The organism is Duganella sp. BJB1802 (assembly GCF_013369445.1).
GTDB lineage: Bacteria > Pseudomonadota > Gammaproteobacteria > Burkholderiales > Burkholderiaceae_D > Rugamonas > Rugamonas vulcania_A.
This window is the reverse complement of record NZ_JABWEF010000006.1, coordinates 113,439-171,109: the sequence shown is the minus strand read 5'-3', so window position 1 is coordinate 171,109 and position 57,671 is coordinate 113,439. Positions and strand designations below refer to the sequence as shown.

General features: G+C 64.2%; 46 protein-coding genes and 2 pseudogenes (2 of these 48 cut by a window edge). 5 read left to right on the top strand and 43 right to left on the bottom strand.

Features of this window, described 5'->3' with window-relative positions; genetic code table 11:
* From HUX88_RS11925 to HUX88_RS11885, 9 genes are all read right to left on the bottom strand, one after another.
* Nucleotides 1–2,050 carry the 5' portion of a GH36-type glycosyl hydrolase domain-containing protein gene (locus HUX88_RS11925; protein ID WP_176361913.1) on the bottom strand. Its footprint begins 1,751 nt before the window's first position, so 2,050 of the gene's 3,801 nt are visible here — the first part of the coding sequence; the start codon lies at nt 2,048–2,050; its stop codon lies beyond the left edge, outside the window.
* A 4-nt stretch (nt 2,051–2,054) separates the two neighbouring features.
* Entirely contained in the window at nt 2,055–3,413 is a 1,359-nt protein-coding gene (locus HUX88_RS11920) for a GH1 family beta-glucosidase (protein ID WP_176361912.1), read from the bottom strand.
* Nucleotides 3,414–3,437: 24 nt separating this feature from the next.
* Nucleotides 3,438–6,578 carry a discoidin domain-containing protein gene (locus tag HUX88_RS11915; protein WP_217916305.1) on the bottom strand — a complete coding sequence of 1,047 codons (3,141 nt, stop codon included), beginning with the start codon at nt 6,576–6,578 and terminating at the stop codon, nt 3,438–3,440.
* Nucleotides 6,575–7,405, bottom strand: coding sequence for a carbohydrate ABC transporter permease (locus tag HUX88_RS11910; protein ID WP_217916304.1), 831 nt, complete (start codon nt 7,403–7,405; stop codon nt 6,575–6,577). Before HUX88_RS11910 ends, HUX88_RS11915 begins: the two co-directional genes overlap by 4 nt.
* Nucleotides 7,402–8,277 (bottom strand): carbohydrate ABC transporter permease, encoded by an 876-nt coding sequence (locus tag HUX88_RS11905; protein WP_117013371.1) that lies wholly within the window; start codon nt 8,275–8,277, stop codon nt 7,402–7,404. Before HUX88_RS11905 ends, HUX88_RS11910 begins: the two co-directional genes overlap by 4 nt.
* Complete coding sequence (locus HUX88_RS11900) at nt 8,274–9,536, bottom strand: sugar ABC transporter substrate-binding protein (RefSeq protein ID WP_176361911.1); 1,263 nt, start codon at nt 9,534–9,536, stop codon at nt 8,274–8,276. The genes HUX88_RS11905 and HUX88_RS11900 overlap by 4 nt, the downstream gene beginning before the upstream one ends.
* Nucleotides 9,537–9,538: 2 nt before the next feature.
* Entirely contained in the window at nt 9,539–10,969 is a 1,431-nt protein-coding gene (locus HUX88_RS11895) for a glucoamylase family protein (RefSeq protein ID WP_176361910.1), read from the bottom strand.
* A gap of 99 nt (nt 10,970–11,068) precedes the next feature.
* The gene (locus HUX88_RS11890; protein ID WP_176361909.1) at nt 11,069–13,924 is read right to left on the bottom strand and encodes a TonB-dependent receptor domain-containing protein; all 2,856 of its coding nucleotides are present in this window, start codon (nt 13,922–13,924) and stop codon (nt 11,069–11,071) included.
* Between the two features lie 53 nt (nt 13,925–13,977).
* Complete coding sequence (locus HUX88_RS11885; RefSeq protein ID WP_117013368.1) at nt 13,978–14,991, bottom strand: LacI family DNA-binding transcriptional regulator; 1,014 nt, start codon at nt 14,989–14,991, stop codon at nt 13,978–13,980.
* A 189-nt stretch (nt 14,992–15,180) separates the two neighbouring features.
* Between HUX88_RS11885 and HUX88_RS11880 the strand changes: the two genes are divergently transcribed.
* Nucleotides 15,181–16,668: a S41 family peptidase gene (locus HUX88_RS11880; RefSeq protein WP_176361908.1), complete on the top strand. Its 1,488-nt coding sequence runs from the start codon at nt 15,181–15,183 to the stop codon at nt 16,666–16,668.
* Here HUX88_RS11880 and HUX88_RS11875 read toward each other — a convergent pair.
* From HUX88_RS11875 to ndk, 19 genes are all read right to left on the bottom strand, one after another.
* Nucleotides 16,665–17,261 carry a MarC family protein gene (locus HUX88_RS11875; protein WP_117013366.1) on the bottom strand — a complete coding sequence of 199 codons (597 nt, stop codon included), beginning with the start codon at nt 17,259–17,261 and terminating at the stop codon, nt 16,665–16,667. The two genes, HUX88_RS11880 and HUX88_RS11875, sit on opposite strands and share 4 nt — an antisense overlap.
* A 69-nt stretch (nt 17,262–17,330) precedes the next feature.
* Entirely contained in the window at nt 17,331–18,011 is a 681-nt protein-coding gene (locus HUX88_RS32230; RefSeq protein WP_117013365.1) for a choice-of-anchor E domain-containing protein, read from the bottom strand.
* A gap of 54 nt (nt 18,012–18,065) precedes the next feature.
* On the bottom strand, nt 18,066–18,719 hold the full coding sequence (locus HUX88_RS11865) for a choice-of-anchor E domain-containing protein (RefSeq protein WP_117013364.1): 654 nt from the start codon (nt 18,717–18,719) through the stop codon (nt 18,066–18,068).
* Between the two features lie 236 nt (nt 18,720–18,955).
* On the bottom strand, nt 18,956–19,504 hold the full coding sequence (locus HUX88_RS11860) for a phosphoribosyltransferase (RefSeq protein ID WP_176361907.1): 549 nt from the start codon (nt 19,502–19,504) through the stop codon (nt 18,956–18,958).
* 23 nt (nt 19,505–19,527) lie between these two features.
* Nucleotides 19,528–20,838, bottom strand: a complete 1,311-nt coding sequence (locus HUX88_RS11855; RefSeq protein WP_176361906.1) for an adenylosuccinate synthase — start codon at nt 20,836–20,838, stop codon at nt 19,528–19,530.
* A gap of 4 nt (nt 20,839–20,842) precedes the next feature.
* A complete protein-coding gene (locus tag HUX88_RS11850; RefSeq protein ID WP_117013361.1) occupies nt 20,843–22,003 on the bottom strand; it encodes an ATP phosphoribosyltransferase regulatory subunit in 1,161 nt (386 codons plus the stop codon).
* A 153-nt stretch (nt 22,004–22,156) separates the two neighbouring features.
* Nucleotides 22,157–23,068 (bottom strand): protease modulator HflC, encoded by a 912-nt coding sequence (gene hflC, locus HUX88_RS11845; RefSeq protein WP_176361905.1) that lies wholly within the window; start codon nt 23,066–23,068, stop codon nt 22,157–22,159.
* Nucleotides 23,068–24,363: an FtsH protease activity modulator HflK gene (gene hflK / locus HUX88_RS11840; protein WP_229219302.1), complete on the bottom strand. Its 1,296-nt coding sequence runs from the start codon at nt 24,361–24,363 to the stop codon at nt 23,068–23,070. Before hflK ends, hflC begins: the two co-directional genes overlap by 1 nt.
* 17 nt (nt 24,364–24,380) lie before the next feature.
* Complete coding sequence (hflX, locus tag HUX88_RS11835; protein WP_117013358.1) at nt 24,381–25,565, bottom strand: GTPase HflX; 1,185 nt, start codon at nt 25,563–25,565, stop codon at nt 24,381–24,383.
* A 48-nt stretch (nt 25,566–25,613) separates the two neighbouring features.
* Nucleotides 25,614–25,850, bottom strand: a complete 237-nt coding sequence (hfq, locus tag HUX88_RS11830; protein ID WP_117013357.1) for an RNA chaperone Hfq — start codon at nt 25,848–25,850, stop codon at nt 25,614–25,616.
* Nucleotides 25,851–26,033: 183 nt separating this feature from the next.
* Nucleotides 26,034–27,380 carry a ribosome biogenesis GTPase Der gene (gene der, locus HUX88_RS11825; RefSeq protein ID WP_117013356.1) on the bottom strand — a complete coding sequence of 449 codons (1,347 nt, stop codon included), beginning with the start codon at nt 27,378–27,380 and terminating at the stop codon, nt 26,034–26,036.
* Between the two features lie 3 nt (nt 27,381–27,383).
* Nucleotides 27,384–28,520: an outer membrane protein assembly factor BamB gene (gene bamB / locus HUX88_RS11820; protein ID WP_176361903.1), complete on the bottom strand. Its 1,137-nt coding sequence runs from the start codon at nt 28,518–28,520 to the stop codon at nt 27,384–27,386.
* Between the two features lie 47 nt (nt 28,521–28,567).
* Nucleotides 28,568–29,221 carry a tetratricopeptide repeat protein gene (locus HUX88_RS11815; RefSeq protein ID WP_176361902.1) on the bottom strand — a complete coding sequence of 218 codons (654 nt, stop codon included), beginning with the start codon at nt 29,219–29,221 and terminating at the stop codon, nt 28,568–28,570.
* A gap of 39 nt (nt 29,222–29,260) precedes the next feature.
* On the bottom strand, nt 29,261–30,604 hold the full coding sequence (gene hisS / locus HUX88_RS11810; RefSeq protein ID WP_161083458.1) for a histidine--tRNA ligase: 1,344 nt from the start codon (nt 30,602–30,604) through the stop codon (nt 29,261–29,263).
* Nucleotides 30,591–31,862 (bottom strand): flavodoxin-dependent (E)-4-hydroxy-3-methylbut-2-enyl-diphosphate synthase, encoded by a 1,272-nt coding sequence (ispG, locus tag HUX88_RS11805; protein WP_176361901.1) that lies wholly within the window; start codon nt 31,860–31,862, stop codon nt 30,591–30,593. The genes hisS and ispG overlap by 14 nt, the downstream gene beginning before the upstream one ends.
* Before the next feature lie 21 nt (nt 31,863–31,883).
* Nucleotides 31,884–32,885 carry a helix-turn-helix domain-containing protein gene (locus HUX88_RS11800; RefSeq protein WP_176361900.1) on the bottom strand — a complete coding sequence of 334 codons (1,002 nt, stop codon included), beginning with the start codon at nt 32,883–32,885 and terminating at the stop codon, nt 31,884–31,886.
* A gap of 13 nt (nt 32,886–32,898) precedes the next feature.
* Nucleotides 32,899–33,720: a type IV pilus biogenesis/stability protein PilW gene (gene pilW / locus HUX88_RS11795; RefSeq protein ID WP_176361899.1), complete on the bottom strand. Its 822-nt coding sequence runs from the start codon at nt 33,718–33,720 to the stop codon at nt 32,899–32,901.
* Nucleotides 33,720–34,892: a 23S rRNA (adenine(2503)-C(2))-methyltransferase RlmN gene (gene rlmN / locus HUX88_RS11790; protein ID WP_117013802.1), complete on the bottom strand. Its 1,173-nt coding sequence runs from the start codon at nt 34,890–34,892 to the stop codon at nt 33,720–33,722. Before rlmN ends, pilW begins: the two co-directional genes overlap by 1 nt.
* 72 nt (nt 34,893–34,964) lie before the next feature.
* The gene (ndk, locus tag HUX88_RS11785) at nt 34,965–35,372 is read right to left on the bottom strand and encodes a nucleoside-diphosphate kinase (RefSeq protein ID WP_090314593.1); all 408 of its coding nucleotides are present in this window, start codon (nt 35,370–35,372) and stop codon (nt 34,965–34,967) included.
* 270 nt (nt 35,373–35,642) lie between these two features.
* On the opposite strand from ndk, the gene HUX88_RS11780 reads away from it, so the two are divergent.
* Nucleotides 35,643–36,323, top strand: a complete 681-nt coding sequence (locus HUX88_RS11780) for a Bax inhibitor-1/YccA family protein (RefSeq protein ID WP_117013349.1) — start codon at nt 35,643–35,645, stop codon at nt 36,321–36,323.
* 146 nt (nt 36,324–36,469) lie between these two features.
* Here the strand turns inward: HUX88_RS11780 and rlmD are convergent, their stop codons facing one another.
* The 7 genes from rlmD to HUX88_RS11745 form a co-directional block, all read right to left on the bottom strand.
* Entirely contained in the window at nt 36,470–37,807 is a 1,338-nt protein-coding gene (gene rlmD / locus HUX88_RS11775; protein WP_176361898.1) for a 23S rRNA (uracil(1939)-C(5))-methyltransferase RlmD, read from the bottom strand.
* Between the two features lie 78 nt (nt 37,808–37,885).
* Complete coding sequence (gene rpoS / locus HUX88_RS11770; RefSeq protein ID WP_117015800.1) at nt 37,886–38,893, bottom strand: RNA polymerase sigma factor RpoS; 1,008 nt, start codon at nt 38,891–38,893, stop codon at nt 37,886–37,888.
* Between the two features lie 7 nt (nt 38,894–38,900).
* Nucleotides 38,901–39,839, bottom strand: coding sequence for a peptidoglycan DD-metalloendopeptidase family protein (locus tag HUX88_RS11765; protein ID WP_117015799.1), 939 nt, complete (start codon nt 39,837–39,839; stop codon nt 38,901–38,903).
* Between the two features lie 29 nt (nt 39,840–39,868).
* A complete protein-coding gene (locus HUX88_RS11760) occupies nt 39,869–40,744 on the bottom strand; it encodes a protein-L-isoaspartate(D-aspartate) O-methyltransferase (protein ID WP_117015798.1) in 876 nt (291 codons plus the stop codon).
* Nucleotides 40,741–41,478 carry a 5'/3'-nucleotidase SurE gene (gene surE / locus HUX88_RS11755; RefSeq protein WP_117015797.1) on the bottom strand — a complete coding sequence of 246 codons (738 nt, stop codon included), beginning with the start codon at nt 41,476–41,478 and terminating at the stop codon, nt 40,741–40,743. Before surE ends, HUX88_RS11760 begins: the two co-directional genes overlap by 4 nt.
* 69 nt (nt 41,479–41,547) lie before the next feature.
* Nucleotides 41,548–43,512, bottom strand: coding sequence for a tetratricopeptide repeat protein (locus HUX88_RS11750; RefSeq protein WP_176361897.1), 1,965 nt, complete (start codon nt 43,510–43,512; stop codon nt 41,548–41,550).
* A 9-nt stretch (nt 43,513–43,521) separates the two neighbouring features.
* The gene (locus HUX88_RS11745; protein WP_117015795.1) at nt 43,522–44,127 is read right to left on the bottom strand and encodes a toll/interleukin-1 receptor domain-containing protein; all 606 of its coding nucleotides are present in this window, start codon (nt 44,125–44,127) and stop codon (nt 43,522–43,524) included.
* Between the two features lie 177 nt (nt 44,128–44,304).
* Between HUX88_RS11745 and HUX88_RS11740 the strand changes: the two genes are divergently transcribed.
* Nucleotides 44,305–45,279, top strand: a complete 975-nt coding sequence (locus tag HUX88_RS11740; protein ID WP_117015794.1) for an NADPH:quinone oxidoreductase family protein — start codon at nt 44,305–44,307, stop codon at nt 45,277–45,279.
* A 58-nt stretch (nt 45,280–45,337) separates the two neighbouring features.
* Here HUX88_RS11740 and HUX88_RS11735 read toward each other — a convergent pair whose 3' ends face one another.
* Both HUX88_RS11735 and HUX88_RS11730 read right to left on the bottom strand, forming a co-directional pair.
* On the bottom strand, nt 45,338–47,374 hold the full coding sequence (locus tag HUX88_RS11735) for an ATP-dependent DNA helicase (RefSeq protein ID WP_175001259.1): 2,037 nt from the start codon (nt 47,372–47,374) through the stop codon (nt 45,338–45,340).
* A 30-nt stretch (nt 47,375–47,404) separates the two neighbouring features.
* Nucleotides 47,405–47,605, bottom strand: coding sequence for a YdcH family protein (locus HUX88_RS11730; protein WP_008450659.1), 201 nt, complete (start codon nt 47,603–47,605; stop codon nt 47,405–47,407).
* A 148-nt stretch (nt 47,606–47,753) separates the two neighbouring features.
* Between HUX88_RS11730 and HUX88_RS11725 the strand changes: the two genes are divergently transcribed.
* Complete coding sequence (locus tag HUX88_RS11725; protein WP_176361896.1) at nt 47,754–48,557, top strand: PP2C family serine/threonine-protein phosphatase; 804 nt, start codon at nt 47,754–47,756, stop codon at nt 48,555–48,557.
* 13 nt (nt 48,558–48,570) lie between these two features.
* On the opposite strand, the gene HUX88_RS11720 is transcribed toward HUX88_RS11725, so the two are convergent.
* From HUX88_RS11720 to HUX88_RS11695, 6 genes and pseudogenes are all read right to left on the bottom strand, one after another.
* Nucleotides 48,571–49,293, bottom strand: a complete 723-nt coding sequence (locus HUX88_RS11720; protein ID WP_229219301.1) for a hypothetical protein — start codon at nt 49,291–49,293, stop codon at nt 48,571–48,573.
* 23 nt (nt 49,294–49,316) lie between these two features.
* On the bottom strand, nt 49,317–50,414 hold the full coding sequence (gene zapE, locus HUX88_RS11715) for a cell division protein ZapE (protein WP_117015792.1): 1,098 nt from the start codon (nt 50,412–50,414) through the stop codon (nt 49,317–49,319).
* Nucleotides 50,415–50,487: 73 nt separating this feature from the next.
* Nucleotides 50,488–51,918 (bottom strand): dihydrolipoyl dehydrogenase, encoded by a 1,431-nt coding sequence (gene lpdA, locus HUX88_RS11710; RefSeq protein WP_176361895.1) that lies wholly within the window; start codon nt 51,916–51,918, stop codon nt 50,488–50,490.
* Nucleotides 51,919–51,932: 14 nt separating this feature from the next.
* The gene (locus HUX88_RS11705; protein WP_117015790.1) at nt 51,933–52,244 is read right to left on the bottom strand and encodes a PspC domain-containing protein; all 312 of its coding nucleotides are present in this window, start codon (nt 52,242–52,244) and stop codon (nt 51,933–51,935) included.
* 54 nt (nt 52,245–52,298) lie between these two features.
* Nucleotides 52,299–53,562, bottom strand: a pseudogene (gene odhB / locus HUX88_RS11700) (2-oxoglutarate dehydrogenase complex dihydrolipoyllysine-residue succinyltransferase).
* 73 nt (nt 53,563–53,635) lie between these two features.
* Nucleotides 53,636–56,491 carry a 2-oxoglutarate dehydrogenase E1 component gene (locus HUX88_RS11695; protein WP_117015804.1) on the bottom strand — a complete coding sequence of 952 codons (2,856 nt, stop codon included), beginning with the start codon at nt 56,489–56,491 and terminating at the stop codon, nt 53,636–53,638.
* Nucleotides 56,492–56,821: 330 nt separating this feature from the next.
* Between HUX88_RS11695 and HUX88_RS11690 the strand changes: the two are divergent.
* Nucleotides 56,822–57,671 (top strand): annotated as a pseudogene (locus HUX88_RS11690) (leucine-rich repeat-containing protein kinase family protein) (it continues 457 nt past the right edge of the window).

Genomic DNA, 57,671 nt, shown 5'->3' with positions numbered 1-57,671 from the left:
TCGCCGGGCTACCGTGACGGCCGATGAAGGCGGCGCGGTCGGCACTGCAATAGACGGCTGCGCCGGCGCCGGGCAATACAGCGGCGAAGGTCACGCCGTCGGCAAACTGGCCGGCCAGCGGATTGTGGGCCAGCAGCACGCCGCTGGCGTCATGCTCGGTGACGACGAAGCGGCTGCTGTCGGTCGGCGTGCCGCCCAACACCAGGCGCTGGTAGGAGAACAATGACAGCCTGCGGGTTGCGGCACCGCGATTGGTCACGCGCACGCGCACGATCTTCACCGGATCATGGCGCGGCACGAACATGACGGTTTCCTGCTCAAGCTCGTGGCTGGCGTGACGGAAGCGCGAATAACCAAATCCATGCGCGGCCTCGTAGCCGGCACCGGCGGGAACCGGGCCGGGAAGCGGCGACCAGAATACTCCGCTGTCCTCGTCGCGCAGGTAGAGTGCTTCGCCGTGAGGGTCGCGAATCGGGTCGTTGTACCACGGGGTCAGGCGGTGCACGCGGCTGTTCCGGCTCCATGTATAGCCTGCGCCGCTCTCGCTGACCAGGAAGCCGAAACCTTCGTTGGAGATGGCGTTGGTCCACGCCAGCGGTGGCCGGTGCAGGCCGCGCTCCGCATCCCAGTTCATGCGGATCACATATTCATCGCCCGCCTCGGAGAAGCCGCCATTACCGTTGAAGAAGCGCAGCAGCGGCCTGCCCGGCAGCGCGGCGGGTCCATCGGCCAGCGTCGTAGGCATCCGGGGCGGCGCGTGGGCCGCGCCGTCGACGTCACCCAGCGCAGGCAAGCCTCCGCGTACGATCAGCAAGGCGTTCAGTTCGATGTTCGCCATCTCGGCCGGCGGGATTTCGTCCGGCCTGCGTTGATAGACGCCCTCCTGTTGCGGCCCACGGCCATCGGCCACCAGCAGCACGTTCAGCGGCACGCCCAACGCGGCCCAGTAGCGGCGCGCGCGCAGCATCAAATCGACGCTCGCGTCGACGCGGCCCACGCTGCGCAGCAGTATCATCGGGCCGGCGGGCAAATCGGAGCTCCGCATGCCGGCCGATTCGGCGGCCCCGCTGACCACCGCGCTGGCGATGGCCGCCGTGGATGCCGGCACGCGCACAGCCGACTGACCGTACAACATGGCGACCACCAGGCGCTGGCAATACTCGGCCTGCGTATCCGTGAGCCCGATCCGCTGCTGCAACGCGCTGCCTGCGGCGCGCGCGGCATCGAACAGCGGCTGGCCGCCGGCGTCCATCGCCGATGTCAGCGCCAATGCCTGATCGCGGCCCGGCGCCGCGCCCAGCATGAAGACCAGTCGCACCTGTTCGCCCGGCCGGAGCACAACGCGGCGGCGCAGGCTGAAGGCCGGATCAAGCACGTTGCCGACGGTGTCGGACAGTTCGCCGTCCAGTCCCGTCGGCGCGCGCAGATCGCGTCCACGGCCGATAAAGCGGGTGCGGTCCGTCTCGTATCCGGCTGCGGCGCCACCGGCTGCGGCGTGCACCATCCAGAGGCCGGCCTCCCCTTCGCCACGAGGACGGCGCCGCGCCAGCAGGGCGCCGGTGGCGGCGTCGAACTCCGTCTGCACAAACAGTTTGGAGAACGCCGGATGCGAAGCCTCGTCGGCTTGGCGATTCAGCACGACCTCCAGGTAGCTGGTCACTTCAATCGTACGCTCGATGTCCGACAAATTATTCAGCAAGACGCTGCGCAGCTCCACGTCCCGCTGCGGATCGACGGCGATTCCCATGCGCGCCTCGATGCCATGGGCAACCACGCCGATCCAGCAGCTGCCGGCATCGCCGCCCGCCCAGCGCCGCACGCCGGCGGCATCGGCCGCGCCGGGCTGCGCGGCCAGCGACCAAAGCTGGCCGCCCGTGGCGTCACGCAGATAGAAGAAATAGCCCTCCGCATCCTCGATGCGGTCGCCGCTCCAGCGCGACAGCATGGTATCGCCAACGCGACTGAAGCCGGTGCCGGCGCCGGTGATCAATGTGGTAAAGCTGCCGTTGGAAAGCAGTTGCGCGTGACGCGACAGTTCAGGAGTAGGCATGGCGTTATACCGGTTGGTTCAGGCAGGCGCCATTGCTGGCGACGATGTCGGCATACAGCAGCGCGCTGTCCTTCAGGGTGCGCTGCTGGGTTTCGAAGTTGACGTGGATGATGCCGAAGCGCTTGGAAAAACCCAGCGACCATTCGAGGTTGTCCAGCAGCGACCACACCATGTAGCCGCGCAGGTCCACGCCCAGTTCCAGCGCCGCGTGCAGCGCGCCCATGTTCTTGCGCAGGCAGCTCACGCGCAGCGGATCGTGCACCCGCCCATCCTCCGCCTGCGGCGGATCATAGAAGGCGGAGCCGTTCTCCATCACATACAGCGGCGTGTCGCCATAGCGCTGCTTGAAATTGACCAGTGTATCGGTCAGCCCTTGCGGGAACACTTCCCAGCCGGTTTCCGTATAAGTGGCCTGCGTCTGGCGAACCGGCGCAACACGCAGCGGCCAGTGCGCCGGCTCGTGGCGCACCACGCTGCGGGTGTAGTAGTTGATGCCGACGAAGTCCAGCTTCTGGCCGATCAGGTCGAAATCGGCGGCGGGCCAATCGGGCCAGGCCTCACCGAAGATCTCCTTCATCTCCGGCGGATAGGCGCCGAGGAAGATCGGGTCCAGGTATTGACGGTTCATGTAGGCGTCGGCGCGGCGGGTCGCATCGAGGTCGGCCTGCGATTGGCTGGCCGGATATTTGGGTTCGATGTTGACGACGATGCCGATCTGGTACCTGCCCTCTTCACGGTAGGCCTTGACGGCGCTGCCGTGCGCGCGCATCAGGTTATGGCTGGCCAGCGCCGTCTCGTGCAGGTTGCGATGGCCGGGCGCCAGCGTGCCATGCAGGTAACCACCGTCCGTCACCACCCACGGCTCGTTCAGCGTGGCCCAGGATTTGACGCGGCCGTCGAAGGCGCGGAACAGCACGCGCGCGTAGTCGGTGAACCAGTCGGCGATATCGGGATTGAGCCAGCCGCCGCGATCATCCAACGCCGCCGGCAGATCCCAGTGATACAGCGTCACCATCGGTTCGATGCCGTTGGCCAGCAGCTCGTCGATCAGGCGGCTGTAGAAATCCAGGCCGGCCTGGTTCACCGCGCCGCGACCTTGGGGCAGGATGCGGCTCCACGATACGCTGAAACGATAGGCCTTCAATCCCAGCTTGACCATCAGCGCCACGTCCTCCTTGTAGCGGTTGTAGTGGTCGCAGGCGATGTTGCCGTGGTCGCCGTCGCGCACATTGCCGGGCACCGCGCAGAAACGCTGCCAGATACTGGCTCCCGCACCATCGGCCAGCGGCGATCCTTCGATCTGATAGGCTGACGTGGCGCTGCCCCACAGGAAGTTGGCTGGAAATTGAATGGCTTTGTTCATGTAAAAATCCCTTTGAGGCGGAAGTTAAAACGGTGCGGCATCGATCTGCAAAACCGCTGGAAGACTGGTGATCGTGATCTGCTTGCCCTGCAAGGCCGCAGGCTGCCCGTTCAGACGCGCGGCGCCCGGTGTGCCGGCCCAGGGCCAGTTGTAAATCACGCCGCCGGGTGGCATGCGCCGCATCGCTTCTATTCGGAGCGTGAGCCGGCCGCCCTGCGCCGCCAGCGTATAGCTGAGCGGGCCATATGGCGTGCGCAAGCCGCGCAGGCCGATGCCATCGCCTTGCAACCAGGTGTTGGGGATGCCCTCGCCCAGCAGCAGCGCGTGGTCGGATTCGCGTTCGTAGGCGAAGGAGTCGAGTGCGGCGCGGATGTAGTCGGATGAGATCCACCCGTGCGGCATATCGCCGAGAAAGCGCGGTTGTCGCGCATCGCGGCCGACCACTTCGGCCCACTGGTTCCATGCGGCCGGGCGTTGATCGGCATGGAAGTAGTCCAGCAGCTCGGCGGCACGCTCGCGCCAGCCCAGGCGAATGAAAGCGCTGACATTGCGCAGTTCGTAGGGAGTGTAGTCTTCCCATGCTTTGCTGCTGTCGCGGCGGGCGGCGAAGAAGTCCCAGTATTTTTCGTAAGTCGCCCGCAACATCGCCGGCGGCAGTTGCTGCTGTTCGCCACCGGGCGTCAACGCGATGGTGGACGAGGTGGGATCGAAGTCGCCCAACTCCGCCGCGCCGGGCATGTAGTCCACTTTGTGCGCGGCGGTGCTGGCGGCCAGCGATGCGTACAGGTCGTGGCGGAATTCGTCGCGCTGCGCGGACAGCCGCCGCGCGGCGGTGTCGTCGCCCAATATCGCCGCCATGTCTGCCGCGTCCTTGTAGCCACGCAGGGCCCAGAAGTCGTCCCAGTAGGAGTGCATCGGCCTTTCGGAATAGCCTTCATGGCTGATCGATGCCGGCATCAGGCCAAAGAGCGAGCGACGTTCCGCTGTCCGGTTGGCTTCCGTGCGTTCGGACTGGCGCAGGGATTCCATGTAGCGCGCGGCGGCATCCATGCGCGGCCAGGCTGCGGACAGCGCGGCCTTGTCCTGCGTGTAGCGATACAGTTCGGCGGCGAGGAAGATCAACTGCCCGTGACTGTCGTTTTCCGGTACAGGATCGGCGCCACGGCGGTCCACGCAGCACGGCACCTTGCCGCTGTCGAACTGGTATGGCGCGTACCAGCGCAGGTAGTCGGCGGCGATTTCCGGCTGTCCTAGTCGCAGCAGCGCTTCGGACATCATGGCGCCGTCGCGTATCCAGGAGCGGCGGTAGGAGCGCGTACCCGGCTGCAGCGCCGCACCTTCGCGGGTCATCAGGATGTGAGCCAGCGATGAGCGCAGCGTGTCGGCCATGTGCTGGCCGGCCGGCGGCATGCGGAGCGTGACCTGATTCAGCCTGACGCGCCATTCGTTTGCCACTTTTTCCTGCTCCCGCGTCAGCCAGTCGGCGCGCGCGCCTTCCGGTGCGTGGGCTTCGGCGCCGCCGGCCATCGGCAGGACCGCTCCCAACACCACGCTGCCGTGCGGCGGCAGCGTAATCTCATAGGTCAACGCGGCCGAGGCCATGCCGGTGTCGTCGTGTGCGGTTCGCTCGACGGCGGTTCGCGCGATGGCGGAGGGCGCGCGCGGCAGCAGGCCGGCATCGAACGACGCCAGCGCCACGCTGGCCGGCCGTTCCAACGGGTACACCTTGGCGTCGCCATTGACGGCCAGCGCCTTGCCATCCCATGCAAGGTCGTTGATCGCGCTGAAACCGCCCGGCGTGTTGAGGAACTGGCGCGGCGCGTTCACCTGGAAGGGCCGCACGGCCAGCACCAGCTTCAATTTCCTGCTTGTGCCGGAGAGGTTTTTCAGTTCGTAGCGCGCCAGCAGTTGCGATGACGCGGGCGTGCCTGTCGCCGCTGCGGTCACGTCCAGCGTCCACGAAGGATGCCGCCACCGCACCGTGGGCACGGGAAGATAGCCGTCGCGCAGGCTCTGGGTGACTTTGACGTCGGCCCAGCTCACCAGCTTTCCGCCGTCCTCGACGAAAGGCTCGACCGAGAAGCCGCCCTGCCTCGACTCGATCGCGCCGTCCTCTGAAATCAGGGCGCTATGATCGCCGCCACCGTCCACGCCCACCAGCGTCCAGTAAGGCTGCTCGCCGGAGAAGCCGCGTGGATAAAGGCCGCGTTGCGCGCCTTGCGCCACTGCGGAGATAAAATCGTTGGGCGTGGCGCCGTAGGCCAGGTCTTTCAGTTCCACTTCTGCCAACGCGTAACTGGCCGCCGGCCCGTCGTGCAGGGCAAGGCGGATGTAACGGGCTTCCGATTCGGCCAGTCGCAGCGGGTCGTCGCCGCCGTTGCCATCAACCACGCGGCGCACGAGGCGCCAATTGCTGCCATCGGTGGACAGTTCGATATCGTAGCGGCGCGCGTAACGGCGGCCCTGCCAATGCAGCGCCAGACCACCGAATTCGCGCTCGGCGCCGAGGTCGATCACGAGCCGCTGCTGTTTGCCTGCGGCGCTGATCCATGCCGTCGCCGGATTGCCGTCCAATGCCAGCGCCGTCCCGCCGTGCGCGGCCGCCGACGAGGCCTGCGCTGTCGCTTGCGGCCACGTCTTGGGCATGGGTGGCAGTTCGCGGATCGCCAACTGACGGATGTAGACCGAACCGCTACCGCCACCGCTGCCCGCGCTGACCACGAATTCAATGCGGTCGGCATGCTTCAATGTGTGATCCTTGGCCGGCCCCCAGGCGAACAGGATCTGGCGCTTCTTGACGCGCACCAGTTGCCACTGTTTTGGAAAGGCGTAGTTCTGCTGCTGGAACCACCAGACGTTGTCGCCGCTGGCGTCGGTCAGCTTGAACTCGAAGTGATTGACCGGCGCATCGGCGCGGATGTAGAACGATATCTCGTAGTTCTCCGGCAGATCGAGCGGCAGCCTGCGGCGCGCGAAGGCATAGCCGCCACGGCCCGCGAAGTCGAAATCCAGCCGCAGGCCGCCGTCGGCGGCGCTGGCCCTGGACTGCACACCGTCCGAGGCCTGCGCCTGCCACAGGTCGATATTCGAAAAGTCATCGAGCACCCCGGCGTGCGCCGTCAGCGTGATCCAGAACGCGGCCAATAATGTGAAGAGACGCATCATCCCTTGACGCTCCCCACCAGCAAGCCCTGTATGTAGTACCGCTGCAGACCGAGGAACAACAGCAGCACCGGCAGGATGGTGAGCACCGAGCCGGCCATCATCAACTCATTGTCCTGCACATGCTCACGCGACAGCGATGCCAGTGCCACCGGCAGCGTGTACAAGTCCTTGTCGGTCAGGACGATCAACGGCCACATGAAATCGTTCCACGTGCCGAGGAAGGTGAATATCCCCAGCGTGACCAGGATGGGCGTCAGCAGCGGCAGCACGATGATGCGGAATATCTGGAACTCGCTGGCGCCGTCCATGCGCGCCGCCTCCAACAACGCGTCCGGTATCGTCAACGCATACTGCCGCACCAGGAAGATGCCGAAGATGCCGGCCATCGCCGGCACCAGCACGGCGCCGTAGCTGTTCACCAGCCCCATATACTTCAGCAGCAGGAACAGCGGCAGCATCGCCACCTGGCTCGGTATCACCAGCGCGCCGAGCATGACCTTGAAGATGCGGTCGCGTCCCTGGAAGCGCAGCTTGGCGAACGCGTAGCCGGCGCTGACATTGAACAGCAATGACAGCAACGTCGCCGCGCAAGACAGCAGCACGCTGTTGAGCAGGTACTGGCCGATGCCCGCGTGGCTGAACAACTCGCGATAGTTATGCAATGTGGCGGAGCGCGGCAGCAGCGGCAACGGGAAGCTGCTCGATTCGCCTGGCGCCATCAACGATGTCGACACCATCCACAGCAGCGGGAACAGCGTCAACGCGCCCGCGCCCAGCATCAGGACGTTGAGCAGCAGTGCGCGTGGTTTGTTATGCAGGGCGCTCATGCGTCCACTCCCTTGGCGACGCGCAGCTGCAGCAGCGTGACGCAGAACATGATCGCGAACAGGATGAAGGCCACGGCGGACGCCGCGCCCAGGTTCCACCATTTGAAGCCCTGCTCATACATGAAGTACAAGACACTGACCGTGCTTTGCACCGGCCCGCCCTGCGTCATCACATACGGCTCGGCGAACAGCTGGAAGTAGCCCGACATGCTCAGGATGCTGACCATCAGCAGCGTTGGCCCCAGCATCGGCCAGGTGATGTAGCGGAACTGCTGCCACACGCCCGCGCCGTCCAGGCCAGCCGCTTCGTACAGATCGTCCGGGATGCTTTGCAGCCCGGCCAGGAAGATGATCATGTTGTAGCCGAAGTTCTTCCACAGCGCGAACAGGATAATCGCCGGCATCGCCCAATGCGGATCGTTGAGCCAGTCCACCGGCGAGATGCCCAGCAACTCCAGGCCGTGGTTGACCATGCCGTAGCGCGTGTGCAGCAGGTAGCGCCAGATCACCGCCACCGCCACCAGCGATGTCACCACCGGCGCAAAGAAGGCGGTGCGGAACAGGCCCTTGAAGCGTGTCAGCCGCGAATGCAGCAGCAGCGCGGCGCCCAGCGAAGCGGCGATCGACAGCGGCACGCCCACCACGACGAAGTACAGCGTATTGCCCAAGGCCTGCCAGAACAGCGGCGTTTGCAGCAGCTCGGTGTAATTACGCAGGCCGACGAAGCGCAGGTTGCGCAGGTCGGCCAGCGCGTAGATGTCGAAGTCGGTCAGGCTCATGACCAGCGCCGCCAGCACGGGCAGGAAGAAGAACACGCCGATGACCAGCAATGCCGGCCCGGCAAAACACCAGGCGGCGCGTTGCGAGTTCATTTGCCCTCCTTCCGCGCCAGCATCCAGCGGCGCTTTTCGAGGATATGGTCGGCCTTCGCATCCAGATCGGCTGCGGCCTGCTCGACGGTCAGCTCGCCGTGCGTTACGCGCTCGGTCACCAGGCGCATCTCGGTCGCGATCTGTTCCCACTCCGGCACCTTGGGCGCGGGCTTGACGCGCTCCAGCTGCTCGCCGAAGGCTCTGGCGTACTTGTCATCGGCGAGGCGCGGATGTGACCAGTTGCTGCGGCGCGGCGGCAGGTCGCCGGTCAGCTCATGGAAGCGCGCCATGGTTTCGGTGCGCGACAGGTATTCAATCAACTGCCAGGCCTCGCGCTGGTGTTTGGACGACGCGGCCAGCACCAGGCTGGAGCCGCCCGCCACCGATGCCGCCGGCCCCGACGGACCTGGCAGGATGGCCGTCATCCAGCTGTCCTGCTGGTCCGCAGGCAGACGGCGTTTGAACTCCCCCATATTCCACGGGCCGGAAATGTAGAAGGACACGTAGCCCATGCCGAATTCGTGATACACATTGGTGATGCGGTTCAGCGGCGCGAGCTTCTGCGCATACATGTCCGCGTACAGCTGCAGGCTGCGGCGGAATCCCGGCGTGCGGAAATTGCCATAGCGGCCGCCGTCGCGCAGCAGCGGTTCGTCCTGCTGCAGGGCCAGCGCCAGCAGCGGTTCGAATTCATCGCTGGGCAGCAGGATGGCGTAGTTGTCCGGACCGACAATGCGCTTGATCGCGGTCATCGCCTTCATCCAGTCCGCCCAGTTTTGTGGCGGCTTGGCGTAGCCCGCGCGGGCCAGCATGTCGCGGCGGTAGAACATCACGCGCGTATCGACGTACCAGGGCACGCCCCACAGTTTGCCGTCGACGATGTTGGTGTCCCATATGCCGGGGAAGTAGTCGGCCGGCGTGACCAGCTGCGACGCCGCTACCTCGCCGTCCAATGCGCGCAAGGCGCCGATGGCCTTGAACTCGGGTACCCAGGTATTCCCGAGCTGGAAAATATCCGGCATCACGTCGCCGGCGAACGCGGTCAGCAGCTTTTCATGCGCCGCGGTCCACGGCAGCTGCTGCACTTCCACGCGCACGCCGGGATGGGTGCGTTCGAACTCCGGCATAAGGGCGGTGACCACTTCACCCTCGCGGCCCATGGCCCAGAACTTCAGGACCACGCCCTCCTCCCGGCGCGGCGCGCAGGAGGACAGCAGCGCGGCGAAGGCCAGCACCAGCAAGACCGGAGAAAAACGCATCGTCATTTCGACAGCCAGCCGCCGGTGAAGCCGGCGCGTTCAAGCCCGCGACGGATGGCGCGGTTGCCGCGCATGACGCGCCAGACCAAATCGCTGCGGTAGTTCTCGGTCATGGCGATGATCGGGCCCTGGTCGATGCCGAGGTAGTCGCTGTCCACCCAGCCTTTACCGGCGACCACGCGGCCCTGCTGCAGCGGAACCTTGTAGTCGAAGCTCGGATTGAACGCGTCCAGGAAGCCGTAGCGGTCGTAGATGAAGTCTCCATAGCGCTGCTTCATTTCCAGCACGGCGGGAATGACGATCTCCGGCGCGAACGGCAGCGACGCGGTGGCGGCGGTTGGCGCCAGCGTGCAGTCGTCGTAGGTTTTCAGGCCGCCGATGCCGCGCGCGGCGTAGGTGCGGAACGGTAGCTTCCGGCCTTCGTATTCCAGCGTCTTGTCGACCGGGCCATCGCTGGCGGTGATGCCCCAGACATTGGCGCCGTAGCCTTTGCAGCGCAGCGGATTGCTGATCGCGTAGTCGCGCTGCGCGTACGTGGCGCGGCGGCTGTTCTCGAAGTAGTCGTAACCGCGTTCGCGCATGTACTCGTCGCGAATGTTGCGGAAGTCGATCCACACGTGGCTGTACTGGTGGATGAACATGGACGGGAAGCCCAGGTGTTCCTTGTCGCCCTTGCCCTCCAGGCTCTTGGCGTAATTGCTGGTCCAGGCCTTCCATGCCTCCGGCTGCACCGGGTGCGATGGCGAGCCCAATGCCAGCACGTAGATCAGCATCGCCTCGTTGTAGCCCTTCCAGTCGTAGCCGATGAAGCCCGACTCGGGATGCCAGCCCAGCGCGATGGACGGCTTGCGCGCCTGCGCCCAGGTCCAGTCCACACGCTCGTAGATTTCCATCGCCAGCTTGCGGATTTCCTGCTCGGCGGCGTCGTCGCCGTCGAAGTAGGATTGGCTGAACAAGGCGCCGGCCAGGAACAGCGCCGTGTCCACGGTGGAGAGTTCCACGTTGTCGTTGTAGCGCAGCCCGGTCTTCATGTCGAGGAAGTGGTAGAAGAAGCCCTTGTAGCCGCTGGTGCCGGTGCCTTTGGCCGCACCCTGCGGCGCATTGCGGAAGAAGCGCAAGGTGGCCAGCGTGCGGTCGCGCGCTTGCTGGCGCGTGATGTAGCCGCGTTCGACGCCGATCGGATAAGCGGTCAGCCCGAAGCCCACCGCGGCCACGCTGGAGAACGACGGCGTCGGATAACGGTCCGGCACCAGGCCGTTGACTGGGTTGGCAGTATCCCAGAAGAAGTCGAAGGTGCGTTGTTCCAGCTGGTCGAACAATGGCGGCAGTTGATTGTCGCGGGCGGCAACGCCGCCGGAGAACAGCGCGGAAACCACAAGGGCCAGGCCGGCCAGGACATGCGGCGTACGGCGTAAAGCGAGAGGCGATGACATGGGTCGTTTTCTTCCAATGGCGAGCGCACGGGGCGCGTCAGGAAACCGCCGCTCCCCTTGCACAGGGAGCGGCACTACACAACGGTGCTACGGCCGGTATCAGAAGGCGTAGCGGGCGCTGAACTTCACGGTGCGCATCGGACCACCGACCGAGTTTGGCGTACCCAGGTTCTTGTTGTCGCCACCGAGGCGGTTCTGCGGATTGCCGGGACCACCACCCCAGCCGTCGTAGCCGCCGTAATTGACGCTGTTGAACAGATTGAGCACGTCGGCGCGCAGCGACACTTTGCCGTAGCGGAAACCGACTTCCTTCGATACGCCGACATCGACCTGGTGAAAGGCGCTGCCGTTGCCCTTGGCCGACACGCAGTGATCGAAGCCGGTCGAACAATCCGTGATGCGGTAAGGGAGGCCGGAACCCAGCGTCAGCTTCCCGGACAACATCAACCCGAACGGCAGCACGCCGTCGCTCACGCCGGCCACCACCAGGCGATGGCGTTCGACGTCCGTCGACGGATGCCAGCCGGCGGTACTGCGGCCGTAGGTCCAGTTGAAGATATCGTTGGTCCATTCCTTGTTGGTGGTCTCTCCGCGGCTATAGGTGTAGGTCGCGCCCAGGCTCCAGGTGGAGGCCTTGGTGTAGGGCTTGTCCATCTTCAGGTAGGCCGAATCGGTTTTTGCCTCGGTGATGAAGTCGCCCAGGATCAGCGTGCTGAATCCAGGCACGGAACCCCACAGCGGATCGATCGGGCTTTGCGTGCCCCAGCCGCCCTGCGGATCGCGATTGCCGCCGAACCAATTGAACTGGTTATGGCTGCGCGAATTGGTGTATCCCGCCTCGCCGTTCCACATACCCAGCGCCTGGCGCAGGCCAAAGCTGAACTGGTCGGTGTAGGCCATCTTGTGGTCGCTCTTGATCATCCAGATCTCGCCGCCGGGCTGCGCGTTCTTCTGCGATTCATCCAGTGCGTGGTTGGCGATGGTTCGGTCGTACGCCCTGCCCCAGCCGGCGAACAGCACCGAGGCGCGGTCGCCCTTGATGTCGTAGGACAGGCCAAGCCGCGGCGCCCACGCACCCTTGAACGGCTTGCGGTTGCTGCCGGTGCTGATGTAGTCGCGAATATTGACGCCGCCTTTTGCCAAGGACTGCGCATACGTCTGGCCTGCCGGCGCGCCGTCGCGCGGGTCCTGCTTGTCGAAGATGGCGACGCGGTCGGCCGGCGTGACATAGCTGTTGTTGAGCATATTGTCTTCGTAGTCGTAGCGCAGGCCGAGATTGAGCAGCAGCTTGCTGGTGGCCTGCCAGTCGTCCTGGAAGTACAGGCCATACTGGTTGTTGGCGAAGTCCACGCCGCTGGCGGGAATGGCCTTGTCGGTGCGGATAACGCTGGCCAGGCCGGTCACCGTGTCGATGCGCTCATAGATCTGGTCCACCGCGCGCGCCGTGCCGGACAGGTCGTAGCTGATGTGCTTGACCTTGACGCCACCCTTCATCGTATGGCCGGCCATGCCGGTGTAGGTCAGGTCGTCCTGCAGCAGCGTGCCGCTTTGCTCGCGGAACTGGTTGTTGGGCGAGCCGCCGACGATGATCACATCGACCACGTTGTTGTCGGTATTGCTGGGCGAGACCTGGTAGCGGATGTACGGCTTGTTGGCGTTCGAGTGCGGATTCCAGCTGTATTTTTCGTAGCCCAGGCGCGCTTCGTTGAGCCAGCGGTCGTTGCTCCACTCATGCTTGAAATCGAAGCGGTCCTCGTCATTGCTGCGGTTGAGGACATTCTCGGCCACGCTCAATTTGGCGTCTTCCGGTATCAGGTCGGTCTCGCGGCGCACGCGGGCGGTGGCTTCGACGCGCTGGTCGCGGTCGATCTGCGCGTCCACCTTCAACAGGAACAGGTTCTCCTTGAACGACGATACCGACGAACCCTGTTGCGCCAGCAGTCCCGGCACCACGCCGGCGTTGGGCAACAGGTCGGTGCGCTGCGCCAGCACCTGACGCGGGCTGTCGATCTTCTTGCCCTCATACGCGAAGAAGAAGTGCGCCACGTCCTGCTTGATCGGACCGCCCAGCGTCACGCCGTACTGGTCCTGCGACGATGCCGGGCGCGATATGCCCTGCCGCTCGGCGGTCTTCTGGAACGGATCGAGCGCGGTCAGGTTGGTGCCGGTGTGGTCCCAGAACACGTCGCCGTGCAGCTCATTGCCGCCGGACTTGGTGACGGCGGTGATCGCCGCGCTGGACACCTGGTCATACTCCGCCTTGTAGTTCTGCGAGATGACCTTGTACTCGGCCACCGCCGATTGCGGGAACGGATTGCCACGGCTGGAATCGAGGCCGGAGACGCCGCCGCGCAGGATGTTGTTCTTCTGGCTGACGCCATCGATGAAGACGTTGACGTTGTCCTGGTTCTGCGCGCCGCTCTGCACCTTGACGTTGCCGCTGTTGTCGACGTTGAAGCGCACGCCCGGCGCCAGGTCGGCGAAGGACAGGAAGTTGCGCGTCACCTGCGGCAGCTTCTCGATTTGTTCGCGCGAGACCGAGGTGCCGATCTCGGAACCGGCGACATCGCGCCGCGTGGCCGAACCGGTGATCACCACCTGCTGCACGCCGCCCTGCAAGGCCAGGTTGACCTGACTGGTCTGGCCGACGCTGACGGTGACAAGCTCCGCCTTCTGCTCGCCGACCTTGATCTGGTAGGTGCCGGGTGCGACGCCGCTCAGCACATAGCTGCCATCGGCGCGCGTGACGGTGCGGTAGACGTAGCCATTGAGCTGGTTGGTGGCGCTGACCGCAGCGCCGGCCGACGGCGCCGCGTTGGCGGCCGTGACCTGGCCCTGGATGGTGGCGCTGCTCAGTTGTGCGCCGGCGTGGGGTGCCGCCAGCAAGGCGGCGGCCAGCGAGGCCGCCATGACGGACAGGCGTAAAGCGGGTAGATGTCGTGTGCTTGTTTTCATGTTTGTCTCCTGATTTTTGTTGTGTGAATCTAGGCATGAAGCGGAACTGCAATTTATGTGGGTGTGCTCTCCCCTGTCGACGCGCGCGCCACCAGCTCTGCGCCCAGCGTCTGCGCGCTTGCGGGCACGCTGCCCGGCTGGCCGATCTTGGCGACCAGGCTTTCCAGCGCCCGCACACCCAGGTCGGCAATCGGAACTCGAACGGTTGTCAGCGCCGGGCTGACATACCGCGCAATCGGAATATCATCGAAGCCCGCCAAGGCCATGTCTTGCGGCAGCCGCAGGCCTCCTTGCTTGAGCGTCAGCAGCGCGCCGATGGCCATCATGTCGTTGGCGGCGAACAGCGCGTCGGGACGCCGGCCCGCGTCCATCTCCAGCAACGCCTGGCCGACCGCCTGGCCGGACTGCTCGGAGAAGTCGCCTTCGTAGACATGTTCGGCGGCGCCCGGCGCCAGCTCGGACAGCGCGGCGCGGTAGCCGCGCAAACGCTCCTGCGCCTCGAAGTTCCCGGACGGCCCGGCCAGGAAGGCGATGCGGCGGTACCCGCCCGCGATCAGGTGCGCCACCATGGCGTGCGCGCCGCTGTAGTTGTCGACCGAGATGGACGGATACTGGGTGCCGCCGGCGGCGGTGTTCATCAATACGATGGGCAGGTCTTCCGGCAGGTTATCGGACAGGAAGGCGGCATCGACGTGCGGCGACATCACCAGCAGGCCGTCGACGCGGCCGCGCATCGCGCGGATCGCCAGCGCCGCCTCGTCGGCGTCGCCGTGCAGGCTCGAGACCATCAGGTGCAGGCCCCGGCGGCGCGCGGCGCCGTCTATGCCGCGTATCATCTCCGAGAAGAATTCGCCGTACAGGTCCGGCAGCAGCACGCCGATGGTGTTGGTGAAGCTGGTGGTCAGGCTGCGCGCGCCCACGTGCGGCATGTAGCGCATGCGCTTGACCACCGCCAGGATGTGCTTGCGGGTGTCGTCGGTGATGCTGGCATGCCCGTTCAGCGCGCGCGAAACGGATGCGACGGAAACGCCCGCCTCCTGTGCCACGTCCTTGATGGTGATCGCCATTGATACCCTTTAATGAAATGTAACCGGTTACATTACGATCAAAAAGAAAACCGGCTACGTTTCCAAGGCATGTAACCGGTTACATTTGATAGCGCAAAGTCTACTCGTCCTTTGTCGAGCCTGTAAAGCGATTTTTGCAATATTGCCCAGTGATGTTAAGATTGGTATTTTTGCAACCGGATTCCGCAGATGAAGACTTTGTTGGCCACCGCCCTGCTGTTGACCGCATCCACCGGCGCTTGCGCCTTCGAGCGCAAGGACTGGCTGGACGACTATGCGGCGTTGAAGACGGCGCTGGAGCAGCGCTACGCCAACCTGGCGTGGTTTGCCTCGCCCCAGGGCGGCGTGGACCTGCCGGCGCTCGACAAGCGCACCCGCCGCCTGCTGGAAACCGCCGAGGACGAATCCATGGCCAAGGCCGCGCTGTCGGCTTTCGTCAGCGGCTTCCATGACGGCCACTTCTCCACCGCCGGTTCCGTGCTGCAGCCGAAGATCGCACAGCCGCTGACGCTGCCCAAGGTCGACTACTCCCGCCTGAACGCGACGCAGGCCTGCGCCGCGCTGGGTTACGGGCCGGCGCGCGGCGCGGCGTTCTCGCTGCCGTTCGAGAGTCTGCCGGGCGCCGTGCTGGAGGCCGACGGCCTGACGCGCGCCTTCCGTTCAGGCGTGGTCGCGGCGCCGGACGGCACGCGGATCGGCGTGGTACGCATCGCCCGCTTCCGCCCGCAGGACGCCTCCCCCGCCGCCTGCGAGCAGGCATGGTCGGAGCGGCAGGCCAAGGGGGAGATGAGCGAGGCCGATGTAAAACCGGTCAAGCAGGCCGCCAACGCGGCCTGGCTGCGCACGCTGGCGGCGCAGCTGCGGCACTTCCAGGAGCAGAAAGTGGCGGCGGTGATCGTCGATGTCGGCAACAACCCCGGCGGCAACGATACCGGCGACTGGGCGGTGCGCCTGTTCACCGGACGCGATGTGCATTCCGCCCGCATGATGATGAGCGCCGCGCCGCTGGCGTCCATGTATTTCGACGAACAGCTGGACGGCCTGCGCCAGGCGCAGAAGGAACAGGACCCGACACCCGAGGCGCAGGCCATGCTGGAGCAGTCGATCGCCGCGTTCGAGGCGCGCAAGGCCGGCATCGCGGCGCGCGGCTGCGACCTGTCGTGGGCGTGGAGCGAGCAGCGGCCATGGCAGCCCAACGGCTGCAGCCGCCTGATCGACGCCGGCTACGCCAGCGGCCAGGCCAGCCATCTGCCGCCCAAGGCGTTCGGCAACCTGAAGATCGCCTCCAGCATCTACTGGGCGGCCGAGGTGGATGATCTGCGCGGCGCCTGGAACGGACCGGTGTACGTGCTGACCGACGGCGGCACGGGATCGTCGGCGGAGATGTTCTCCGCGCTGATGCAGGACGCGGCCGGCGCGCGCATCGTCGGCCGGGCCAGCGCCGGCGACGGCTGCGGCTTCATGGCAGACGCGCCGCCGGTGGTGCTGCCGCATTCGCGCCTGCGCTACCGCATGCCCAACTGCGTGCGCCTGCGGGTCGACGGCGGCAACGAGGTGGCCGGCGTCACGCCCGACCTGCCCGTCCTGCCGGCCGAAGGCGAAAACGACCGCGAACGCGCCTGGCGACTGCTGGACACGGTGGCGGCCGACCTGCGCGCGCGCGGCGCCAAGCCTTAGAGCGTCTTGACGAACTCGCGTATGCCGCCCAGCAGCATCTCGATCGACATCGCGGTCAGGATCAGGCCCATCAGGCGCTCGAAGGCGGTCATCACCTGAGGGCCCAGTACTTTCTGCAGGCGCTCGGCGCTGAGGAACACCGCCAGCCACACCACGCCCACGGCCGCCAGCGCGGCCACGTGGACCAGCACCTCGCCGGTGCTCTCGCGCGAGAACAACAGCACCGTGGCCAGCGCCGACGGTCCGGCCAGCGCGGGGATCGCCAGCGGCACGATGAAGGGCTCGCCGCCTTCGGTGCGGCCCAATACGCCGTCCGGGTGCGGGAAGATCATGCGGATCGAGATCAGCAGCAGGATCACGCTGCCGCCGATGCGCAGCGACACTTCCGACAACTGCAGCGCGGTGAGGAAGTGGCGGCCGAAGAACATGAACACCAGCAGCAGCACGAAGGCGATCGCGCACTCGCGGATGACGATGCGCGAGCGGCGCGCCACCGGCACCGGGTTGAGCACGCTGGCGAACAGCGGCACGTTGCCGAACGGGTCGGTCACCAGCAGCAGCAGGATGAAGGTCTGGAAAAAATTCTGGGTCATGGCATCTCGGGGTTGAAAACAAAAAACGGGAGCCGAAGCTCCCGTTTGCAGTGTACCACCGGATACAGCTTAGGCCGATTTGCGGCGGCGTGCCACCACACCCATCAGGCCCAGGCCGGCCAGCAGCATGGCGTAGGTTTCCGGTTCCGGCACTGGCTGCGCATAGGTGTAGGTCACATTGGCGTAGCCGTTGAAAGCGGTCACGCTCAGCGACTTGGTATTGCCCGACGTGCCATTGAAGGACGAGGTAGCGGTGCCAGCCAGGTTGGCGTGAACGGCGCCTGCGCCGGAGAACAGCGACAGCGTGCCAGCATCCGAAAATACTGCCGAATTGCTGAACAGCTTGGCGCCAGGAGCGAAAGTCGCGCCCGACAGGCCGCCGTAGTTGGCATTGCCGTCATATGCAGCTTCGACGAAGGTGTTGCTCACCGAACCTTGCAATACAACCAGCGTGCCGGTCGCTGCACTCAACACCAGTTTTTCGCTGGCGACTGCGTCGATCGTCGAGCCCGAGCTGGTGCTCAGGTTTTCCACCTTCAGCGTCGGCGTGAAGGAGCTGAACAGCTCAACTTTCACCGATTGCAGGGTGCCCAGCGTGGTATCGAACTTGGTCAGGTCCAGCACGCCGTTAGCGCCCTTGGCGTTGGCGACGGTGTTGGAATTAACGGTGACGGTATGGGTGGCTGCGTGGGCAGCGGCAACGCCGCTGAATGCCGCGATGGCGACGAGGGTCTTAGTCAGTTTTTTCATGTTCTATCCGTAGTATGGTCCGGTTTTTCGGCAAGCGTATCGTGATCGGGCAGCTCAGGCCTTGCGCGACTTGCGCTTGGCGGCGACGCCTACCAGGGCCAGACCGGCCAGCAGCATGCCGTAGGTTTCTGGTTCAGGTACTGGAGCGGCGTTATAGGTGTAGGTGACCTTGCCGTAGCCGCCAACTTTAGTCAGGAAGTCCGATTCGACGCCATCGCCGTTGGCCTGGGTGAATGCCTTGGCCGCAAACAGCGTAGCAACGTTGCCGTTGCCGGTGAACAGCGACAGATCGCCGGCGCCGTTGTAGCTGGCGCTGTTCGACAGCGTGTAGGCGTTGCTCAGGGTGAGAGTGCCGTTGCCGTCGATGGTCGCATCCTGGTTCAGCAGCGGGGCCGAAAACAGGACCAGGGTGCTGTGGTCCGGACGGTTCAGCCAGACGTTCACGCTCAGGCTGACCGGAACGGTAATTGCGGCGTCATTGTAATTGGTCAGGTCGACCTTGCCGGATACGTCGGCGAACAGATCGAACTTGACGGAGGTCAGGGTACCCAGCGAAGCGTTGAACTGTGCGAAATTGAGCTCGGCGGCCAGGTCGGTCTGGGTGCTGGCGACGACATTGCTGGTGAAGGTTTGGGTTGCTGCCGATGCGGTGGCGGAAACGAGGCAGCCGGCCACGAAGAGAGCTTGTGCAATTTTATTCAGATTCATAAATGTTCCAATTCAGATTATTTTTTGACAGGGAAATTTTCTTGCCCAGCTCAATGACGTGGCGTGACTTCCAAACTTGGAGTGATCATAACACAAAATGTCCTATTTGCATTTCTTTTTGCACATGTAAGAGGACTTATTTGCAACTTTAATTGCTCAAAAGTATTTATTCGTTGTCCATGGGAGACAAATAAAAAAGCGGCCAATGGCCGCTTTTCCGTAGAGCAACAAACGGCTTAGTTGCCGCCCTCGCCCTTCTTGATCCAGGCCGCCAGCTGGTGCGGGCGCAGGCCGTCGTAGTCCTCGAACGGCTGGTGGATCCATGGATTGTGCGGCAGTTCTTCCATCTGGTAGTCCGGCTTGAACACCGAGCTGCCCTTGGTCCAGATCACCGCCGAACGCACTTCGGTCACGCCTTCGAAGTTGTCCTTCAGGTGCTTCATCACCTTGACCAGCGTGACGCCCGAATCGGCCAGGTCGTCGACCAGCAGGATGCGGCCGCTCAGCGGGCCCTTGGTCATCGTCATGTATTTGGCGATGTCCAGGTCGCCGCGCACGGTGCCGGCTTCCTCGCGGTACGAGCTGGTCGACAGGATCGCCAGCGGCACGTCGAAGATGCGCGAGAACACGTCGCCGGGACGCACGCCGCCGCGCGCCAGGCACAGCACCTGGTCGAACTTCCAGCCCGACTCGTGCACCTTGAGCGCGAGGCGCTCGATCAGGCGGTGGTATTCATCCCAGGTGACCCAGAGGTGTTTTTCGTTGCTTTGTGGGGTCGTCGTCATGTCTGATTCCTTTTGTTACTCTGTTACTCGAATGGATGACGCAGCACGATCGTTTCTTCACGATCCGGGCCGGTCGATACCATGTCGACCGGCACGCCGACCAACTCTTCGATACGTTTGATGTAAGCGCGGGCGGTGGCCGGCAGCGCCGCCAGCGACTTGGCGCCCACGGTGCTTTCGGTCCAACCCGGCATTTCCTCGTACACCGGCACGCAACGGGCGGCCTCTTCGGCGCCGGACGGGAAGATGTCCACGGCCACGCCGTCGATGGTGTAGCCGGTGCACAGCTTCAGCGATTCCAGGCCGTCCAGGACGTCCAGCTTGGTCAGGCACATGCCCGTCACGCCGTTGATCTGCACCGAACGGCGCAGCAGCGCCGCGTCGAACCAGCCGCAGCGGCGGGCGCGGCCCGTCACGGTGCCGAATTCGTGGCCCACTTGCGCCAGGTGATGGCCGACGCCGGCATCGGTAGGCAGTTCCGAAGGGAACGGGCCGGAGCCGACGCGGGTGGTGTAGGCCTTGGTGATGCCCATGATGTAGTGCAGCATGTTCGGACCGACGCCGGCGCCGGCGGCGGCATTGCCGGCCACGCAGTTCGACGAGGTGACGAACGGATAGGTGCCGTGGTCGACGTCCAGCAGCGAGCCTTGCGCGCCTTCGAACAGCAAGTTGGCGCCGGCCTTGTGCGCGGCGTACAGCGCGCTCGACACGTCGGTGACCATCGGACGCAGGCGCGGCACGTAGGCCAGCGCGTCTTCCAGCGTCTTCTGATAGTCGACCTTGGGCGCCTTCAGGTAGTGCTCCAGCACGAAGTTGTGGTAGTCCAGGTTCTCGGCCAGTTTTTCGGCGAAGCGCTTTTCGTTCAGCAGGTCGGCGACGCGGATCGCGCGGCGCGCGACCTTGTCTTCGTAGGCCGGGCCGATGCCCTTGCCGGTGGTGCCGATCTTGGCTTCGCCGCGCTTGGCTTCACGGGCCAGGTCCAGCGCCGAGTGGTAAGGCAGGATCACCGGCGCGGCGTCCGACACCTTCAGGCGCGACGCGACTTCGACGCCGACTTTTTCCAGCTTGTCGATCTCGCGCAGCACGTCCGGCACCGACACCACCACACCGTTGCCGATGTAGCAGGCCACGCCCGGGCGCATGATGCCCGACGGGATCAGCTGCAGCGCGGTCTTGACGCCGCCGATGACCAGCGTGTGGCCGGCGTTGTGGCCGCCCTGGAAGCGGACCACACCTTGTGCATGATCGGTCAACCAGTCGACGATCTTGCCTTTACCTTCATCGCCCCATTGGGTACCGATGACGACGACGTTTTTTGCGTTTTTCTTTGACATCACACTAACCTAAGTTTTTAAGAATCCAGTTGCTACCATTATCGTCGAGTACCAGAGCGCGGTCGCACTCGAACTCGTCCAGCTCGTTGCTGTGACCCGGCAAACTTTGGATCACGACTTCGCCGGACTTGCGCAGTTCGGCGATTTTTTCCTTCAACTCCGGCGCATTGCCCCACGGCGCGCGGATCGAATGCTTGCGCTCCGCGGTCGGCAACAGGCGCGCCAGTTCGCGCAGGTCGAGCGAGAAGCCGGTGGCGGGACGCGCCCGGCCGAAGGCCTCGCCTACGTGATCGTAACGGCCGCCGCGCGCCACCGCGTTCGGCAGGCCCGGCACGTACAGCGCGAACATCGCGCCGCTTTCGTACTGGTAGCCGCGCAGGTCGGCCAGGTCGATCGCGACTTCGGCGCGGTCGATGGCGGACGCCGCCAGCGCGGCCAGCTCGGCCAGCGCCTTGGCGATGCCCGGCAGGTCCGGCAGCACTTCGCGTGCGCGCTTCAATACTTCAACGTCGCCGTACAGGTTCGGCAGCGCCAGCAGCGCGTCGCGCACGGCCGGCGAGTAATCTTGTGTCAGCGCCTGCAGGCCGGGCACGTCCTTGGCGCGCAGCAGCAGGTAGAGCTGGGCTTCATCCTTCCTGGCGGCGTCGTCGCATTCAAGGATGGCGCGCAGCACGCCGACGTGCGTCAGGTCCAGCCGCACTTCGGTGAAGCCGGCCAGGGCCAGCGAGGCCAGCGCCAGTTCCTGGATCTCGGCGTCCGCCTCCAGGCCGGCGTGGCCGTAGATCTCGGCGCCGATCTGCAGCGGCTCGCGGGTGGCGTGCAGGCCCGACGGACGGGTATGCAGCACGCTGCCGGCGTAGCACAGGCGGGTGACCGAGGCGCGGTTCAGCAGGTGGGCGTCGATGCGCGCCACCTGGATTGTCATGTCGGCGCGCAGGCCGAGCATGCGGCCCGACAGCTGGTCCACCAGTTTGAAGGTGCGCAGATCGGTGTCCTGGCCGGCGCCGGTCAGCAGCGACTCCAGGTACTCCAGCAGCGGCGGCATCACCAGTTCATATCCGTACAGACGGAAATTATCCAGCATCAGACGACGCAACTCTTCGATCTTGCGCGCTTCCGACGGCAAAACGTCGGCGATATTCTCAGGCAAAAGCCAATTCGGCATGGGGAGGCAGTTTAAAAATGAACAATGTGGCGCACGCGCCGAGGCCCGTGAAGCGGAAGGCCGAACCTGATATTTTACGCGAAAATGCGTTGCGGGAGGGGAAAAAGATACGGGAGCAGCCATTCCCGCCCCGGGCGGAAATGGCTATACAACTTATTTTTTGGCGGGGGCGGCGGCAGGACCGGCGGCGCCGGAGCTCTTGAAGTACTTGAAGAAGTCCGAGCTCGAATCCATCACCATCACGTCGCCGTGGTTCTTGAAGGTTTCGCGGTAGGCCTGCAGGCTGCGGTAGAACTTGTAGAACTCCGGGTTCTTGCCGAACGCTTCGGCGTAGATCGCCGAGGCCTTGGCGTCGCCCTCGCCGCGGATCTGCTCGGCGTCGCGGTAGGCCTCGGCCAGGATCACGGCGCGCTGGCGGTCGGCGTCGGCGCGGATCTTCTCGGATTCGGCGTTGCCGGTCGACCGCAGCTCGTTGGCCACGCGGGTGCGCTCGGCCTTCATGCGCTCGTACACCGAGTTGTTGATCTGCTCGACATACTCCACGCGCTTGAGGCGCACGTCGATGATCTCGACGCCGATCTGGGCCGATTCCGCCACCACCTTGGAGCGGATCGATTCCATCACCTTGCCGCGCTGGCCGGAGATCACCTCGCCCACGGTGCGCTTGGTGATTTCCTCGTTCAGCGCCGCCTTGACGATCTGCGACATGCGGTCGCGGGCGCGGCCCTCGTCGCCGCCGAAGGTCACGTAGTACAGCTTGGGCTGGTTCTCGGCGCGGCCGATGCGCCACTTGACGAAGCTGTCGACCAGGATGTTCATCTTCTCGGCCGTGATGAAGCGCTCGGCGTCCGGCGTCTCGATGGTCATGATGCGGTTGTCGAGGTAGACCACGTTCTGGAACGGCGGCGGCAGCTTGAAGTGCAGGCCCGGCTCGCGTATCACTTCCTTGATCTGGCCCAGCGCGAACACGATGGCGTACCGGCGCTGGTCGACCACGAACATGGTGGACGACAGCAGCAGGAACGCGACGAAGGCCGCAATGAGGGTACTGGCTATGCGGTTCATTAACGACCCTCCCGTTCACGTAAGGCATCGCGGGCGCGCGAATCGCGCTGGCGACTGACTTCCACCTGCGGCATCACTTCGGCCGGCAGCGCGGACGACGGCGAGGCGGCGGCCTGCGCGGCGGCGCGGGCCGCGGCGGCGGCGCTGTCGGTGGCCGCGGCCTGGGCGATCAATTTATCCAGCGGCAGGTACAGCAGGTTGCTGCCGGACTTGGCGTCGACCATCACCTTGCTGGCGCTGGAGAAGATCTGCTGCATGGTTTCCAGGTACATGCGGTCGCGCGTGACGCCCGGCGCCTTCTGGTACTCGGCCAACACCTGCTTGAAGCGCGAGGCGTTGCCGGTGGCGTTCTCGGTGATCATGGAGCGATAGCCTTCGGCCTCCTCCAGCAGGCGCGAGGCGCTGCCGCGCGCGCGCGGGATCACGTCGTTGGCGTAGGCCTGGCCTTCGTTCTTCTGGCGCTCGCGGTCCTGCCCCGCCCTGACGGCGTCGTCGAAGGCGATCTGCACCTGCTCCGGCGGCTGCACCGCCTGCAGGGTCACGTTCGAGATCAGCACGCCGGAGGCGTAGCGGTCGAGGATGTGCTGCATCAGCTGCTGGGTTTCGAGGGCGACCTTGTCGCGGCCCTCGTACAGCACGAAGTCCATCTTGTTCTTGCCGACGATTTCGCGGATCGAGGTCTCTGCCACCTGGCGCACGGTTTCCTCTTCGTCGCGATTGTTCATCAGCCAGGCCACAGGGTCCTTGAGCTTGAACTGCACGGCGAACTGGATGTCGATGATGTTCTCGTCATCGGTGAGCATCAGCGATTCGCGCGCCTGCTTGTTCTTGAGGTCCTTGCGGTAGCCGATTTCCACCATACGCATCTGCGAGACCTTGACGGTTTCGTCGCTCTGGAACGGATACGGCCAGCGCCAGTTAAAACCGGAACCGGTGATGTGGCTGACCTTGCCGAAGGTGTAGACCACGCCGGTCTGGCCTTCCTGCACGATGAACGAGCCGCTGGCGAGCCAGATCAGCGCGATCACCGCGCCGATCGCGCCGGCGGTGGCGCGCATGCCGGCCAGGTCGGGACGACCGCCACCATTGCCGCCGCTGCCGCCGCCATTACCGTCGGGACGGTTCTTCTGGCCGAAGAAGCTGTTCAGGCGCTGGTTGAAATCGCGCCACAGCTGCTCCATGTCGGGCGGCCCTTCGCCGGGCTTCTTGCCTTCATTGGCTTGCGGCTTGCGGTCCTGCTTGTCCGAGCCCCAGCGGGGATCGTTCAGCGACAGCTTCAAGCCGAGACGTTTCATAAGTGACGAGACACGCATTAGTGTGATCCGACATGAGTAAGGGTGGGACTGCTATCCGGCTCCGCTGCTTCTTCGCCTGCTTCTTCGTCGGTTTCCCCGCCGGTGTCATAGGCCTGGTTGAGCCGGGCACCCGGCGCGCTCTTGGCCCATTCGACGATGGCGCCGCGCAGAAGGTCCAGTCCTTGACCGGTGCGCGCGCTGAGGAAAACGCGGGAAATCTTATCATATTCATCCCGCTCGACCGAGGGCTCCAGCCCTGCGGCGTCGATCTTGTTCCACACCAGGATCTGCGGGATGTGATCGGCGCCGATTTCCTTGAGCACCAGGTTGACCTGCTCGATCTGCTCCATGCGCACCGGCGACGAGGCGTCGACGACGTGCAGCAGCAGGTCGGCGTGGATGGTCTCCTCCAGCGTGGCGCGGAACGCCGCCACCAGTTGGTGCGGCAGCTCGCGCACGAAACCGACCGTGTCCGAGATCACCACGTTGCCCACTTCCTGGCCCATGTAGACGCGGCGCGAGGTGGTGTCCAGCGTGGCGAACAATTGATCGGCGACATAAACCCCGGCCTTGGTGACGGCGTTGAACAACGTCGACTTGCCGGCATTGGTATAGCCGACCAGCGACACCGAGAACGTCTGGCTGCGGCCGCGCGAACGGCGCTGGGTTTCATGCTGCTTGCGCAGCTTGTCCAGGCGCGCGCGCAGGGCCTTGACCCGCTCGCCGATCAGCCGGCGGTCGGTCTCGAGCTGGGTTTCGCCGGGGCCGCGCAAACCGATACCGCCCTTTTGACGCTCGAGGTGGGTCCAGCCGCGGATCAGGCGCGTGGCCAGATGCTGCAGCTGAGCCAACTCCACCTGCAGCTTGCCCTCGTGGGAGGCGGCGCGCTGGGCGAAGATGTCGAGTATCAGGCTGGTACGGTCGAGCACCCGGATGTTCAGGCGCTTTTCCAGGTTGCGCTGCTGGGCAGGCGACAAGGCGTGATTGAAGATGACGATTTCGATGCCGTGATCCTGCACGGCAAGGCCGATCTCGTCGGCCTTGCCGCTGCCGACGAAATAGGCGGCGTCCGGTGAGGAACGCTTGGCCGTGATCGTCGTCACCGGTTCCGCACCTGCCGAGCGGGCCAGCAGGTTCAGTTCCTCGACGCTGGCGGCGAAGTCGCCTTGACCGAAATCGATACCGACTAGGGCTGCGCGCATACGACGGTCAAGGCTGGGTGAGTTGAAAAGAAGCGGTGTTGCAAGCGCTTATTCCGCGTCGGATTCAATGTTGAGGTTGACGGCGCGTGCCGGTACCACGGTGGAGATGGCGTGCTTATAGACCATCTGGGTCACGGTGTTACGCAGCAGTACGACGTACTGGTCGAACGATTCGATATGGCCCTGCAGCTTGATGCCGTTGACCAGGTAGATCGAGACAGGAACATGCTCTTTGCGCAAGGCATTGAGGAATGGGTCTTGTAACAGTTGCCCTTTGTTGCTCATAACAGCTCCATTTTATGTTGTTGTGTTGGAATTGGAGGCGAAACGCTTAATTTCAAGTACGTGGCCCAGCGAAAGTCAAACAATTTTCGCTGAAACACCGTTCGCCAAGCCGGGAATGGTGCTTCTAAGCCACTGTAACCTGTTTTTGCCTTTTTTGCAGGGCGCACCTGCAAAAAAAACCGCTTATTTCGACTGTGTTTTTGCGAATGGATTTTTACCGGTGCGCAGTTCGATGCGCAGCGGCGTGCCCACCAGCTGGAAGGTGTCGCGGAAATGCTTTTCCAGATAGCGCTTGTACGGCTCGCCGACCGCGTCCAGGGCGTTGCCGTGGATGACGATCACCGGCGGATTCATGCCGCCCTGGTGCGCGTAGCGCAGCTTCGGACGGATCGAACCCTTGCGGCGCGGCTCCTGCTTCTCCACGGCCTCGATCAGGGCGCGGGTCAGCTTCGGCGTCGACAGGTTGCACATGGCGGCGGCGTAGGCCGCGTCCACCGACTTCATCAGCGGGCCGATGCCCTGCGACTTCAGCGCCGAGATGAAGTGCATCTTGGCGAAGGACAGGAAGTCCAGCTTGCGGTCGATGTCGATCTTGATCTCGTCGCGCTCGTCGCTGCGCAGGCCGTCCCACTTGTTGACGGCGATGACCAGCGCGCGGCCGGTCTCCAGCACGAAGCCGGCGATGTGGGCGTCCTGCTCGGAGATGTCCTGCTGCGCGTCGAGCATCAGCACGACCACGTTCGCTTCCGAGATCGATTGCAGCGTCTTGACGACCGAGAATTTCTCGATCGCCTCGAACACCTTGCCGCGACGGCGGATGCCGGCGGTGTCGATCAGCGTGTACTGCTTGCCTTCGCGCTCGAACGGAATCTCGATCGAGTCGCGGGTGGTGCCCGGCATGTCGAAGGCGATCACGCGCTCTTCGCCCACCAGGGTGTTGATCAGGGTGGACTTGCCGACGTTCGGACGGCCGACCAGCGCGATCTTGATGCCGTGGTCGGTCTTTTCCAGTTCTTCCGGATCTTCCGGCCGCTGGGCGAAGGCCAGGTCCAGCGCCTCCTCCACCAGGTCGGCGACGCCGTCGCCGTGGGCCGAGGAGATCGAGTACGGCTCGCCCAGTCCCAGCTCGTAGAAGTCGGCGACGACGGCGGTGTAGCGCATGCCTTCCGACTTGTTCACGACCAGCATGACCGGACGGCCGCTTTTACGCAGGAAGTCGGTAATGGTTTTGTCATGCGGCGTCAGGCCCTGGCGGCCGTCGACCAGGAAGACGACGATGTCGGCTTCGGCCACGGCCTGCTTGGTCTGCAGCGCCATCTGATGCATGATGCCTTCCTTGGCGACCGGCTCGAAGCCGCCCGTGTCGATGACGAGGAAGGGACGTTCGCCGACACGGCCCTCGCCATAGTGACGATCTCGCGTCAACCCAGGCAAGTCCGCCACCAGCGCGTCGCGCGAGCGGGTCAGACGATTGAACAAGGTCGATTTCCCTACATTGGGTCGACCCACTAGTGCGATTACCGGCTTCATTTTTTACTCGACCGCGAGAGCGGTCACTGTCCCTGATTGGGTTTGGAAAATCAAATTCGTGCCGGCGATGACAGGATCCGATTGAATCGGGCTGCCATCGGTCGCGGCGCGACCTATAAGTGCGCCATCTTCCCGCGAGAGCAGATGGACGTAACCCTGGTAGTCGCCGACGGCCACTGCGCGGCCGTAGGAGACTGGCGTCGACAGGCGGCGGTAGGCCAGCTTGTCGTTCTTCCAGGCGTTGCTGCCGTTTTCACGGCTGTAGGCTGCAACTTCGCCTTTGTCGTCGGAGACGAATACAAAACGCTGGTCCACCGCCACGCCGACGTCGGACGAAGCGGGCTTGCTCCAGTGCGGCGCGCCGGTCAGGGCGTCGAAGCAGGCCACGCGGCCCTGGTAGGACACGGCGCAGACATCTTTTTCCATGATCACCGGCGTGCCGGCGATGTCGGTGACGCGTTCCAGCTCGGTGGCGCCGCGCGGTTCGCCGACCACCACTTCAAAGCGCTGCAGGCCGGTGGCCAGGGTCAGCGACAGCAGCTTGCCGCCCGGCTGGGCCACGTACACATTGGGGCCGTTGACGACCATGCCCGGCGCGTTGCGCAGGGTCAGGGCCGGCGTCACGCGCGGCACGGTCCAGCGTTTGACGCCGGTCTTGGCTTCGTACGCGGTGATCTGGTTGTCGACGCTGCGCACCACCACCACGCCGCCGCCCACCACCGGCGACGACAGCACTTCGCTGGTCGCCTGGGCCTTCCACAGCGGCTTGCCGTTGGCGTCGAACGCCAGGATGGTGCCCTTGACGCCACCGACCACGATCACTTCGCCGTCGCTGCCGACACCGGCCGTGAGGTCGGAGCCGGTCTTGACGCGCCATTGCTCCTTGCCGGTGGCCACGTTCAGGCGCGCCAGCGCGCCGTCGGCGTCGGCCACGTACAGGCTGTCGCCCACCAGCGCAGGCGTGAAGACGGCGGTGCCGGCCTTGCCGATCGAGTATTTCCAGACCGTCTTGGGCGTGGTGCCGCCCTTCAGTTCCACCAGCGGCGCCGGCTGGTTCTTGGTATCTTTGGACGAGAACAAGGAACAACCGGCCAACATCGCAAACACGCTTGCAGCAATAACTTTTTCGGTAATACGCATTTTTTAACCTTGATCTGGAGGCGCCGGCAGCGGCCGGCGCCGATGAATTACGCTGCGTCCTTGGCGGCCGGCACGGAGCCGCCGATGGCTTCCAGTTTCAGCTGGATCAGCTGGCGGCCAGGGTTCTTCTTGTCGGTCGCTTCCAGCGCGGCCTGGTAGGCGGCGCGGGCTTCGGTCAGCTTGTTCTGCGCGGCCAGCACGTCGCCCTTGCGGTCGGCCACCGAACCGGCGAACTGCGGCGCGACTTCGCCGGCCAGCACCTTCAGCGCTTCGTCATAGGCTTTCTCGTCCAGCAGCAGGCCGGCCAGGCGCACCTTGGCCACGGCCTTGAACTCGTCGCCGCCGTGTTCCACCGCCCATTGCAGCTGGGCCTTGGCCGATTTCACGTCGTTCGCTTCGAAGCTGCTCTTGGCCGCCGTCAGTGCGCTCATCGAGGCGTAGGCGGTGCCGCCGAATTTGCTCTCCATATCGCCGGCGGCGCGCAGCACCTTGGCGTTGTCCTTCGCTTCCACCGCCGATTGCAGCTCGTCGTACAGCGCCGACGCTTGCGCGGCCTGGTTGGCCTGGTATTTATTCCAGCCGACGAAACCCGAATACGCGGCCAGGCCGGCAATCAGCACCCACGAGGTCAGGTTGCCGTATTTGTCCCACCACGCCTTGAGGGTCGCGATTTGTTCTTGTTCTTCGAGATCGTATGCCATGTCAGTTCGTCTACTCGTTATAGGTTATAAAAAAACGGCTTAGTGATTGCAATGCTCGTCGTGCACGTGATGGTGATGGTCGCCGCTGTCGGTGATCTGGTCGACCACGAAATCGACGACGTCGTCGAACGGCACCGTCGACTGCTGCTGGGCGCCCTCTTCCCCGCGCATCGCCTTGACGCTGGCGGTGTGGTTGGCCACTTCGTCCTCGCCGATGATGACGGCGAAGGTCGCGCCGCTGCCGTCGGCTTTTTTCATCTGCGTCTTGAAACTGCCAGGGCCGTTCGCGGTCGAGGCGTGCATGACCACGTCCAGGCCGGCGTCGCGCAGGCGCTCGCCCAGCACAAAGGCCTGCAGCTGCGCGGCCTCGCCCTGGTGCACCAGGTAGACGTCGCACTGGTCGGGCGCGTCCGGCTCGCCGGCTTCCTTCATCAGCTCCAGCAGGCGCTCGATGCCCATCGCGAAACCGACGGCGGGCGTCGGCTTGCCGCCGAAGGAGGCGATCAGCGGATCGTAACGGCCGCCGGCGCACACGGTGCCCTGCGAGCCCAGTGCGTCCGTCACCCATTCGAACACGGTGCGGTTGTAGTAATCGAGGCCGCGCACCAGGCGCGGGTTGATCACGTACGGGATGTTGTTGTGGTCGAGGATCTTGCGGACGCCGTTGAAGTGGGCCAGCGATTCCTCGCCCAGGTACTCCAGCAGCTTAGGTGCGGCGTTGACCATCTCCTGCATCGCCGGGTTCTTGGTGTCCAGGATGCGCAGCGGGTTGCTGTGCAGGCGGCGCTTGGCTTCGGCGTCGAGGATGTCCTCGTGCTTTTCCAGGTAGGCGATCAGGTCGACGCGGTGGCGCGCGCGCTCTTCGGCGTCGCCGATCGAGTTCAGTTCGAGGCGGATGTTTTCCAGGCCCAGGTCATCCCACAAGCGGCGGCACATCATGATCATTTCGGCGTCGACGTCCGGGCCGTTGAAGCCGACCGCTTCGCAGCCGAACTGGTAGAACTGGCGATAGCGCCCGCGCTGCGGACGCTCGTGGCGGAACATCGGGCCGGTGTACCACAGGCGCTTCGGACCTTCGTAGACCAGGTTATGCTCGATCACCGCGCGCACCACGCCGGCCGTGCCTTCAGGGCGCAGGGTCAGCTTGTCGCCGTTCATCGAGTCCTCGAACGAGTACATTTCCTTTTCCACGATGTCGGTCACGGCGCCGATGGCGCGCGAGAACAGCGCGGTGTTTTCCACGATGGGCGTGCGGACCTGCTGGAAGCCATAGCTCTGCACCACCGATTGCGCGGTGTTCTCGAACAGCTGCCACAGATGCGAATCGGTCGGCAGGATGTCGTTCATGCCTTTGACGGCGGTGATTTTTTCAGTTTTGGACATATTCTTTGCTGTAGTTCTTTTTCACGTAATTCAGTACGATTTCCTGGAACTCTTCGACGATGCGCTCACCGCGCAGCGTGGCGAACTTGGCGCCGTCGACGAACACCGGCGCGGCCGGCGATTCGCCGGTGCCCGGCAGGCTGATGCCGATGTTGGCGTGCTTCGATTCGCCAGGACCGTTGACGATGCAGCCCATCACGGCCACGTTCATCGCCTCCACGCCCGGATAGGTCTTTTTCCATTCCGGCATCTGGTCGCGCAGATAGGTCTGGATGTTGTCGGCCAGTTCCTGGAAGGTGGTCGAGGTGGTGCGGCCGCAACCCGGGCACGCGATCACCATCGGCGTGAATTTGCGCAGGCCCATGGTCTGCAGGATCTCCTGGCCGACCACCACTTCCTTGGTGCGGTCGCCGCCCGGTTCCGGCGTCAGCGAGATGCGGATGGTGTCGCCGATGCCCTCCTGCAGCAGCACCGACAGCGCGGCGGTCGAGGCGACGATGCCCTTGCTGCCCATGCCCGCCTCGGTCAGGCCGAGGTGCAGCGGATAGTCGCAGCGCTTGGCCAGTTCGCGGTACACGGCGATCAAATCCTGCACGCCCGAGACTTTGCACGACAGGATGATCTTGTCGCGGCCCAGGCCCAGTTCCTCGGCGCGCACGGCGTTCTCGATGGCGGAGGTGATCAGCGCCTCGTACATCACCGCCTGCGCGGACCACGGCTCGGCGCGGCCGGCGTTTTCGTCCATGATGCGGGCCAGCAGCGCCTGATCCAGGCTGCCCCAGTTGACGCCGATGCGTACCGGCTTGTCGTAGCGCGCGGCCACTTCGATCATCTGCGCGAATTGCGTATCGCGCTTGGCGCCCTTGCCGACGTTGCCCGGATTGATGCGGTACTTCGACAGCGCCCTGGCGCAGTCGGGATACTCGTTGAGCAGCGTGTGGCCGTTGTAGTGGAAGTCGCCGACCAGCGGCACGTCGATCTCCATCTTGTCCAGCTGCTCGCGGATGTAGGGCACCGCCGCCGCCGCCTCGGGACGGTCCACCGTCAGGCGCACCAGCTCCGAACCGGCGCGCGCCAGTTCCTTGATCTGGATGGCGGTCTCGATCACGTTGGCGGTGTCGGTATTGGTCATCGACTGCACCACCACGGGGGCGTCGCCGCCCACCCAGATCTTGCGCTGGCCGTGCGAGACCAGCACGCTGCGGCTGGCGCGGCGATTCGACGGTCCCGAAGGAATAGCTGTTTGCGTTGAAGACATGATCGTTCTATTCGTACTCGTTTATTTGATGTTCACGCGCGAGATCGTGCCGCCGGCGACCGGCGGCAGCGCCAGCGGCGCACCGCCCAGCGTCGCTTCCACGCCGCCCGGTTTGCCGACGATGAGCAGCGCCGGATCCTTGATGTCGAAGGTCTCGGTGCTGCCGGCTTTGACCAGGCGCGAAATCAGCGGCGTCGTGCCAGGGCGGCGGATCTCCACCCACGAATCCTGCGTCACCTTCAGCACCAGCTGGCTGCCGCTGGCGGCGACCGGCGCGGCGGCTGGCGGCGATACCTGGGCCACCGGCGCGGCCGGAGCGGGCGTCGCAGGAGCCGGCGCTGGCGCGGCGGCCGGCGGCGTCGTTTGCGCGGCGGCCGGCGCGGCGTCGTTGCTCGTCCCGCCTTGCGGCGGCACGGAAATCAGCGGCACGCTTGGCGACTGCAACGGCGCCGTCTCCTGGCCCGGCTTGACCAGCGTGGTCTCGATCGGCGCGACGGCAACGTCGGCCGGCTTGGAGGCCTCGGCGGCCGCGCTGGCCGGCGCTTCCTTCTCCGCGCGCTGGAACAGCGTGGCCGGAATCAGGCCGGCCTGGTAGGCGTACGCGCCGGCGGCGGCAACCACCACCACGGCCGCGGCACCCACCAGCCACGCCGTGGGAGTTGACGAACGGCCGGTCATCGACGGGAAGCGCGACTCGGTGAAGGTGGCCGCGATTTCCTTGCGCGGCGGCGCCGCCTCATGGCTGGTCGGCGAGATCACTTCGATCATCGCCACCAGCGGCGTGGCGTCGATCTTCACGACCTTGGCGTAGGCGCGCACGAAACCGCGCACCACGGCCATGTTGGGCAGCGCGGCGTAGTCGCCCGCTTCGAGCGCCTTGACCTGGCGCGGCGCCAGTTTCAGCTGGTCGGCTATCTGTTCGACCGTCAGTCCCATCGCTTCGCGCTGGGCCGCCAGTTGTGCTCCGGGCGTGGCCAGGCTGCTGCCCTGGTCCTTTGGCGGTTCTGCCCACTCTGAATTCATTGGTATCCCTGTTTCACTCATCAAACGCCCCACGTTGATAAGCAGCATACTCGGCCGAACCGGGGTGGTGGCGGCGCAATTGCGTCGCCCAGCCAGCTTCCGCACCGGTGTCGCCCAGCTTATGCTGCACCTTAATCCCGAGCCACAGCACATCGGCCGTCAGGCTCTCCATCTTTGCCACCTTGTTCAAACGAGTAATGAAGAAATTGGCGCGGATATAATCGCGCTTTTCAAAATAAACCCGCGCCAGATTGGCGTTGGTGGCCGGCAGGTCGGGCGTCAACTGCAAGGCTTGCAGCAGATAACGCTCCGCGCTGGCGTAATCCTTGATCTTCAATGCGCAGGAACCGGCGTTGTTCGCGGCGTTGGCCGGCGAACGGTAGGCGTGGTTGGCCAGGGCGGCGTCGAACAGCGGCAGCGCCTCGGCCACCCGGCCGGACTGGCACAGGAAGGATCCGTAATTGTTGGCCAAATCCGGATTGGCCGGCGCCAGTTTGCGGGCCCGCACGAAGTTGTCCTCCGCCAGCCCGGTCTCGCCCATCGCCTGGTAAATCAGGCCGCGCATGCCGTAGCCGTCGGCGTAATTCGGGTCGGCGGCCAGCGCCAGCTTGACTTCGTCCAGCGCGAACGGGTACTGGCCCTGCTCGTAGTAGCCGACCGCCAGCTGCATGCGGATCTCCACCTTGCGCTGGGCCGCGGTCTGGTCCGACACCGTGGTCAGCTCGGCCTGGCCGCTCTTGCCGCGTTCAGGTCCCGGCGACGCGCAGCCGGCCAGCGCCCCGGCCGCGCACAAGGCGGCGAGACTGAGCCGGCTCCGCTGCGCCAGGAAGGTCATCAGGAACGGATCTCCACGATCTTGCCGAAGTTGGCGCCGAATTTTTGCTGGTACTCGGCCATCTTCTCCATGCGCTGGGCCACCTTGGTGCGGTCCTGGACTTCGCCGGCCAGCTGGCCGCAGGCGGCGTCGATGTCGTCGCCGCGCGTCTTGCGGATGGTGGTGACGATGCCGCCGTCGACCAGGATCTGGGCGAAGGCCTTGATGCGCGGGTTCTTGGAGCGCAGCAGGCCCGATTCCGGGAACGGATTAAATGGAATCAGGTTGAACTTGCAGTTGACGCCGAACTCGCGGTCCTGCACCAGGGCCAGCAGTTCGCGGGCGTTCTCGTCGGAGTCGTTGACGCCGTCGAGCATGCAGTACTCGAAGGTGATGAAGTCGCGCGGCGCGAATTCCAGGTAGCGCTTGCAGGCGGCCATCAGCTCCTTGAGCGGGTATTTTTTGTTCAGCGGGATCAGGCTGTCGCGCAGCGGGTCGTTCGACGCGTGCAGCGAGACGGCCAATGCCACCGGCACTTCCTGCGACAGCTTGTCCATCATCGGCACCACGCCGGAGGTGGACAGCGTGACGCGGCGGCGCGACAGGCCGTAGGCATTATCGTCCAACATCAGCTTGAGCGCGGTGGCGGTCGGCTCGAAGTTCAGCAGCGGCTCGCCCATGCCCATCATGACCACGTTGGTGATCTGGCGCTCGCCCTTCGGGCCGGGCTCGATGCCCTTGGTGCGGCGCAGTTCGAACTCCGCCATCCACAGCTGGCCGATGATCTCGCCCACGGTGAGGTTGCGCGAGAAGCCCTGCTTGCCGGTCGAGCAGAAGCGGCAGTTGACGGCGCAGCCGGCCTGGGTGGAGATGCACAGCGTGCCGCGGTTCTCTTCCGGGATGTACACGGTTTCGACCGCGTTGCCGTTGCCGACGTCGACCAGCCATTTGCGGGTGCCGTCGGTGGACGTGTGGTCGCTGATGATGGCCGGCGCCGTGACGTGGGCGCGGGTTTTCAGTTTGTCGCGCAGCGACTTGGCCAGATCGGTCATGCTGTCGAAATCCGACGCGCCGAATTGGTGGATCCAGCGCTGCAGTTGCTTGGCGCGGAACGGCTTCTCTCCCAACTCGGCGCAATAGGCGATGAGCTGCGCGGGATCGAAGTCCAGCAAGTTGGTCAGAGGTGCGTTCATATTCAGGTTCAAAACAGTACTAATCATTTATTCCGTTTCCGCACCGCGGCGCGGAAACGGATCTACTAAAAATTACTTACCGAAGAAGTAAGCGATTTCAACTGCCGCAGCTTCGACAGCGTCGGAACCGTGAACAGCGTTGGCATCGATCGAGTCGGCGAAGTCGGCGCGGATGGTGCCTTTTTCAGCCTTCTTAGGATCGGTGGCGCCCATCAGTTCGCGGTTCTTCAGAACTGCGTTCTCGCCTTCCAGGGCCTGGATCATGACTGGGCCGGAGACCATGAAGTCAACCAGGTCCTTGAAGAAACCGCGCTCTTTGTGGGCGGCGTAGAAGCCTTCGGCCTCTTCACGCGACAGCTGCTTCATCTGAGCGGCAACGATCTTCAGGCCAGCGCCTTCGAAACGGCTGTAGATTTGGCCGATTACGTTTTTAGCGACTGCGTCTGGTTTGATGATCGACAGGGTGCGTTCGATTGCCATTTAAAAAACTCCAATAAAAAGAAAGGTTTAAAACAAAATTGATAACTCAATCAACCTTTGATTTTACCATAGAACACCCCATATACCGAGAATCAGGCATAGATAAGCTTGCAAGACCGGCCATATTTGCCGCCCAGGCGGGTAAATATTGGGAGGATGGCCAGATTAAGCCATCTTTAAGCGGGTATTGGGGGCAATTTTGCGCATTTTTACCCCGGCGTGCTATGCTTTTGGCAAGCGGTATTCGAATCACTCTGAAGGAGGTTCTTTATGAACAACATGCAAAACACCTACGACCTGGCGGGAAGCCGTTCGGTCCAGCACGCTGTGCTGCGCAACACCTACTGGCTGCTCGCGCTGTCCATGGTGCCGACCATCTTTGGCGCGGTGCTGGGCGTAGGCCTGCAGCTGCCACTGAGCGGCGGGCTGATGAGCCTGCTGTTCCTGGCCGTCGCCTTCGGTTTCATCTGGGGCATCGAAAAGAACAAGGATTCCGGCGTGGGCGTGGCCCTGCTGCTGGGCTTCACGTTCTTCATGGGGTTGATGCTGACGCCCATCCTGTCGTTCACGCTGCGCGCCTACACCAATGGCGCCTTCCTGATCATGACGGCGTTCGGCGGCACGGCCACCGTGTTCGCGGTGCTGGCCACCGTGGCCACCGTCTCCAAGCGCGACTTCTCGGGCATGGGCACGTGGCTGTTCGCCGGCGTCATCGTCCTGCTGCTGGCCTCGCTGGCCAACATCTTCCTGCACATCCCGGCCATGTCGCTGGTGATTTCGGTGATCGCCGTGGCGATCTTCTCGGCCTACATCCTGTACGACGTGCAGCAGATCATCAACGGCGGCGAGACCAACTACATCCGCGCCACGCTGAACATCTACCTGGACGTGTACAACATCTTCGTCAACCTGTTGCGCCTGCTGGGCATCTTCGGCGGCAGCCGCGACTAAGTAGCAGCCACCCCATAGAAAGCCGGCCCAGCGCCGGCTTTTTTTATTTTTATGGTGGGGTCAAGTCTGACATTCGGACACGAGCTCAATAGTAGGCGCGGCCTACTATTGAGCTCGTGTCCGAATGTCAGACTTGACCCCAGTGTTTAGGCGAGGTTGAACACGCCCATCGATTCGACGTGCGAGGTGTGCGGGAACATGTTGACCACGCCGGCCTTGTCGAGCACGTAGCCGGCGTTGACCAGGATGCCGGCGTCGCGCGCCAGCGTGGACGGGCTGCACGAGACGTAGACGATGCGCTTGGGCAGCAGGTCGGCGCGGGTCTGGCTCAACGCCACCAGCGCTTCGCTCAGCGCCATGGCGCCGTCGCGCGGCGGGTCGATCAGCATGCGGTCGAACTTGCCCAGCGCGATCAGGTCGTCGGCCGTCACCTCGAACAGGTTGCGGGTGTAGAACGTGGTCTTGTCCGACAGGCCGTTGGCCTTGGCGTTGTCCAGCGCGCGCTCGGTCAGCGAGGTCGCGCCTTCGATGCCGACCACTTCGCGCGCCTGCGTCGCCAGCGGCAGCGTGAAGTTGCCCAGGCCGCAGAACAGGTCGGCCACGCGGTCTTCCGGCTGCACTTCCAGCAGGCGCAGCGCCTTCACCACCAGCACGCGGTTGATGTAGTGATTCACCTGCGTGAAGTCGACTGGCTTGAACGGCATCTTGATGCCGAACTCTGGCAGCAGGTAGTACAGCTCGGGGCCCAGCGGGTAGTATGGCGCTGCCGTTTCCGGCCCCTTGGTCTGCAGCCAGAACTGCACCTGATGCTGGTCGGCGAAGGCCTTCAATTTGACGTCGTCGCCGGCGCCCAGCGGCGACATGATGCGCAGCACCAGCGCGGTCACGCCTTCGCCGATCGCCACTTCGATCTGCGGGACCTGGTCGAACAGGGTCAGCGAACCGATCAGCGCACGCAGCGGCAGCAGCAGGTCCGACACGTGCTTGGGCAGGATCTGGCAGCTCTGGATGTCGGCCACGAAGATCGAGCGCTTTTCTTTGAAGCCGACCAGCACGGTGTTTTTCTTGGCCACGTGGCGCACCGACAGGCGCGCGCGATAGCGGTAGCCCCAGGTCGGGCCGTACATCGGGCGCATCACCGTCAGCGGGCGCACCTTGCCGATGTGTTGCAGGTTGTCTTCCAGCACGCGCTGCTTGATCGCCACCTGCGCGGTCGGCTCCAGGTGCTGCATGGAGCAGCCGCCGCACATGTCGAAGTGCGGGCACTTGGGCGTGACGCGCATCGGCGATTCGCGCAGCAGCTCGTCCATGCGCGCCATTTCCCAGTTTTTCTTCTTCTTGAACGTGGTGAAGCGGACCGTCTCTCCCGGCAAGGCGCCTTCGACGAACACTACTTTGCCTTGGGAGCCGTCTTCATTTTCCAGATGGCCGACGCCGCGGGCGTCCATGTCGAGCGACTTGATGAAGATAGTATTTTCTTGCATAACGTTCAATTCAAAAAGGGAATGGCTAGCGCCGGCACGCATATGCCGGGGCCGACATGATAGCAGAATGGGAAGAGACTACAGCAGGGAATCGCGCACCACGCCGCGCGCAGCCATGGCCCGTTTCAGCTTGACCAGCGCTTCCTGCTGGATCTGGCGCACGCGTTCGCGGGTGACGCCCATTTCCTCGGCCAGCGTTTCCAGCGTGGCCGGATCGTCGTTGTCGAGGCCGAAGCGGCGCATGATGACGATGCGCTGCTTGTCCGGCAGCTTGGTCAGCCAGTCGCGCACCAGCAGCGTCATTTCGTGGTGCTCGGCGCGCGCGTCCGGGCTGTCCTCGGCGTCGCCTGGCAGCATGTCCATCAGCGACGATTGCGGATCGTTGTCCAGCGGCGCATCGAGCGAGGTGGCGTGCTCGGACAAGGCCAGGATGTCCTGCACCTCCTCCACCGGGCGGCCGACCAGCTCGGCGATGTCCTCGGCGGTGGCGTCCTTGCCGTTGTGGTGCTGGGCTTCGAGGTGGTATTTGCCGCGCAGGATCTGGTTCAGCTCGCGCACCATGTGCACCGGCAGGCGCACCGTGCGCGCCTGGTTCATGATGGCGCGCTCGATGCTCTGGCGTATCCACCAGGTGGCGTAGGTGGAGAAGCGGAAGCCGCGCTCCGGCTCGAACTTGTCGATGGCACGCATCAGGCCGATGTTGCCCTCCTCGATCATGTCGAGCAGGACCACGCCGCGGTTGATGTAGTGCTTGGCGATGGAGACCACAAGCCGCAGGTTGTGCTCGATCATGGTCTGGCGGGCGGAGAAGTCGCCGGCCTTGGCCAGCGTGGCGTAGTGCACTTCCTGCGGCGCCGTCAGCAGCGGACGGGTGCCGATCTGGTTCAGGTAGTGCTGGGTGGTGTCGGTCGACAGCTCGGCCGCCAGCACTTTTTTCAGTTCATCGACGCTTTCGAGCACCGCGCCCGGCTCGACGGCCCCCGCCTCGCCATCCGCTGATTCGATGGCGACATCATCATTGCTCTCGTCCGGGAATTCGTCCGGGGCCGAGTCGTCATCCATCGAATCGTGCGGCGTCTGTGTCATGGCTCAGCTACCGGTTAGGCAGGAATCTGGACGGATCGACCGGCTTGCCCTGCTGCCTGATTTCAAAGTGCAGCTTGACGGAATCGGCATCGGAATCGCCCATCTCGGCAATCATTTGTCCCTTGTTCACGCTCTGGCCTTCCTTGACCACAATGGTGCGATTGTGGGCATAGGCCGACAACAAGCTATTACTGTGCTTCACAATAACGAGATTACCATAACCACGGATGCCGCTGCCGGCGTACATCACTTTTCCGGCGCCGGCAGCCACGACTTGCTGGCCCGCCTTGCCGGCGATGTCCACACCCTTGTTCTTGCCTTCGTCGAAAGTGGCGACGACGCGGCCTTCGGACGGCCACATCCAGCTCAGTTTTTCATCCTCGGCGCTGGCGGCGACCGCGGCCGCGGCAGGCGGCGCGGTGGTCACGGCGGGCGACGGCGCCGGGGCAGGCTTGACGCTGGCTTCAGCCTTGCCGTTGCCATTGCCGTCGGCGCGTTGCAACTCGGCCAGCGCGCTCTCCGAGTACGGTTTTTTCTCGCCCTTCGGCTCGGTCTTCTTGACCACCGGCGGCGGTGGCGGCGTTTTTTCCGCCGGCGGCATGACGATGGCGCCGGTCTGCACGCCGTTGGACGCGCTGTCCGGCGGCAACACGCGCAGCACCTGGTCGACCTTGATGTCGTTCGGATTGGACAGGTTGTTCCAGGTCACCAGGTCGCGGTAGTTCTGGCCGTATTCCAGCGCGATGCGGATCAGCGTGTCGCCCTTCTTGACCGTGTACAGGCCGCGCTCGTCGCGGGCGATCTGCGCCGTTTCGCTGGGGGTGGCGGGCTTGACTGGCGGCGGAGGGCTGCGGTCGACAACCGGCGCCTGGTTCGGGGTGGTGCTGCAAGCGCTCAATAAAGCGAGCGCAAAGCTCAATGCGAGCAAGTTACTTTTGTTTGTCATTCTCATCTTAGTCTAAGGGTACGGACACGTCATATCGTGCCCGGACGCAGCGGGACGAAGTGGCAATCTTCCAGCGTAACGCTGGCCCACTCCGCCTTGCCGGTGCGTGTAATTAATTCCAGGTGCTGCGCGCGGGCGCCCACCGGCGCCACCAGACGGCCGCCTATGGTCAGCTGTTCCAGCAGTGCTTGTGGCACCTCCAGGCCGGCCGCGGCCAGGATGATACCGTCAAACGGGGCCGCTTGCGGCAGGCCAAGCATACCATCTCCGTAATGCAAACGCAGGTTCGGCACGCGCAGCGGGCGCAGATTGGCCTTGGCCAGCTCGTGCAGCGGCTTGATGCGCTCGATCGAATACACCTCCTGCGCCACGCAGGACAGCACCGCCGCCTGGTAGCCGCAGCCGGTGCCGATCTCCAGCACCCGCTGCAGCGGGCCGCCGTTGCGCATCACCTCGATCATGCGCGCGACGATGTAGGGCTGGGAGATGGTCTGGTGGTGACCGATCGGCAGCGAGGCGTCGATATAGGCCTGCGAGGCCAGCGCCTCGTCCATGAACATATGGCGTGGCACGCTCTCCATCGCGCCCAGCACCGCCAGGTCCTTGACGCCCTGTTTGGCGATACGCTGCACCATGGCGCGGCGCACCGCGTCCGACACCAGCGGATTGCCGCGCGGCGCCGGGGCCGGCACCGGCTGCGCCCGCTCCATGGCGTAGCTGTGCGACTTGGACGGCGCCGCCACCGGCCGCGCAGTGGAATAACCGTGCTGGGGCGGTACATGGCGGGCCGCGTTCTGGGTGGCGGTCTGCGGCGTGGCCACCGGCGCGAACACCGTCGCCTTCTTGGCCCCCTTGTCGACTACCGAGGATAGCGGGAGGGGAAAGCTACGGTTCTTGTCGGTCATGCCAGGGCCTTTGCCAGTGCATCGAGTTGAGTTTTGTGGGTCAGGTCGATCTGCAGCGGCGTGATCGAGGTCCGGCCTTGGGCGCAGGCATGGAAATCCGTGCCTTCCCCCGCGTCCTTGGTCGCGCCCGGCGGGCCGATCCAGAAGATTTCCTTGCCGCGCGGATCCCTGGCCCGTATCACCGGCTCGGCCTGGTGGCGCCGGCCCAGCCGGGTGGCCACCGGCGCGGTCAACTGATCGTACGGTCGGTTCGGGATGTTGACGTTCAGCAGATACGGCGCCGGCAACGTTTGATAATAGCGCTCGATGATGTCGCGCGCGTGACGGGCTGCGTCGTCGATGTGCTCCCAGCCGTAGGCGCCCTGCGAGAAGGCGATCGACGGGATGCCGAACAGATAGCCCTCGGTGGCGGCGGCGACGGTGCCGGAATACAGCGTGTCGTCGCCCATGTTGGGGCCGTTGTTGATGCCGGACACGACCAGGTCGGGCTTGTAGTCCAGCATGCCGGTCAGCGCGACGTGCACGCAGTCGGTGGGCGTGCCGTTGACAAAATAGAAACCATTAGCCGCCTGCTGCACCGACAGCGGCCGGTCCAGCGACAGGGAATTGGAGGCGCCGGAGCGGTTGCTGTCCGGCGCCACGACCACGATGTCGGCGATGGGTGCAAGGGCCTGCGCCAGCGCGTTGATGCCCGGCGCCAGGTAGCCGTCGTCATTACTGATCAGGATTCTCATACGGAGATTTTACCTGAAGCAATGGCGTCGCTGCGCGTGCCGGCGGCCTCCGAACCAGATAAATTTGCGCTAGCGCGACGGCGGCCTCCCGACGGACAAATGACCGTCCAGCGCCATCAATTCCTCGGTGGCGCGGGTCCACAGATCGCTCGGGTGGCGGCCGCTGCGCGGGCGGGGCTGCCGGGACAAGGCGTCGCCATAATCGGCCATGGCCGCATCCTGATGCAACTCGGGCACCAGCACCGGCTCGCCGATCCGGCCGACCGCCGGACCGCCCAACTGCGCCCGCACGTCGGCCAGCTGCGCGCGCGCCTTGCGGGTATCCGGGTGGTCCGGCCCGAGGCGCCGGAGCTGGGCCTGATAGACGGCGTCGAACAGGCTGCTGGCGGCGTCCAGCTCTTGCATCCGCAGCAAGGTGCACGCCAGCGCGGCCTTGCTGCGCAAGGTGTCGGCGTGCTCGGCGCCCAGCAGCCGCTTGCGCGCTGCCAAGACCTGCTCCTGCGCCGCGCGGGCCGGTTCGCTGTCGCCGCGCTGGAACAGGATGTCGGCCCGGTCGGCTTTGCAGGCCAGCGTCAGCAGGTGCTCGTGGCCCAGCAGGCGCAGGTAGGCTTCCAGCACCGCGTCCATGATGGTCAGCGCCTCGGCAGGACGCCCCTGCTGGGCCAGCGTGACCGCCAGGTTGGCGCGCGCCGCCAGCGTGTCGGGATGCTCCGGTCCGAGCAGCCGCGTGCGGGCCTCGACGATGCATTCTTCGAGGAATTGCGCTTCGTCCAGCTGCCCCTGCAGGCGCAGCACGCTTGCCAGGTTGCTCTTGCTTGCCAGCGTATCCGGATGGTCTTCGCTCAGCCCTCGCTGGCGCAAGGTCATGCTTTCCTCGAAACAGGTGAGCGCCTGACGCAGCCGGCCTTCGCGGCGATACAGCTCGCCCAGCAGATTGAGGTCGCGCGCCAGCGGTTGCGACAGCGCGCGCACGCCGCCCTCCTCCAGCGCCCGGCGGGCGTCGCCGACGGCGGCCAGCAGATGGATCTCGCGGCTCGATTGCCATGGAAAATAGCCGCCGGCCAGCCAGCCGAGCAAGGCTTCGAAGGTGCGCGTCAGCGAGAAGCGGTCGCCGCCTTGGTCGATACGCACCGCCAGTTGCTCGCCGTAGGCGAAGGTGCGCGTCTGTTGCAGCTGGACTTCGTCGAAATAGCTGTCCAGCGACATCTGCGGCATGCCGTAGCACGAGCTGAGCAACTGTTCGAAGATGGGCTGGTAGCCCAGGATGCGCTGCTGCTGGTCGCCGCGCCGCCACTGGGCGCGCTGCACGCTGTCGCTCATTTCGATGCGCGATGGTAGAGGATAGACCATCAATGGCCGCTGTTCGTCCTCGTGGCTGCGGCGGTAGGCGGTCGCGCGCGTGACCAGCGCCTGCACGCCCTCCAGGCTCTGCCGGTTGGGCGTGAACACCACCACCAGCTTGCGCGGCAGCAGGGTGGTGCAGATGCCGGCGCTGTCGGTGCGGCCGGTGCGGGAATCGACCAGCACGTAGCGGAAATGCCGCGCCAGATTATCGGCAAAGCAACGGAACAAGGCCGGGCAACTGTTGAACAGCTCGTCCCAGTGCATCGCGGCCAGCCGTTCGCCATAGCTGTCGTCGAAGCGGCCGGCGCGCATCAGGTACAACTGGCTGCTCTGGTCGACCCGGTTCACATATTGCTCCCAGCCGACTGCGGCCAGCACCTCGCGCGCCAGCTCGTCGCCGTCCAGCGCGGCCGCGCCCTTGCGGCGGCGCGCCAGTTGCTCGCGGCAAGCCTCGAACAGCTCCAACACGCCCGGCTTGTCCTCGTGGTGGTCGAAGTAATGGTGCAAACCCGGCGCCTCCAGGTCCCAATCGATCATCAATACCGGGGTGGTGGCATTTTGTTGACGCGCCAGCAACACCGCGATATTGGACAGGGCCATGGTGCGCCCGGTCCCGCCCTTGTAGGAATAAAAAGTGATAACTTCGCCGGTTCCAGTCAACGGCGGCAGCGACAAGGCAGTGATGTCCATGGCAAACCTTTAGCGTGGGAAGTGTGGAGGAGGAATGGCACGCCATTCCGGCGGAATGTCCGGCATGACAAAACGTCCACAATCATGCTCCGGCGGCGTGCATCGTTTTAAGTGGTGGTAATGCTGGGCAATGCGCAACACGATTTTTTCTATGTCGGGAAGAAACTCCGGGTTGGTTTTGAGGTCGCCGCTGGCCAGCGTGTAGCGGGAGAAGTCCACGTACATGCCCGGCCCGGCGATTTGCGGCGGCAAGCCGTCCGGGTGGCGGGTCATGACGACTGGGATGATCAGGTGACTGGGCAGCGCGTACCACTGCTTGCGCTCGCTTTCAATTAGTTGCATTGCTGCAAACTCGCGGCGGGTGTAGGCATGCGCTTCGTACTTGGGTGTATAAATGACAATCATGCAGGCGCTTTCACACATCGCGCGCGCGATTTTTTGGTCGAGGTCGTCTCCGCCGCCGAGTTGCTCGCTATCAACAAAGAGCTCGTTCTCGTTGTCGAAGTGGGGCTCCAGGTAACATTTGAGCGCTTCGATCAAATCGTTCTTGAACTTGCTCATGTACGCGTGATGGCCGTGTGCATAACTGAAAAAGCAGCCGTGACGGATAGTCATGACATCCTCCGTTGCCGCCCTACAGAGGTACGGCGTTTAACCAACTCTAACAATCCCCCCGGCAGACACTTTGAGCGAACGCAAACGTGCGACAGCCCGAACTTTGCGCAAACCGGTGGCGCTTTCGGGTATCATAAAAATCTAACGATCGTTCTATTTTTAACCAAGGAGACCACCATGAAAGCTGTCGTATGCCAGGCCTGGGGATTGCCGGACACCCTCGCCGTCCAGGAATTACCCGATCCACAAGCCGGTCCGGGACAGGTCGTGATCGATGTCAAAGCGGCCGGCGTGAACTTTCCGGACGTGCTCATCATTCAAGGCAAGTATCAATTCAAGCCGGAACTGCCCTTCGTTCCGGGCAGCGAAGTGGCCGGCGTGGTGCGCTCGGTTGCTGACGATGTGACAACTTTCAAGCCGGGCGACAAGGTTATCGCCTTCACGTCGACCGGTGGTTTCGGGCAACAATTAGTGGCGCCGGTGCAAGCCCTGGCGCCCATGCCGCCGGGCATGGATTTCGAGACGGCGGCGGCGATCACCCTCACCTACGGCACCTCACACCACGCGGTGGTGGACCGTGCCGCGCTAAAAGCTGGCGAGACCATGCTAGTACTTGGCGCGGCTGGCGGTGTGGGGCTGGCCGCGATCGAGATCGGCAAAGCCCTTGGAGCCCGCATCATTGCTTGCGCTTCGACCGATGAGAAGCTGGAAGTGTGCAAGGCGCACGGCGCGGACGTGCTGATCAACTACAGCAAGGAGGATTTGCGCGAGGCGATCAAGGCGGCGACCGGCGGCAAGGGTCCGGACGTGATTTACGACCCGGTCGGCGGCGAATACGCGGAGCCGGCGTTCCGTTCGATCGCGTGGCGCGGGCGTTACCTGGTGGTGGGATTCGCCAACGGCGAGATTCCGAAATTGCCGCTCAACCTGACCTTGCTGAAAGGCGCGTCACTGGTCGGCGTTTTCTGGGGCGAGTTCGTCAAGCGGGAGCCGAAGGCCAACCTGGCCGGCATGCGCCAGTTGATGGGATGGTTGCAGGAGGGAAAGATCAAGCCGCATATTTCGGGCCGGTACAAACTGGAGGAGACCGCGCGCGCGTTGAACGATATGGCGGCCCGGAAGGTCACGGGCAAGGTGGTGATACTGCCCTAGCATCCTGCCAGCCGCCGCCATCCGGGGAGGTGGCGGCGGCAAGTTTTGATACTGAAAGTTACGAATCGGAATTCTTGTTTTTGAAGAATTCGATGACCTCGGCCTGCTCGCGGGTGCGCTTGAAGGACGGCAAACTCTGCCAGATCCGCTTGCCGTACGGCTTGGAAATCACCCGCGGATCGCACAACATCAGCACACCGCGGTCGCCTTCGTCGCGGATCAGGCGCCCCGCACCTTGCTTCAGGTTAATAATCGCCTCGGGCAAAGTGTGGTGCATAAAGCCATTTTTGCCCTGCTTTTCCATCACCTCGATGCGCGCGGCCAGCACCGGATCGTCCGGCGGCGCGAACGGAAGCTTGTCGATAATCACCAAAGACAGCGCATCGCCGCGCACGTCGACGCCTTCCCAGAAGCTTTGCGAGCCGATCAGCACGCCATTTCCCGCCTTGCGGAACTGGTCCAGCAGCTCGGTGCGGCCCTTGTCGCCCTGGACAAACAGCGGATACGGCAGGCCGCGCTTCTCGAATTCGTCGCGCAGGCGCTCGGCGGCGCGCTTCACGGCGCGCAAAGTCGTGCACAAAAGGAAAGTTTTCCCGCCGGCAGCCTCGATGATAGGCAGCGCGTGGTCGAGCACCGCGTCGGTGTAGCCCATGGAATTCGGGTCCGGCAAGCCCTGCGGGACGTACAAAATCCCCTGCTGCTCGTAGTTGAACGGGCTCGGCCAGGTCTTCGACGGCTCGCCGTCCAGCCCCATTTGCTCGGAAAAATGGCTGAAATCGTTCTTCACCGCCAAGGTCGCGGAGGTGAAAATCCAGCTGCGCGGCACGCCTTCGCGCTGGCCATTGAAGATCGGTGCGATCGACAATGGCGTCTTGTGCAGCTGCAGGGACGACGCGTAGGCCTCGACCCAGAACACCGCCTCGGCCCCCTTTTCCACCCGCGCCTTCGGATCGAATTTCCAATCCGCCAGCTTTTGCGCCAACTCCAGGCCGCGCTGGCGGCATTGCTCCAGCGTCTCGGCGCGCGCGGCCTGGGTTTCCAGCACAGCCAGCATGCCGTCCAGCTCGTCCTTGAGCGTCTGCAGGGCCGGGAAAAAGTCGCTCGACGGCGCGATCTGCGGCAGCGACAGGCGCACGATATCCTGCGGGAACGTCAGGCGCAAATCGCGCGCGGCCTTCTCCACCACCGTGACGACCTTGCCCCAGTCGGCGCCGTCGCGGGCGTTGGACAAGCCTTCGGCCAGCACGTCGCGGCACAATTCCAGCACCTGCGAGGTCGAAAACGTGTCGCCGAAGAACAAGGTGGCGGTGTCGGGCAGCTGGTGCGCCTCATCGAAGATCACGGTGTTGGCCGACGGCAGCAGTTCGGCGATGCCGGAATCCTTCAGCGCCACGTCGGCGAAGAACAGATGGTGGTTGACCACCACCACATCGGCCTGCTGCGCCTCCTTGCGCGCCTTCATCACGAAGCAATCCTGGTAATACTGGCACTCGGCGCCCATGCAATTGTCGCGGGTCGAGGTCACCAGGTTCCAGATCAGCGCGTTTTCCGGCACGCGGGCCAGCTCGGCCTTGTCGCCCGAACTGGTCATTTTCAAAAACCGCGAGATTTCGCGCAGGTGGCCGACGTCGTCGCGCGAGGTCATGCGGCCGTTCTGCAGCGTGCGCTCCAGGTGGTAGTGGCAGACGTAGTTCGAGCGCCCCTTCAGCAGGGCCACCGACACCGGCGCCTGCAAGGCGGCGCGCACGGTCGGGATGTCGCGCAGGAACAACTGGTCCTGCAAGTTCTTGGTGCCGGTGGAAACGATGGTCTTGCCGCCCCACAGCAGCGCCGGCACCAGGTAGGCGAAGGTCTTGCCCGTGCCCGTGCCGGCCTCGGCGATCAACGTGGTCTGGTTGGCGATGGCGTCCGCCACCGCCTTGGCCATCTCGGTCTGCGAGCGGCGCGGGCGGTAGTCGCCGACAGCCGGACCCAACGGCCCGCCGGCACCAAACAGGCGCTCGACCTCGGCATCGTGTTTTCCGGGGGGCTGATCGGGTGTGGCGCCGACTACGGCGGGGATGGTGTCGGCGGGCGTGGGAAGGTGTTCGGTCAAAATAAACTTAGTTGGGGCACTGAGCCGGACTCAGGCCGGAACGTCGGGCACTAATTGCATTTTCAGCAGAGTGATATGGTCTTTTAATTGCAGCTTGCGCTTTTTGAGGCGGCGCAATTGCAGTTGATCGTGATGGCCATCCAGCGTGAGCATGTCGATGACCGCGTCCAGATCGCGGTGTTCGACGTCGAGTTCTATCAGACGACGCTGGATATCTTGTACATCAGTCATAATTCTCGGTCTTTACTCACACAAATAGTTTCACTGGAACAACAGATATCTTGCAAACAAACTGTGACACGGTGCATAGTTTAATCTACGGCGGCCCCGCCGCCAACATAATGATCGCTCACCCGCCGACTAGGATACAGTGTTGCTTATGAGCGCATACAAAATCGAAGCCGGCACCGCCCAGCACATCGGAAACCGATCCCAGCAAAACGACCGGGTGGCCCTGTACACGGCCGCCCAGGCGCCCGGCTATGTGATGGCCGTGCTGGCCGACGGCAACCACAGCGCCATCGGTTCGGACCAGGCGCTGCTGACCGCCAAGCACCTGTTCGACGAGTTGCGCGTCGGCGACACGCCCAGCATCCCGCGCCTGCAGGACTTGATGCGCGCCATCGCCGAGGAGGCGCACCAGGTCATCAAGATGAATCCGATCGCCAAGACCGTCGAGCCGCAGAGCGCGTTGGCGATGATGGTGCTGACGCCGGCCGGCCAGGTGGTGTGGGGCCATGTCGGCGACGCGCGGGTGTACCGCTTCGCCGGCGAGGCCTGCGCCATGCGCAGCAACGACGGCGCCTACATCGAACATCTGGTCAACCAGGACAAGCTGCCGCTGGAGGCGGCAAAAAAGCACCGTGGCTCCAAGCTGCTCAACAACGTGCTGGGCAACAGCTTCAAGTCGCCCTTCGTCACGGTCGGCTATCACGAAGGCTTGCAGGCCGGCGATTCGCTCCTGCTGTGCTCGGACGGCCTGTGGCAATTGTTCAAGGATACGGAACTGGCGGCGGCGGTCGCGCGCAACACGCCGCGCCAGGCCGCCGAACGCCTGATCGGCAAGGCCGGCGAACGCGCCCAGGGCAAGGGCGACAACTGCTCGATGGCCATCATCAAGCTGGTCGAGCAGCCCAAGGACATACCGAACTACACCATACAGAAAATGCGCCGCGCGGTCTGACGCGCGGCCCCGCTTACTGCTTCTTGGCGGCCGCCGCTGCGGCTGCGGCCTCGGCGGCGGCCTTCTTCTTCTCCGACGCTTCGTGGGCGGCGCGCTTGGCGTCGCTGTCGGCCTTCTTCTTGGCCACTTGCACCTTGCGTTTTTCCGACTCGGCCTGCTTGTTCTCGAATGCTTGGACATTGGCCGCGCGCTTGCCGGCGTCGGCCGCGTCCTGCGCCGCCTGGCGCTGGACCTTGGCCGCGTGCTCGGCCTCGCGGTCCACCACCGGCTTGCCGGCGTTCGGCGCCGGACGCGGCGTGTCGTCCACGACCTTGGCTTCCTTCGGCGGCATGGCGGCGCGCTGCGCTTCTTCTTCCGCGTCCTTGCGGGCGCGCACGGCCAGGTCGGCATCGCGCTTCTCGACCGAATCGGCGCGCTTGAAATGCTCGGCCTCCACCTCGGTGGCGCGCAGCTTCGCCAGCGCGGCGCGGCGTTTTTCCTTGGCCTTGTCCATGCAGTAGTTGACGAAGAACTTGTCGTAGCACACGCGTTCGCTGGCGGCGAATTCGTCGTTGACCGCCGCACGGTCCTTGGCCACCTGCTGCAGCGTTGCGTTGGCCTGCTCGACCGAATGGGTCGGCTGCGGCGCGGCGGCCGGCTCAGGGGTCTGGGCCTGCACCGGCGCGGCCAGCGCGGCCAACGCCGCCAGCGCGGCGGCCGCGATCATCTCGCCCAGCGGTTTCAAACTTGGTCTCATATTTTTATCCTGTTGCAGCTCACTTAGGCCAGCGCACCGGCCGCGGCGCGCTGCTCTTTATCCATGTACTCGCGCGATTGCATCTCGACGATGCGCGACACCGTGCGGTGAAATTCGTTGGCCAAGGTGCCGTTGGTGTAGAGCTCTTCCGGCTCCACCTCGGCCGACATCAGCAGCTTGACGCCCTGGTCGTAGAACACGTCAATCAGCCAGGTGAAGCGCCGCGCCTCCGACGACATCGCGGCCGACATCATCGGAATCCCGGACAATATCACGGTATGGAAGCGGCTGGCGATTTCCAGGTAATCGTTCTGCGAGCGGGGGCCGCCGCACAGCGTGTTGAAGTCGAACCAGATGATGGTGCCGGCGCGGCGCAGCGCGCGGATCTCGCGCGCCTCGATGCGTACCACCGGATCCTCGTCGGCGGTCTCGGCGATGCTGGCGTAGGCCTCGCGCAGCAGGCGGTCGGTGTGGGCGTTGAGCGGCGTCAGGTAGGAATCGACCTGCTCCAGCGCGCGGCCCCGGTAGTCGACGCCGGCGTCGATGTTCATCACGTCCAGCTTATCGTACAGCAGCTGGATGGTGGGCAGGATGCGGTCGCGGTGCAGGCCGTCCGGGTACAGCAGTTTCGGATCGTAGTTCGAGGTCATGATGAAGGACACGCCGTTGTCGAACAGCGCCTTCAGCAGGTTGTACATGATCATGGCGTCGGCCACGTCCGAGATATGGAACTCGTCGAAGCAGATCAGCCGGTACTTCTTGGCGATGCGCTTGGCCACCTCGTCCAGCGGATTGGCCACGCCGGTCAGCTCGTCGAGCTGGCGGTGCACGCCGCGCATGAACTCGTGGAAGTGCAGGCGCGTCTTGCGCACCAGCGGCACCACGGAATAGAAGGAATCCATCAGGAAGGACTTGCCGCGCCCCACCCCGCCCCACATGTAGACCCCCTTCGGCACGTCGGGCCGGTTGATCAGCCGCTTGAAGGTGGACGAACGCTGGCCCTTGTAGGCCACCCACTCGTCGTAGCACTGTTGCAGGCGGTCGACCGCGCGGCGCTGGGCTGCATCGGCCTTGAAATTGCGCTCTTGCAGCGCGTGCTGATAAAACTCTTCGACGTTCATGGGGTTCGATTCTGTACTGCGCAAATAAAAAGGGCGGACCGCAGTCCGCCCGCAGTCCGCTTACTGGTGCTGCTTAGAAGTTCAGCGTGCGCTTGTCGATCGCCAGCGCGGCTTCCTTGGTCGCTTCCGACAGCGATGGGTGTGCGTGGCAGATGCGCGCGATGTCCTCGGCCGAAGCCTTGAACTCCATCGCCACCACGGCTTCGGAGATCAGCTCGGAAGCCATCGGTCCGATGATGTGGACGCCCAGGATTTCGTCGGTGGTGGCATCGGCCAGGAACTTGACCATGCCCGAGGTGTCGCCCAGCGCGCGTGCGCGGCCGTTGGCCAGGAACGGGAAGGTGCCGGCCTTGTAGGCAACGCCGTCGGCCTTCAGTTGCTGCTCGGTGCGGCCGACCCACGCGATTTCCGGCGAGGTGTAGATGACCCAAGGGATGGTGTTGAAGTTGGTGTGGCCGTGCTGGCCGGCCATGCGCTCGGCAACGGCAACGCCTTCCTCTTCCGCCTTGTGCGCCAGCATCGGGCCGCGTACCACGTCGCCCACTGCCCATACGCCTGGCAGGTTGGTCTTGCAGTCGTCGTCGACGGCCACGAAACCACGCTCGTCCAGCTTCAGGCCGACCTTGTCGGCGGCCAGGCCGTCGGTGTTCGGGGTGCGGCCGATCGAGACGATCAGCTTGTCGAACACGGCGGTCTGCGCTTCGCCCTTGGCGTTTTCGTAGGCCACGGTGACGTTGTTGGCGCCCTTGGTGATGCTGCCGATCTTGCAGCCCAGGTTGATGTTCAGGCCCTGCTTGGCGAACAGCTTGCCGGCTTCCTTGGCGATCTGCTCATCGACCGCGCCCAGGAACACAGGCAGGCCTTCCAGCACGGTCACTTCGGAACCCAGGCGACGCCATACGGAACCCATTTCCAGGCCGATCACGCCGGCGCCGATCACGCCCAGCTTCTTCGGCACTTCGCCGATGGTCAGCGCGCCGGTGTTCGACAGGATCAGTTTTTCATCGAACTCGGCGCCTGGCAGTGCGCGCGCGTTGGAGCCGGTGGCGATGATGACTTGCTTGGCGTTGATGGTCTCGTTGGCTGGCGCGGAGATGGTCAGCGGGTAGCCGTCGGCGGTGGCGGCGCCGGCGAACGCAGCGCGGCCGTGGAAGAAGGTGACCTTGTTTTTCTTGAACAGGAACAGGATGCCGTCGTTGTTCTGCTTCACGACGGTGTCCTTGCGCTTGATCATCTGCGGCAGGTTCAGCGACAGGCCGGCGACGTCGATGCCGTGTTCCTTGAACGCGTGGCCGGCGTGCTCGAAGTGCTCGGACGATTGCAGCAGCGCCTTCGACGGGATGCAGCCGACGTTGGTGCAGGTGCCGCCAGGTGCGGGACCGCCCTTTTCATTGACCCATGCGTCGACGCAGGCGACCGAGAAACCCAGTTGTGCCGCGCGGATGGCCGCGATGTAACCGCCAGGACCGGCGCCGATGACTACTACGTCAAATTGTTTACTCATTTTTTATTTTCCAATCAGTTCTCTTCTGGTACGAAAATCCATAGCAGAATGTAGATGGCGAGTCCGAAGCCAAAGGTGATCACGAACAATACGAACAGCAAGCGCCAGATCCAGGATTCGACCCCGGTAAGTTGGCCCAGCCCGCCACACACGCCACCCAGCCAGCGGTCGGTGTTCGAGCGGCGCAATCGGGTGATGTCGTTGGAGATGCCGGAGGATGCTTCCTTGTCCAGCAGCTTGGCTTTGGCGGAGGCGAACTCCTCGTCCGACAGCGCGCCAGCCTGGTGTAGTTCGTGCAACCGTTTGATTTCTTCAGATACGCTCATTGATGACCCTCTGAAAATTCCCCAAGCCCGGACGGGCCTGGGGATGTGGCGGTATTACAGGTCCAGCAGCAGGCGGGCTGGATCTTCCAGCGCCTCTTTCATCGCGACCAGGCCCAGCACGGCTTCGCGGCCGTCGATGATGCGGTGGTCGTAGGACATCGCCAGGTAGTTCATCGGACGGATCACGATCTGGCCGTTTTCAACAACAGCGCGGTCCTTGGTCGCGTGCACGCCCAGGATGGCCGATTGTGGCGGGTTGATGATCGGGGTCGACAGCATGGAGCCGAAGGTGCCGCCGTTCGAGATCGAGAAGGTGCCGCCGGTCAGGTCGTCCAGCGTCAGCTTGCCTTCCTTGGCTTTGGCGCCGAATTCGCCGATTTTCTTCTCGATGTCGGCGATCGACATCTGGTCGGCGTTGCGCAGGATAGGCACGACTAGGCCGCGTGGCGAACCGACCGCGATGCCGATGTCGAAGTAGCCGTGGTAGACGATGTCGTTGCCGTCGACCGATGCATTGATGATCGGGTATTTCTTCAGCGCGGCAACGGCGGCCTTGACGAAGAAGGACATGAAGCCCAGCTTGACGCCGTGCTCTTTCTCGAACTTGTCCTTGTACTTGTTGCGCAGTTCCATCACTGGCGCCATGTTCACTTCATTGAACGTGGTCAGGATGGCGTTGGTCGATTGCGATTGCAGCAGGCGCTCGGCGATACGTGCGCGCAGGCGGCTCATCGGCACGCGCTCTTCCGGACGCTCGCCCAGACTGGCGATCGCAGGCGCGGCAACTTGCTGCAGCGCCGGCTTGGCGGCGGCTGGCGCCAGTGGCGCAACGGCTGGAGCCTTGGCGCCGGCGGCCAGGGCGTCGCCCTTGGTCACGCGGCCGTCTTTGCCCGAACCGGCGACATCGCCAGCGCTCAGGCCTTTTTCCGACAGGATCTTGGCGGCGGCTGGCATGGCCACGTCGCCTTTCGAACCGCCGGTGGCGGCGGCTGCGGCTGCTGCAGTGCTGCGGCATGGTGCGGCTGCTGGAGCTGCTGGATGCGGCTGCTGCTGGAGCGGCAACGGCGGCGGCGCCGTCGGTGTCGATGATAGCGATCAGTTCGTCGGCAACCACGGTGCTGCCGCGCGTCGCCCCACGATCTTTGACCAAGACGCCGGTGGCTGGCGCCGGCAGTTCCAGAACAACTTTATCGGTTTCGATGTCAATCAGGTTCTCGTCGCGAGCGACTGCGTCGCCGACTTTTTTATGCCAGGTCAGCATGGTTGCTTCTGCTACCGATTCCGACAGCTGGGGGACTTTGACTTCGATTTGTGCCATGTAAAACTCCGTATATTTTATTGTTGCGGCGCCCCGCCGCGTAGCAGCAGGGCGCTCCGTCAAGTAAGTGCGATTATTTGGTCAGGATGAAACCTTTGAGCTTCGAGAACGCCGTCTCCAGCAGGTCTTTTTGCTGGGCGTAGTGCTTGTCGTAGTAGCCGACAGCCGGCGATGCCGACGCTGGGCGGCCGGCGTATGCCAGGCGCTGACCTGCGTCCATGCTCTCGAAGATGTTGTGCTGAATCTGGAACCATGGGCCCTGATTCTGCGGCTCGTCCTGCGCCCACACCACTTCCGCCAGGTTCGGGAACTTCTTCAGTTCGGCGGCGAACGACTTGTGCGGGAACGGATACAGCTGCTCGACGCGGATGATGGCGGTGTCGGTCTGGCCACGGGTCTTGCGTGCGTTGACCAGGTCGTAGTAGACCTTGCCCGAGCAGGCGACCACGCGCTTGACTTTCTTGGCGTCGATTTTCTCGTCGACTTCGCCGATCACGGTCTGGAACGCGCCCTTGGCCAGCTCGTTCAGCGAGGAACCAGCGTCCTTGTTGCGCAGCAGCGATTTAGGCGTCAGGATCACCAGCGGTTTGCGGAACTGGCGCACCATCTGACGGCGCAGCACGTGGAAGATCTGCGACGCGGTGGTCGGCTGCACCACTTGCATATTGTTGTCGGCGCACAGCTGCAGGAAGCGTTCCGGACGTGCGGACGAGTGCTCAGGACCCTGGCCTTCGTAACCGTGCGGCAGCATCATGACCAGGCCCGAAGCGCGGCCCCACTTCACTTCGCCGGAGCTGATGAACTGGTCGATGACCACTTGCGCGCCGTTGACGAAGTCGCCGAACTGGGCTTCCCAGATCGTCAGCGTGTTTGGTTCCGCGGTCGAGTAGCCGTACTCGAAGCCCAGTACAGCCTCTTCGGACAGCACGGAGTCGATCACGGTGAACGGTGCCTGGCCTTCTGCGATGTTCTGCAGCGGCACGTAGGTGCCGGCGTCCCAACGCTCGCGGTTCTGGTCGTGCAGCACGGCGTGGCGGTGCACGAAGGTGCCGCGGCCGGCGTCCTGACCGGTCAGGCGCACTGCGTAGCCCGAAGCGACCAGCGATGCGTAGGCCAGGTGTTCGCCCATGCCCCAGTCCAGATTCAGTTCGCCCTTGCCCATGTTGGCGCGGTCGCCCAGGACCTTCTCGACCAGCGAGTGCACTTTGAAGCCTTCAGGCACGGTGGTGATGCGGCCGGCCAGGCGTTTCAGTTCGGTCATCGGCACGGCGGTGTCGGCCGAGTCGGTCCACTTGCGGTTCAGGAACGGCAGCCAGTCGACCGCGTACTTGTTCTTGAAGTTGGAGATCACTGGATCGATGGTGTGCTTGCCGGCGTCCATCGCATCGCGATAGGCAGCCTGCATCTGCTCGCCGCCATCGGCCGGGATCACGGTCTGCGTCACCAGCTTGTCCGCGTACAGCTTGCGGGTGCCTGGGTGCTGGCCGATTTTCTTGTACATCAGCGGCTGGGTCAGCGCTGGCGTGTCCTGCTCGTTGTGGCCCAGTTTGCGGTAGCAGATGATGTCGACAACGATATCCTTCTGGAACTGCAGACGGTAGTCCATGGCGATCTGCGAAGCCAGGACCACGGCTTCAGGATCGTCGGCGTTCACGTGCAGCACCGGTGCTTCGATCATCTTGACGACGTCCGAGCAGTAGATGGTGGAACGCGCGTCGCGCGGATCCGACGTGGTGAAGCCGATCTGGTTGTTGATGACGATGTGCACCGTGCCGCCCGTGCCGTAGCCGCGGGTCTGCGCCAGGTTCAGGGTTTCCATCACAACGCCCTGGCCTGCGAACGCGGCGTCGCCGTGCACCAGGATAGGCAGCACTTGCTTGCCCAGGGTGTCGCCGCGACGGTCCATGCGCGCTTTGACCGAACCTTCGACCACAGGGTTGACGATCTCCAGGTGCGACGGGTTGAACGCCAGCGACAGGTGGACAGGACCGCCGGCGGTCGAGATGTCCGACGAGAAGCCTTGGTGGTATTTGACGTCGCCGGCCGGCAGGTCGTCGCCGTGCTTGCCTTCGAATTCTTCGAACAGTTCCTTGGGCGCCTTGCCCAGGGTGTTGACCAGCACGTTCAGGCGGCCGCGGTGGGCCATGCCGATGACGATCTCCTGCACGCCTTTTTCGCCGGCGCGCTGGATGATTTCATCGATCGAGGCGATGAAGGTTTCGCCGCCTTCCAGCGAGAAGCGCTTCTGGCCGACGTATTTGGTGTGGAGGTAGCGCTCCAGGCCTTCGGCCGCGGTCAGGCGCTCCAGGATGTGCTTTTTCTTCTCGGGCGTGAAGTTCGGGGTCGAGCGGATCGATTCCAGGCGCTCCTGCAGCCAGCGCTTTTCAGCCGGGTCGGAGATGTACATGTACTCCGCGCCGATCGAGCGGGTGTAGGTGTCGCGCAGGAAGTTCAGCAGGTCGCGCAAGGTCGCGGTCTCAGGGCCGAAGTAGGTGTTGCTGATGTTGAACACGGTGTCCATGTCCGCATCGGTGAAGCCGTAGAAGGTCGGGTCCAGCTCTGGGATGGACGGACGTTCCTGGCGCTGCAGCGGATCCAGGTTGGCCCAACGGGAACCCAGGTAGCGGTATGCGGCGATCAGCTGGGTAGCGGCGACGCGCTTGCGGCCCATTTCAGCGTCGGCGGAGGCCACCACGGTGCGGATCGGGCCGGCTTTCGCGCGTTCGGCGAAGGAGGCGATGACCGAAGCGTGGGCGACGTCTGGTTTATTGGAACCGTCGACGGCCGGTACGTGTTGCATGGCGTCGAAGTAAGCGCGCCAGTTGTCTGGCACGGAACCTGGGTTGTTGAGGTACGCCTCGTACAGTTCTTCGACGTACGGTGCGTTCCCACCAAACAGGTAGGAATTGGACGTAGATTGTTGCATCATCTTGCTCACCTTTCTTCGCGCTTCGCGAGGAATTAGCGGGTTAATCTAACCTTCCGCGACACGGCCTGACCGGTTAGCGGATTGCACATCAAGTTGTGGGGAAGGGCTATAGTTCTTCAGGTACTACAAAATCGGGTCATTCAGGATAGCACCGGTATTGTATCCCAACAACCATTTATTCGACAGAAACCGTAACAAATCTTACGATATTAATCTTCGCTTAAGCCGCATGACTGCTCGGCTTGCCGGTAATGTTTTCATATTTTTAACGGCTTTTGGCACCGGCCGCCGAGGCTGTAGAATGGCGTTTTGCCATCCCGCCCCACCTTCATGCACACCCTAGAGCAGCTACGCGCCGGAGCGCTGGCCGGCATCGTCCGCCTGGAACTGTCCTGCGGCCTGACCGAGTTCCCCGACGAGATATTCACGCTGGCCGATACGCTGGAAATCCTCGACCTGTCCAACAACGCCCTGTCCTCGCTGCCGGACGATTTGCCGCGCCTGCACAAGCTGCGGGTGATCTTTTGCTCGGCCAACCGGTTCACCACGTTGCCGGAGGTGCTGGGCAGCTGCGCGGCGTTGACGATGGTAGGCTTCAAAAGCAACCAGATACGCGAGGTTCCCGACGCCGCGCTGCCACCGCAGTTGCGCTGGCTGATCCTGACCGACAACCGCGTCGAGGCCCTGCCCGCCGCCATCGGCCGCTGCGGACTGCTGCAAAAGCTGATGCTGGCGGGGAATCGGCTAGGCGCCCTGCCGCCGGAACTGGCCGCCTGCACGCGGCTGGAACTGCTGCGCATCGCCGCCAACCAGCTGACCGAACTGCCGCCCTGGCTGCTCGACATGCCGCGCCTGTCGTGGCTGGCCTTTGCGGGCAACCCTCTGCGAGGTTGACGAACAGGCGGGCCGGCGCGGGCATCGCCGGCATCGGCTGGGATCGGTTGCGACTCCAACAGAAACTGGGCGAAGGCGCTTCCGGCGTGATCCACCAGGCCGTGCTGCGGCAGGCCGGCGGCGAGCAGGCTGTGGCAGTCAAGATGTTCAAGGGCGCCGTCACCAGCGACGGCCTGCCACGTTGCGAGATGACGGCCTGCGTCAGCTCGGGCGACCATCCGAACCTGATTCCGGTGCTGGGCGAGGTGCTGGACCACCCGGACGGCGCCAGCGGCTGCGTGATGCC

Excerpts from the sequence above, each read along its gene's own strand:
- hflK (WP_229219302.1), bottom strand. The coding sequence starts at position 24,363 with ATGAAACGTCTCGGCTTGAAGCTGTCGCTGAACGATCCCCGCTGGGGC.
- HUX88_RS11855 (WP_176361906.1), bottom strand. The coding sequence starts at position 20,838 with ATGTCAAAGAAAAACGCAAAAAACGTCGTCGTCATCGGTACCCAATGG.
- HUX88_RS11760 (WP_117015798.1), bottom strand. The coding sequence starts at position 40,744 with ATGACCGACAAGAACCGTAGCTTTCCCCTCCCGCTATCCTCGGTAGTC.
- HUX88_RS11815 (WP_176361902.1), bottom strand. The coding sequence starts at position 29,221 with ATGGCATACGATCTCGAAGAACAAGAACAAATCGCGACCCTCAAGGCG.
- HUX88_RS11900 (WP_176361911.1), bottom strand. The coding sequence starts at position 9,536 with ATGCGTTTTTCTCCGGTCTTGCTGGTGCTGGCCTTCGCCGCGCTGCTG.
- HUX88_RS11905 (WP_117013371.1), bottom strand. The coding sequence starts at position 8,277 with ATGAACTCGCAACGCGCCGCCTGGTGTTTTGCCGGGCCGGCATTGCTG.
- HUX88_RS11910 (WP_217916304.1), bottom strand. The coding sequence starts at position 7,405 with ATGAGCGCCCTGCATAACAAACCACGCGCACTGCTGCTCAACGTCCTG.
- bamB (WP_176361903.1), bottom strand. The coding sequence starts at position 28,520 with ATGCGTATTACCGAAAAAGTTATTGCTGCAAGCGTGTTTGCGATGTTG.
- HUX88_RS32230 (WP_117013365.1), bottom strand. The coding sequence starts at position 18,011 with ATGAAAAAACTGACTAAGACCCTCGTCGCCATCGCGGCATTCAGCGGC.
- zapE (WP_117015792.1), bottom strand. The coding sequence starts at position 50,414 with ATGAACGTCGAAGAGTTTTATCAGCACGCGCTGCAAGAGCGCAATTTC.
- hflX (WP_117013358.1), bottom strand. The coding sequence starts at position 25,565 with ATGCGCGCAGCCCTAGTCGGTATCGATTTCGGTCAAGGCGACTTCGCC.
- HUX88_RS11850 (WP_117013361.1), bottom strand. The coding sequence starts at position 22,003 with ATGCCGAATTGGCTTTTGCCTGAGAATATCGCCGACGTTTTGCCGTCG.
- HUX88_RS11800 (WP_176361900.1), bottom strand. The coding sequence starts at position 32,885 with ATGAATTCAGAGTGGGCAGAACCGCCAAAGGACCAGGGCAGCAGCCTG.
- HUX88_RS11865 (WP_117013364.1), bottom strand. The coding sequence starts at position 18,719 with ATGAATCTGAATAAAATTGCACAAGCTCTCTTCGTGGCCGGCTGCCTC.
- HUX88_RS11885 (WP_117013368.1), bottom strand. The coding sequence starts at position 14,991 with ATGGCGATCACCATCAAGGACGTGGCACAGGAGGCGGGCGTTTCCGTC.
- HUX88_RS11765 (WP_117015799.1), bottom strand. The coding sequence starts at position 39,839 with ATGACAAACAAAAGTAACTTGCTCGCATTGAGCTTTGCGCTCGCTTTA.
- HUX88_RS11780 (WP_117013349.1), top strand. The coding sequence starts at position 35,643 with ATGAACAACATGCAAAACACCTACGACCTGGCGGGAAGCCGTTCGGTC.
- hflC (WP_176361905.1), bottom strand. The coding sequence starts at position 23,068 with ATGAACCGCATAGCCAGTACCCTCATTGCGGCCTTCGTCGCGTTCCTG.
- HUX88_RS11860 (WP_176361907.1), bottom strand. The coding sequence starts at position 19,504 with ATGACGACGACCCCACAAAGCAACGAAAAACACCTCTGGGTCACCTGG.
- HUX88_RS11920 (WP_176361912.1), bottom strand. The coding sequence starts at position 3,413 with ATGAACAAAGCCATTCAATTTCCAGCCAACTTCCTGTGGGGCAGCGCC.
- HUX88_RS11745 (WP_117015795.1), bottom strand. The coding sequence starts at position 44,127 with ATGACTATCCGTCACGGCTGCTTTTTCAGTTATGCACACGGCCATCAC.
- HUX88_RS11725 (WP_176361896.1), top strand. The coding sequence starts at position 47,754 with ATGAGCGCATACAAAATCGAAGCCGGCACCGCCCAGCACATCGGAAAC.
- hfq (WP_117013357.1), bottom strand. The coding sequence starts at position 25,850 with ATGAGCAACAAAGGGCAACTGTTACAAGACCCATTCCTCAATGCCTTG.
- HUX88_RS11915 (WP_217916305.1), bottom strand. The coding sequence starts at position 6,578 with ATGATGCGTCTCTTCACATTATTGGCCGCGTTCTGGATCACGCTGACG.
- rpoS (WP_117015800.1), bottom strand. The coding sequence starts at position 38,893 with ATGACACAGACGCCGCACGATTCGATGGATGACGACTCGGCCCCGGAC.
- HUX88_RS11895 (WP_176361910.1), bottom strand. The coding sequence starts at position 10,969 with ATGTCATCGCCTCTCGCTTTACGCCGTACGCCGCATGTCCTGGCCGGC.
- lpdA (WP_176361895.1), bottom strand. The coding sequence starts at position 51,918 with ATGAGTAAACAATTTGACGTAGTAGTCATCGGCGCCGGTCCTGGCGGT.
- HUX88_RS11750 (WP_176361897.1), bottom strand. The coding sequence starts at position 43,512 with ATGGACATCACTGCCTTGTCGCTGCCGCCGTTGACTGGAACCGGCGAA.
- der (WP_117013356.1), bottom strand. The coding sequence starts at position 27,380 with ATGAAGCCGGTAATCGCACTAGTGGGTCGACCCAATGTAGGGAAATCG.
- HUX88_RS11695 (WP_117015804.1), bottom strand. The coding sequence starts at position 56,491 with ATGATGCAACAATCTACGTCCAATTCCTACCTGTTTGGTGGGAACGCA.
- ispG (WP_176361901.1), bottom strand. The coding sequence starts at position 31,862 with ATGTCTTCAACGCAAACAGCTATTCCTTCGGGACCGTCGAATCGCCGC.
- surE (WP_117015797.1), bottom strand. The coding sequence starts at position 41,478 with ATGAGAATCCTGATCAGTAATGACGACGGCTACCTGGCGCCGGGCATC.
- HUX88_RS11875 (WP_117013366.1), bottom strand. The coding sequence starts at position 17,261 with ATGACCCAGAATTTTTTCCAGACCTTCATCCTGCTGCTGCTGGTGACC.
- HUX88_RS11890 (WP_176361909.1), bottom strand. The coding sequence starts at position 13,924 with ATGAAAACAAGCACACGACATCTACCCGCTTTACGCCTGTCCGTCATG.
- HUX88_RS11705 (WP_117015790.1), bottom strand. The coding sequence starts at position 52,244 with ATGAGCGTATCTGAAGAAATCAAACGGTTGCACGAACTACACCAGGCT.
- rlmN (WP_117013802.1), bottom strand. The coding sequence starts at position 34,892 with ATGAACGCACCTCTGACCAACTTGCTGGACTTCGATCCCGCGCAGCTC.
- hisS (WP_161083458.1), bottom strand. The coding sequence starts at position 30,604 with ATGTCCAAAACTGAAAAAATCACCGCCGTCAAAGGCATGAACGACATC.
- HUX88_RS11740 (WP_117015794.1), top strand. The coding sequence starts at position 44,305 with ATGAAAGCTGTCGTATGCCAGGCCTGGGGATTGCCGGACACCCTCGCC.
- HUX88_RS11880 (WP_176361908.1), top strand. The coding sequence starts at position 15,181 with ATGAAGACTTTGTTGGCCACCGCCCTGCTGTTGACCGCATCCACCGGC.
- ndk (WP_090314593.1), bottom strand. The coding sequence starts at position 35,372 with ATGGCAATCGAACGCACCCTGTCGATCATCAAACCAGACGCAGTCGCT.
- HUX88_RS11730 (WP_008450659.1), bottom strand. The coding sequence starts at position 47,605 with ATGACTGATGTACAAGATATCCAGCGTCGTCTGATAGAACTCGACGTC.
- rlmD (WP_176361898.1), bottom strand. The coding sequence starts at position 37,807 with ATGCAAGAAAATACTATCTTCATCAAGTCGCTCGACATGGACGCCCGC.
- pilW (WP_176361899.1), bottom strand. The coding sequence starts at position 33,720 with ATGACCTTCCTGGCGCAGCGGAGCCGGCTCAGTCTCGCCGCCTTGTGC.
- HUX88_RS11720 (WP_229219301.1), bottom strand. The coding sequence starts at position 49,293 with ATGAGACCAAGTTTGAAACCGCTGGGCGAGATGATCGCGGCCGCCGCG.